Here is a 56,891-nt window from a genome sequence, read left to right as displayed (position 1 = left end):
TAACATTTGAAGTGCTGAGAAGCGGCAAGGAAAAAACATTGAAAGCAAAGCTTACGAAAAGCAAATCATAAATAAAAGCCATGGCGGATTGCCATGGCTTTTTAATATTACTCGTCCAAAAATGAAGAAAGCATCCACACTTGCTTATCAATTTCCTCTGTTAAGGCGATATAAAGGTCAGCGGTGGCATGATCTGATTTTTCTTCGGCAAGTTCGATTGTATGCTGAATCTCATTGCGGATTTGACGGTAGTCGCTGATCAATGCGGATACCATGTCAGAAGCTGTTTTTTCAGCGCCGGAATCTGAAATGGTTCCGTGATCAAGATAGTCTTTCATGGTTGCGAGCGGATGTCCGCCGATCGCCAGCAATCGTTCCGCAATGACATCAGCCGTTTCCGCAGCGTGGTTGTAAAGCTCTTCAAATTTTTCGTGCAGGGTGAAGAAATGCGGCCCTTTCACATACCAATGGAAGCGGTGAAGCTTCGTATAGAGGATAAACCAGTTTGATAAATTCGTATTCATTGCGTTTTCAAGTACAGGATTTTGCTGTTTTAATTGTTGTGAGATCATGTAATATGTCCTCCTTGTGTTTTTTCATTTGTTAATTATATTATAACAAATATAAAGTTAAAATCAATACTAAATTATAATTATTTTAAATAACCTTATTTAAACAGATTTTTTGTGACCGCCCATTCCCAAAACCGCCATGGCAGGATGGCGTGGCAGAAGATCAGCAGGCGGACGCCTTTGCCGATCGGATAGCGCAGCCTTTTAAGCCGCTTTTTTGCTGCAAGGTGAAAGATCAGCTCTGCCACGTCTTCAGGGTCTCCATCGTTTTTGCGGTTTGCCGCAATGTAGGCGGAAATCCGTTCAAAATATGTGCTGTACCGAGAGCCGGCTTCAGGCGCGGCGACCTGATTTGCAAACGACGTTTCCCAAATCGCCGTCTTGTAAGAGCCCGGCTGGACAACGGCGACATCGATTCCGAACGGGCGAAGCTCCAGGCGGAGACTTTCTGAAAAACCTTCGACCGCATGTTTGGAAGAGGCATAAGGTGAAAATGCCGGAAAAGCGATTTGTCCGCTGATGCTGCTGATATTGATGATTTTGGAGCCTCCGTTTTTCTTCATATATGGAAGAACGGCTTTAGTGACGGCGATTAAACCGAACAGGTTGGTTTCATACTGTTTTCTGTAATCATCAAGAGAAAGCTCCTCTACAAAACCTCCGTAAGCCGTTCCTGCATTATTGACGAGAAGATCGACGGTTCCGTATTGCTTCAGCTTTTCAGAGAATGATGAAATGGATGGCTCTTTTGTGACGTCCAGTTCCGTGACGGCAATCGAAGATTCCGCCGAAAGCTCCGCTATTCGTTTTCGCAACATCTCCGCTTTTTCAGGATGCCTCGCTGCCGCAATCACAAAATGGGTGCTGGTGAGTCTTAAAGCGGTCAATAAACCAAATCCGCTAGTGGATCCAGTGACGATTGCGATTTTCCTTTTCAAATGGGTGTCCTCCGTTCAATCATTTGGCTTGTCGACAAATAATCCTTGTCAGGTGATATGTGTAATTGATAGAATTTAGAAAGTGCTAAAAGACCTATTTTTGAAAAACTTGCAGATTTAATTAACAATCGGCAGCTTTACCGAAGGCAGGGTGACACGATGAATGCTAAGCTATCCCTCCTGTTCAGTATTGTACTATGTTTGACGATGTTTTTTCATAGTTCGGCAAAAGCAGGAGAAAAAAATAAACCAGATATGAAAAGCGTTTCCGCGATATTGATCGATGCGAAGTCAGGACAGGTCATTTATGAAAAAAACAGCCGCAAAAAAATGTATCCTGCCAGCATTACGAAAATTGCTACGGCGATTTACGCGATTGAAAAGGGACATTTAAAAGATGATGTGAAGGTCAGCAAAAGAGCCGCTGATACGGAAGGGACAAGCGTTTATTTGGAAGAAGGGGAAATCGTTCCATTAAAACGCCTTCTTCAAGGCCTTTTAATGAATTCCGGAAACGACGCAGGAACGGCGATTGCTGAACATTTGAGCGGCAGTGTAAAACAATTTGCGGACGACTTGAACGCGTTTGTCGCCGAGCGTGCAGGAGCTAGAGACACTCATTTTACGAATCCCCACGGGCTATTTGACAAGGAGCATTACACAACGTCCGCCGACATGGCGAAAATCACGCAATATGCCATGGGCAACAAGACTTTTCGCAAGCTTTTCTCACAGAAGCAAACGGCCTGGCACGGCCAGACATGGGACACGATCTTGAAAAACCACCACCGGATGCTGACGGGGGAGATTCCTTATCAAGGAATAACCGGCGGCAAAAACGGTTTCGTGAACGAGTCAAAGCACACCCTTGTAACGACAGCGGCGCGGGACCGACTCAATTTGATCGCCGTTGTTATGAAGGCAGATAATCAAAATATGATGTACAGGGATACAGAAGCGCTTTTGGATGAAGGATTCAACGGTTTTGAGACCGCTGCTTACGAAAAGGGCAGTCAGTTTACAGCAAAAGACGGAACAAGTCTTAAACTGAAAAATCCTTTATTTGTCACAAAAAAGAAAGGCGAAGTGCTGAGTGAATGGGTGGATAGCGACGGAATGCTGCAAATTAAAGGGGAAGACGGCAGACTGCTTCAGTCTCTGCAGATCGCTGAACAGCCTGGAAATGACGGATTAACGGCCGGAGAGGCGGCAGTTCAAGGAGATCACCAGAATAAAAGCGGGCTTTTCTTATTCGTCTTTGGCCTGCTTGGATTGGCGACTGCAAGCTATGCTGTAAAGCGGCTGCGTCAGCTGTAGGAAATACAAAAAGTGTGCCGGTTCATCATCCGGCCGCTTATTTTTTTACCCTGAAAAGGTAAAATTATCTTATAATGGAAACGTGACAAAAAAAGGGGGGAGATCAGGTGGCATATCATCATCTCAAGGATACGTGGGATCTGGACGTTTTTTTTAAAGGCGGGAGCGACTCAGCGGCTTTTCGGAATCATTTAAAAGAGATCAAAACGATGCTTGTTTCTTTTAAAGAAAAGGCTGATGATCTTCGTGTATCAAAAACGGACCTGAGCGGACTGAAAGAGGCGCTTGCGCTTTTTGAAAAAATCGATGTTAAAATCCGGGAGTCGAACGCGTATGTCGGCTGTCTGCAAGCACAGGACACGACAGATTTAAAGGCGAACGCCCTCAATTTTGAAGTAACCCAGCTCATGTCAGATTTTCAAAAGGTCTTGGTCGTTTTAGACGGCGAGCTTGCTAAAGTGTCGAATGAGGGCTGGGAAACGATTCTGAAAGACGAAGAGATGTCAGAAATCGCCTATGTTTTAAATGAAAGAAGAACACGGGTGACAGAAAAGCTTGGAGCCGAGCAGGAAACACTGATCCAAGGGCTGTCTGTCGATGGATATCATGCATGGGGGGATCTGTACAACAGCATCATCAATCAGATCCAGATTCCTTATGAAGAAGATGGGGAAACGAAAATCCTCTCAGTCGGACAGGCGCAGAATCTGACTTCAAAGCCTGATCGGAACATCCGCCGTTCCGTTTTTAAAAATCTAGACCATGCATGGGTGCAGCACGCAGATTTGCTAAGCAGCACGCTGAATCATCTGGCGGGCTTCAGATTAAACGTGTACAAGGCCAGGGGCTGGGACAATGTGCTGAAAGAGCCGCTTGATATCAATCGGATGAAGCAGGAAACCCTTGATGTGATGTGGGAAGTCATTAACGACCATAAACAGCCGTTTGCAGACTATCTCTCGCGAAAAGCATCACTGCTTGGCTTGGAACGTTTGAGCTGGTATGATGTCGACGTTCCGGTCGGCTCGGCTGCAAAGGAATATTCATATGATGAAGCAGCCGGTTTTATCACAGACCAATTTGATACATTCGGGAAAAAGCTTTCTGCCTTTACGGAGAAGGCGTTCAGAGACAGATGGATTGAGGCGGAAAACAGGAGCGGCAAACGGCCCGGCGGCTTTTGCGCCAATTTTCCGGACAGCGGTCAATCGAGAATATTTATGACATTCGCCGGGAGTCCGTCGAACGTATCAACCCTTGCCCATGAGCTTGGCCACGCCTTTCATCAAGAGGCGATCCTTGACGAAAGACCGTTGAACAGAGCGTATGCAATGAATGTGGCGGAAACGGCCTCGACATTTGCGGAAATGATCGCAGCAGACGCCGCTTTAAAGCAGGCTGATTCAGATGATGAAAAGCTCGTTCTCCTGGAAGATAAAGTGCAGCGAAGCGTCGCCTTCTTTATGAATATCCATGCAAGGTTTTTATTTGAGACCCGCTTCTATGCTGAACGCAAAAACGGCGTCGTCTCTGTCAGCAGACTGAATGAGCTGATGGAAGAAGCCCAAAAAGAAGCGTTTTGCGGAGCGCTGGGCGAGTATCATCCCTATTTCTGGGCATCCAAACTTCACTTTTACATTACGTCTGTGCCGTTTTACAATTTCCCTTACACGTTTGGCTACCTGTTTTCGCTCGGCATTTATGCGAAAGCCTTGAAAGAAGGGCGTGCATTTGAAGAAAAGTATATCGCGCTTTTAAAAGATACAGCTTCCATGACCGTTGAAGAGCTGGCGATGAAGCATCTTGGCGCAGATTTGACAAAGCGGGATTTCTGGGAAGAAGCAATTCAGCTGGCCGTCCGGGATGCGGAAGCATTTTTAGCGCTGACATAAAAAGAGCCTTGCCGCTTATTTGAATGAGTTTCAGCAAAGGTGGACATAGCTAAGAATAATGTGCATATAGGAGATGAACTGTATGAACTTATTTCGGATCGCCTGTTTTGCTGTGCTCATCATCTTGATGAACGGCTGTCAGACGGCAGCGGAAGAGCATGCAGAAGGCAAGGAAGCGGCCGCTGAAGGTGCACCTGTTTCAGATGTGAAAGACGTACCTTATGATGTGTTTGCTTTAAAAGTGAACTATGGGAACGGAAAGCATAATATGTTCGCAGCGAAGTATTCCAGGCAGGAGCGGGAAGAAGCTGAAATCAAAGACAAGCTGAACGGCGCTGACCGCGAAGGGGAAGAAGCGTTAAACGAAATGAAAATGGTACTGACCGAGCTTTCCATCGCTACATCCGATTCAGAGTCAGCGGTCATCCGCAATGTGCTGGAGGCTTTTAATCTGGACGAAAGGTATGACCAATTTCAGCTTCAGGTGAAATGGCCGGACGGGACATCAAAAGTATATACGGGAAAATCATAAAGGAGCATTTCCACCTGGGAAATGCTCCTTTTGCAGCCTGGATAGAAAATCCTGACGACAAGCTTACGATTTTAAAAAGTATTTTTCAATGTCATCGAGGAACAGGTAAGCCGCTTTTACGCCGCCGGCCGTCGTCCAGATGGCATCATCGACTTCATGCGCGTTTCCGGATTTTACAGCGATCAGCTTTTTCCAAAGCGGATCGCTGGTCCAATCGTTTTGCCATGTTTCAGCGTCTTTTTTGCTTTCGGAAGGTTTATATGTGAAATAAAACAGGACATCGCCATCCATCTCAGGAATCGATTCTTTGTTTTCCGTCATAAAAGCAAATTTATCGTCTTGTTTCTCAAACAGCTTGTCCTGCTTTTCGGGATATTTAAAGCCAAGCTGCTGCAAAATAATCCCTGAGAATGAATCTTTATAATAAATCCTTGATTGGCCGGCCATAAATCTGACAACCGACACCCGTTTCTCTTTCTGGTCGCCGAGCTTATCGCTTAGATCGCCGACTTTTTTATCGAAATCTTCTAAAATTTCTTTCCCTTTTTCTTCTTTGTTTACCGCTTTTGCATAGAGAGAAAAGTTGTCTTTCCATTCGCCGCGGAGCGTTTCAGAGAAGACAGTCGGAGCGATTTTTTCCAGCTTGTCATAAATCTTTTCATGCCTCATTTTATTGCCGATGATCAAATCAGGCTTCAGTTCGGCAATCGCCTCAATATTCGGTTCGCCTTCAAGGCCGATTTCTTTAACGTCTTTCATCTCATCTTTAATATGATGATACCAAGGATCGCCTGTCCAAGATTTGACTGCGCCCACCGGTTTAATGCCAAGTTCCAACAGAGCTTCTGTTCCTTCATTTGTCAGGACGACTACCCTTTTTGGATCAGCCGGTGCCTGATCCTCTGTACCCATTGCATGCTTAACGGTTATTGTATCTTTATTTCCTTCACTGTCTGAAGTGTTTTCTTTGCCGCCGCTGCAGGCCGTAAGAATTGAAATCGCTAACAAAGCGATGAATCCAGCCATTGACCATTTCTTCATGCTTGTCCTCCTTAGCAGTAGTAAGTCATTCATCATGATCATAATTTTCGATTGGAATTTTGTCAATTGTTAATTGAAAATGATTTTCAAGATCAGTGTTATCTGATACAATAACCATTAGATGTTTTAGTCAAACTAGGAGAATTTTAATTTATGCTCTTAAGAACGAATAAATATAGAACAATCGCACTACTGGCTTTTATTTTGATTCTTATTGCCGCCGTTTGCGCCAGCGTCGTATACGGTTACACGAATACGTCTTGGACGATGGCCTATCAGGCGTTTACCGATTTCAGCGGCTCTAACGAACACCTTGTGCTGAAAAATGTGCGTTTGCCGCGGGCATTGATTGCTGCCACTGTCGGCGCTTCGCTCGGGGTTGCAGGGGCTTTGATGCAGGCGATGACGAAAAACCCCTTGGCGTCTCCCGGTATATTCGGCGTAAATGCGGGAGCCGGATTCTTTGTTGTCGGTGCACTGTTTTTCTTTAATGTCGGCACGCTTCAGGCGATCGCATGGATCTCATTTTTTGGCGCTGCATTTGCTGCGTTGGTCGTCTATTTTGTCGGTTCCCTTGGCAGAGAAGGGCTGACTCCGGTAAAGCTGACCCTTGCGGGGGCGGCGATGTCCGCTCTGTTTTCATCGCTGACACAGGGGATGCTTTCCGTTAATGAGGCGGCGCTTGAACAGGCGTTATTTTGGCTCGCAGGCTCTGTACAAGGGCGCGACCTCAGCCTTTTAATCTCGGTCCTCCCATATATCGTACCGGCATTTATGATCAGCTTTCTATTGAGTCCCAAAATCAATGTATTGACGATGGGAGAAGATGTGGCCAAAAGCCTTGGCCAGAAAACATGGCTGATCAAAGCGCTGATGGCGCTGTCGATTATCTTGCTTGCCGGAGGCTCTGTCGCTGTTGCCGGACCGATTGGTTTTATCGGCATTGTCATCCCGCATTTTGCAAAATTTATCGTCGGCAATGACCATCGCTGGATTCTTCCGTTTTGCGCCGTATTGGGCGCGATTTTGCTCGTCACCGCTGATATCGGAGCAAGGTACCTGATCATGCCTGAAGAAGTGCCGGTCGGCGTCATGACAGCCATTATCGGAACACCCATTTTTGTGTATATTGCGAGAAGGGGGTTCCAGAATTGAAGAACTATCGCATACTGAGGATTGGAAAAGGCAGCATTTCATTTTTAATTGGGAGAAAAGCGCTGTTTTCGCTCATCATCTTATTGCTGTTGACAGCGTGTGCCATTGTGCTCAGCGCGGGGATCGGCGAGCGTTTTATTTCTCCGGGGGCCGTCGCGAAAACATTTTTTGGCTTCGGAGATCCGGGGGATGAACTGATCATCATGTCCTTCAGAATGCCGCGGATTTTGGTTGCTTTGTTTGCAGGAATTTGTCTGGCGGCAGCAGGTTCGATCCTTCAAGGTCTGATTCGCAACCCGCTTGCTTCTCCCGACATCATCGGTGTGACAGGCGGAGCATCCGTTGCCGTTGTTTTGTTTTTAATGCTGTTTTCAAATAAAAGCAATGCGCTTACGGTCAGCATCAGCTGGCTCCCTGTCGCCGCATTTATCGGGGCGGCCCTTGCCGGAATGCTCGTTTATTTTCTGTCTTATAAAAACGGCGCTTCGACCTTTCGGCTCGTGTTGATCGGGATCGGATTTTCGATGCTTGCCCAGTCATTGACCACCTTGTTTATGATAAAAGGCCCGATTTACAGAATGTCTCAGGCGAACGTCTGGATTACCGGATCAGTATATGGGTCCAACTGGCAGGATGTGAACATTTTAATACCGGCTGCACTAGTCCTTTTGCTGATTTGCGCAGTCGCTGCCAGAAACATCAACATTCAGACGCTCGGGGAAGAACTCGCGACAGGAGTGGGGAGTTCAGTTCAGCGTAACCGCTTTTTGCTCCTCCTTTTGAGCACGGCTTTTGCCGGAATCGCTGTTGCTTTTTCGGGAACTGTCGGATTTGTCGGTCTGATGGCCCCGCATATCGCAAGAAGGCTTGTCGGCTCGTCATTCGGAGCCCTATTGCCAGTTGCAGCGCTGATCGGAGGCCTATTGGTGCTGATTGCCGATATCATCGGGAGAACGCTCTTTTCTCCTGTTGAAGTGCCCGCAGGCGTGTTTACGGCTGCGATCGGCGCTCCCTACTTTATCTACTTGCTCTATAAAAGCAGAAACCAATAAAAGGAGAGATTTCATTTATGAGTGCCATTTCAACAGAAACGTTAAGCTTAGGTTATGGAGAAACAATCATTATTGACGAGTTAAACTTAACGATCCCAAAAGGTGAAATCACCGTATTTATCGGCAGCAACGGCTGCGGTAAATCGACTCTCCTTCGGTCTCTCGCGCGTTTGATGAAGCCAAAGGGAGGCTCTGTGCTGCTAGAGGGGAGCTCCATTGCCAAGCTTCCGACGAAAGAAGTCGCAAAGGAGCTCGCGATTCTGCCTCAAGGGCCGTCTGCTCCGGAAGGTTTGACCGTTCTCCAACTCGTCAAGCAGGGGAGATACCCTTACCAAAACTGGCTCAAGCAGTGGTCGGCAGAAGATGAAGAGGCTGTAAGCAAGGCATTGAAAGCGACAAGGATGGAAGAGCTCGCGGAGCGCACGGTCGATTCATTGTCTGGCGGCCAGCGCCAGCGCGCCTGGATTGCGATGACGCTTGCACAGGAAACGGATATCATTTTGCTGGATGAACCGACAACATATTTGGATATGACGCACCAAATTGAAATTTTGGACCTGTTGTTTGAATTGAACGAACACGAAAAGCGCACGATTGTGATGGTCCTTCATGATTTGAACCTCGCCTGCCGCTATGCCCATCATCTGGTGGCGATTAAAGATAAGCAGATCTATGCTGAAGGGCGGCCTGAAACGATTATTAACTGCCAGCTTGTACAGGACGTTTTTGAAATGGACTGTGAAGTGACGAAAGATCCGCTTTTTGGCACACCTCACTGCATTCCGTACGGGAGAGGAAGATGTATCGTGCAGCAGGTGGCTGAGTCACATGCTTAATTTAAAGAAAGAGGAGCTCGAGTCATTGCTTCGTTTTCGTCTCGGAACGAAGCAGACCGGCTCCTTATTATCTGTTAAAGGAAGCATGCTTTTGAATGAGGATTTTTTGAGAAGCTATGTGCAAGATATTAAAGACCGGCTGAACGCCCCGAATCAAAAAGTCGCGGCTTCAATGATGATAAAGCGCTGCGGCATGCTTGCAGTAATGCATTTCTACCTGTTTACCGTTTACGGAAAACGCTTACCGAGAAGCCCGGCCTCCATGTCGTGGGAAATTGAAGGCGATGATGAAGGGTGGGCGCCTTTGTTTTATTTTGCGGAGGGAGCTGAGCCGGTAGAAGGAAACCGCAGGGAAGCGCTTGAACAATTAACGGAAGACATCTTCAGGAATCATGTCGGCCGACTGATCGCTGCCTGCCGCAGGGCTTGTTCGGTTTCTAAGCAGATTCTCTGGGAAAACATTGCGGTTTATCTGTTTTGGATGTATGAAACACTTCAGACGGAGATGACGGATTTAAAGCTGAGAGAACAGGCTGCGCAAGATTTTCATTTTCTGCTATATGAAGCACAGCCCGGCCTTTTTGAAGAGGCCGCTGACGAAAACCCGCTCGGAAGGTTTTACCCCGGTCATGATGCAGACGATCGGATACGGGCTACTTGCTGCTTGTATTATGTTACAGACCAACACGGTGTCACATGCAGCACATGCCCGAGAAAAAAGCGGAAAGAAAGGGTGTCATGAGTGCAAAAACTTCAGCAGCAGCTGGACGGCCTGGTTGAAAAATATACAGAGCTGCTTTTGGGTGAAACGAATGAAGAGCTGAAAGAACAGGTGAAAATGTGGATCATCTATAACCATATCGCCAAAAGCATGCCGCCGCTCGCCAAGCATTGGAATGGAACATATCCAGATGCAAAACAGGACATCAAAGAAGTGATTCAAAACATTAAAAAAATGAATGAAGCCAACCGCGCGCAAAAATAAGCAGAGATTCGGAGCAATCTCTGCTTATTTTCGGTTTATTGATTTTGTTGATAAGGTGACTGGCTTTGAAGTGTAGATTGAAACTGCTGGTATGTCTGCTGGATTTTCTGAGCATCCTCGGCCTCCACTTTGTACCAGCCGTTTTGAAACATGACTTGATACAGCCTGCGCTGGCTGTTTTGCGCTTCATTAAACAGAGGCTGAATCGCCTGGTAAAGCGAATCATGGCTCAATTCATTCAGTGCCGTAGAATATGAGGACGTGATATATTTTTCGGTTGTCAATATCTCATTGACAAAATCCCTGTCATTCATCGCGCTCGTATTTGGCACAGGTGTTTCCTGATTGCCGATTTTCTGCTGGTTTTGCTGATTCATTATTTGCTCCTCCTATTGCATGTATGCTGACGGGTTTTGGTTTTGATTCTGATTGAGCTGCTCCATGATCACATTGTAGTGATGATGATGCATTTGTCCGACGCGGTCAAGCTCTGTTTTAAGCGATTGATCCTGGCACTGCTCTGCCAAAAAGTGCGCTTTTTTCATCGCAAGCAAATTCCAGTGCAGCATATCCTGCAAATATAGATGATCTTTTGTTGAAATGACGGGCGGCGGGGTTGTCATTCCCTGTTGATTCTGCATGCTGGCGCCTCCTTTGGATTTTTATTTTTATCCTTCTTAAAGTAACGAAAATCTATACCCGCTTTTTAATGTTTTAGTGATGATCAGGACCGCCCATATTATGTTTTTTGTACTGCTGGTTCTGGCTAGTCCTTTTGCCGCCCGCATCTTCCTTCTTATAGTCCGGGCCTGCATTTCCTTTCATGCTTGCAGCGCTGACTGCGGCTGAAGACGGATTTTTTCTTTCGCGTACCATGCCTTCACCTCCTCTATATAGGTTTGTCCCAAAAGCTGTGAAACATGTAATATGTGAAAATGAGCAAGCAGACCTCAGGCCGATAAAAAAATTCAGAAATTTTGCATCAAGGCTATTGAACTCATTTCCAAAATCTTTTAAGATGAAAGAAGATAGAAGAGTTTTTATTTTTTTGGAGTAAAAATGAATGAGTATTCATTCAAAGGTGAGGGAGGATCATTCATGGTCAAGCATATTCGTAAAGCCGCTGTTTTAGGATCGGGAGTGATGGGATCGGGAATTGCGGCTCATTTAGCCAATATCGGCATTCCGGTTTTATTGCTCGATATGGTTCCGCGTGAATTAACGGAGGAGGAAAAGAAAAAAGGCCGCACTCTGAAAGATCGCGAAGTACGCAACCGGCTGACTCAGACAGCCGTGCAAAAACTGCTGAAGCAAAAGCCGGCCCCGCTGACGTCAAAGAAAAACATCAGCTATATCAGTACAGGGAACATGGAAGATGATTTTGAAAAAATCAGAGATGCCGATTGGATTATTGAAGTTGTTGTTGAGAATTTAGAAATCAAAAAGCAAGTGTTTTCAAAAGTCGATCAGTACAGAAGACAGGGAAGCATCGTCAGCAGCAACACGTCAGGCATTTCCGTCAGGCAAATGGCTGAAGGAAGATCTGCTGATTTTAAAAAGCATTTTTTAGGCACACACTTTTTCAATCCGGCTCGCTATTTAAAACTGCTTGAGGTTATCCCGATTGATGAAACAGATCCTGAAGTGCTCGCCTTTATGAAAAAATTCGGCGAGGACGTGCTCGGCAAAGGGGTAGTTGAAGCGAAAGACACGCCAAACTTTATCGCCAACCGCATCGGCACATACGGACTGCTTGTCACGGTTCAGGAGATGCTGAAAGGCGGATATACGATAGGCGAAGTGGATTCGATTACGGGGCCTCTCATCGGGCGGCCGAAAAGCGCCACCTTCAGAACGCTGGATGTCGTCGGTCTCGACACTTTTTCACATGTTGCCAAAAATGTTTATGACCAAGTGGATGGCGAAGAAAAAAACGTTTTCCGTCTGCCTGAATTTATCGAAAAAATGCTCGAAAAAGGCTGGATCGGCAGCAAAGCAAAACAAGGATTTTATAAAAAAGAAGGAAAAGACATTTTTGAACTTGATCCGATGACAATGACATATGGTGAACGAAAAAAATTAAAGACATCCGGACTTGAAGCGGCCAAGCAAATCAAAGGCTATGGATCAAGAATGAAAGCGCTTATCCATTCGGATGACCGGGCTGGGGCATTGCTCTGGAACATCACGGCGCCCACTCTTATGTATTCCGCAGATCTGACAGGAGAAATCGCCGGCAGCATTGCGGCTGTCGATCAGGCGATGAAATGGGGATTCGGCTGGTCAGACGGCCCGTTTGAAATGTGGGACAGCATCGGTGTTAAAGCTTCGGTTGAAAAGCTTGAAGCCGACGGCTGGAAGGTCGCAGACTGGGTGAAGGAAATGCTCGGGAAAGGATATGAGACGTTTTACATTAAAGAAAACGGAAAAACGTTTTACTATTGTTTCAATAGCGGCGAATACCGGGTGCTGGAAGAAAACAAGAAAAATATTCATCTAGCTTCAATTAAAGAAACAAACGGCGTCATAAAGAAAAACAGCGGTGCAAGTTTAATCGATTTGGGCGATGATGTCGCACTGTTGGAATTTCATTCGAAAAGCAATGCGATCGGCTTTGATATCATCCAAATGCTGAACTTTGCGCTCGAAGAAGTAGATGCCAACTATAAAGGGCTCGTAATCGGCAACCAAGGCAAAAATTTCTGCGTCGGCGCCAACCTTGCGATGATGCTGATGGAAGCCCAGGATGACAACTACATGGAAATTGAGATGATCATCCGTCAATTCCAGCAGACGATGATGAAAGTAAAATACAGTTCTAAACCGGTCATCGCTGCCCCATTCGGCATGACACTCGGAGGGGGAACAGAACTGTGCCTGCCCGCTGCTCGTGTTCAAGCCTCAAGTGAAGCGTATATGGGCCTTGTCGAAACAGGCGTCGGCCTGATTCCGGGAGGCGGGGGCAATAAAGAACTTTATCTGAATCATTTAAAAGGGCTTCCAGAAGGCGTCAACGCCGATATTCAGCAGGCGGCAAACCGTGCGTTTGAAACGATTGCCCTTGCAAAAACATCGACTTCAGCGCATGAAGCAACGGAATTAAATATATTAACCGCACAAGATCAAGTCAGCATGAACCAGGATCACCTGCTGTACGATGCCAAATCACTCGTCCTGACGCTTCACGAAAACGGCTATCGCCCGCCTGTCAAACAGAAGGTTCCGGTTGTCGGTGAAACCGGCTATGCGGCGCTTCTCCTCGGTGCGGAAACATTACACTTGTCCGGCACCATTTCTGAACATGATATGAAAATCGCGAAAAAGCTGGCGTTTGTCATTGCCGGCGGCAGGGTTTCTTACGGCGCGGAAGTAACAGAAGAATATCTGCTCAATTTGGAAAGAGAAGCTTTTCTGAGCCTTATCGGCGAACCGAAATCCCAGGCGAGAATGCAGCATATGCTTGTGAAAGGCAAACCTTTGCGTAATTAGGAGGGAAAAACATGAAAGAAGCAGTCATTGTGTCGGGTGCGAGAACCCCGGTCGGAAAAGCAAAAAAAGGCTCATTGAGGACAGTCCGTCCCGATGACTTAGGCGCATGCGCAGTAAAAGAAACATTAAAAAGAGCGGGCGGCTATGAAGGGAATATCGATGATTTAATTATCGGCTGTGCCACACCGGAGGCCGAACAAGGCCTCAACATGGCCCGGAATATCGGTGCGCTTGCGGGCCTCCCCCATACGGTTCCGGCCGTAACGATAAACAGATACTGTTCATCAGGGCTTCAGTCCATCGCATACGGGGCCGAGAAAATTATGCTCGGCGGAGCGGATACAGTCATTGCCGGCGGTGCCGAATCGATGAGCATCGTGCCGATGATGGGGCATATCGTCAGACCGAATGCGGCACTGGCTGAAACAGCGCCTGAATATTATATGGGAATGGGCCATACGGCTGAACAGGTTGCAGTTAAATATGGCGTTTCAAGGGAAGACCAGGATGCATTTGCTGTCAGCAGCCACCAAAAAGCGGCCAAGGCGATTGCAGAAGGAAAATTTGCGGAGGAAATCGTCCCTGTGGAAGTAACCGTCAGAGAAGTTGATGAAAGCCATCAACTTCAGGAACAGACGTTTACCTTTGCTTGTGATGAAGGCGTACGCGCAGGCACAACCAGGGAAGTTCTTTCTGCTTTAAAGCCGGCGTTTTCGGCAAAAGGTTCGGTCACCGCCGGGAATTCGTCGCAAACGAGTGACGGAGGTGCCGCGGTGATGATCATGGACAGGGAGAAAGCGGATGCGCTGGGGCTTGCACCGCTTGCAAAATTCCGTTCCTTTGCGGTCGGGGGCGTTCCTCCGGAAGTGATGGGCATCGGCCCTGTAGAAGCGGTGCCGCGCGCGCTGAAGATGGCGGGGCTTGAGCTGAAGGATATCGGTTTATTCGAATTAAATGAGGCATTTGCTTCACAGGCCATTCAGGTCATCAGGGCGCTCGGCATTGATGAAGAAAAGGTCAATGTAAACGGCGGAGCGATCGCGCTGGGTCATCCGCTCGGCTGTACGGGCACAAAGCTTACCCTTACACTGATCCACGAAATGCGGCGCAGAAATGAACAATTCGGCGTTGTGACGATGTGCATCGGCGGAGGCATGGGAGCAGCAGGAGTATTTGAATTAGTTTAAATAAAGGGGATGGGATCATGGAACAAACAAAGGATGATATGAAAAAAGGCGGCGCCTTTCTCGTAGAAGATGTGACAGCCGAGCAGATGTTCACACCGGAAGACTTCACTGACGAACATAAAATGATTGCCAAAACGACGGAAGATTATATTACCGGCGATGTTCTTCCGCATATTGATGAGATTGAAGAACACCATTTCGAGCACTCTGTCAGGCTTCTGAAAAAAGCCGGGGAGCTCGGACTCCTCGGCGCCGATATTCCGGAAGAATTTGGCGGGTTCGCCCTTGATAAAATCAGTTCGGCACTCATCACCGAAAAATTTTCAAGAGCGGGCAGTTTTTCTTTATCATACGGCGCTCACGTCGGCATCGGGACGCTGCCGATCGTGTTCTTCGGGACACAGGAACAAAAAGAAAAGTATCTGCCGCCGCTTGCTTCAGGCGAAAAATTTGCCGCATATGCATTAACGGAGGCGGGCTCAGGATCTGATGCGCGGGGAGCAAAAACGACAGCCGTTCTTAATGAAGAGGGGACGCACTATATATTAAACGGAGAAAAGCAATGGATCACAAACTCCGCTTTTGCAGATGTCTTTATCGTATATGCGAAAATAGACGGTGAACATTTTTCGGCATTCATTGTTGAAAAAGATTTTCCGGGCGTTTCGACAGGGCCCGAAGAGAAAAAAATGGGCATTAAAGGCTCCTCAACCCGCACACTCATTTTAGACGAGGTTCAAGTTCCGAAGGAAAACCTTTTAGGTGAGCCAGGAAGGGGCCACATCATTGCGTTTAATATATTAAATATCGGCCGCTACAAGCTGGCCGTCGGAACGATCGGCGCTTCCAAACGGGTGATTGAGCTGTCAGCTGCCTACGCAAATCAGCGCAGACAGTTCAATATGCCGATATCCAAATTCAGCCTAATCGGCGAAAAAATCGCCAACATATCAGCGAAACTCTATGCGATGGAAAGCTCTGTTTATCGGACGGTCGGGCTTTTTGAAGACAAAATGGGCACCTTGAGCGAAGAAGACCAAAAAGACGGGCGGCAGATTGCTAAAGCAATTGCCGAATACGCCATCGAATGTTCGTTAAATAAAGTATTCGGGTCAGAAACGCTTGATTATATTGTTGACGAAGGCGTCCAAATCCACGGCGGCTACGGATTTATGCAGGAATATGAAGTGGAGCGCGCCTACCGCGATTCACGGATTAACCGGATCTTTGAAGGGACAAATGAAATCAACCGCCTCATCGTACCGAGCACATATTTGAAAAAAGCCTTAAAAGGGGAGCTGCCGCTCTTTGAGAAAGCAAAGGCGCTTCAGGAAGAGCTGATGATGCTCATGCCTGAAGAACCGGGCGACGGGGTCTTGGAACAGGAGAAGCATTTGCTGAAAAATGCCAAAAAGATCGCACTGCTGACCGCAGGGCTTGCCGCACAAAAATACGGAAAAGCGATCGACGCAGAACAGGAAATCCTCGTGAACATCGCCGATATTGTCAGCCAAGTTTATGCGATGGAATCAGCCATTTTAAGAACCGAAAAGGCTGTCTCGGCATTTGGCGAAGAAAAAAATGCACAGAAAATCCTGTATACGCAAATTTTCACACAGGAAGCTTTTCAGGAAATTGAAAGCCATGCAAAAGAATCGTTAATTGCGGTGGAATCAGGCGATTCGCTGCGGATGATGCTGTCCGCCCTCCGTAAATTGACACGCTTTACGCCTGTCAATGTCATTGAGAAAAAACGCCAAGCTGCCAAAGGAGTCTTTGAAGCAGAGAAATTCATCGTTTAATGAAAAGGCCCTGCAATTACAGCGGGGCTTTTTAGCTGCCTGATGAAAGCAACGTTTTAGGTTTTTAAAAAGATCTGTGTTAAAATAGCCTCGGATCATTCGAGAGGGGTGAACGCATGGCTCTAGATTTTTATTGGTACCCGAAATGCGGGACTTGCCGAAAAGCGAAAAAGTGGCTTGAAGATCACGGAGTAGAAGTAAACGGGATACATATCGCTGAAGAGCCGCCGAGCAAAGAAAAGCTGAAACAGCTTTTTGAAAACAGCGGACTTGAATTGAAAAAGTTTTTCAATACGAGCGGACAAAAGTACCGCGAACTTGGCTTAAAGGATAAGCTGCAAGACATGTCTGAAGATGAGCAGCTTGAATTGCTGGCTTCCGACGGTATGCTGATCAAACGTCCGATTACAACTGACGGCAGGAAAGTAACCGTCGGTTTTAAAGAAGATCAGTTTAAGACGTACTGGTTATAATGTATGAATATGTGATATCTTCAATGTAGGATGATTTAAAACATTTTATGGAGGGGTTAGCATGAGCACACCAAAAGAATTGCGTTATTCGGAAGAACATGAGTGGGTTAAGACTGAAGGAGACAAAGTCAGGATCGGGATTACTGATTTTGCCCAATCCGAGCTTGGAGACATCGTTTTTGTCGAGCTTCCTGAAGTGGGAGACGAGATTAAAGCGGACGAGCCTTTTGGAAGCGTTGAATCTGTTAAAACCGTTTCAGAATTATACGCCCCGATCAACGGGAAAGTCGTTGAAATAAACGGAGATTTGGAAGACAGCCCTGAATTTGTCAATGAGTCTCCGTATGAGAAGGCATGGATGATTGTCGTTGAACCGGCTGACACTTCAGAAATCGACGGCTTGATGACTGCAGAACAATATGATGAAATGACAAAAGAAGCCTAATTTAGGATAGCAGCCCGTCATTTGGATACTCTATAAAAAGAGGGGGTGTCCAAATTGACGCTGAAAAAAGAGCGGATTGATATAACAGAACATGTGAAGGGCCATTTTAAAGACGGCGGCATGCAGCTGTATCATGAAAATGAACCGATCGGCCGTATGACCGGCATGGATCAATACGAACTGGAATCTGGATACCATTTCCGGGATGGTAAATTTTACAAAATGGCTGATACCACAAGTGCACCCGATGCAAAATATGTAGACTGTGATGACCAGCAAGGCTGGTGTTAAACGGCTCAGGCGGTGAATATTCACTGCCTTTTTTCACAAAAAATCTATTTTTCTCTTAAAGGTGATCCATATGCCAGAAATCGAAAAAGTCATGATCGTCGAGGGGAAATCCGATAAGCTGAAGGTAAAACGTGTCATCAAAGAACCTGTTGACATTATATGCACGAACGGAACGATCAGCCAAACAAAGCTCGATGAATTTGCCGAGAATCTGTATGATAAAGACGTTTACATATTGGTGGATGCCGATGAGTCCGGTGAAAAGCTGCGCCGGAAGCTCAAAAGGGAACTGCCTGAAGCATCCCATTTGTATATTGATAAAGCCTATAAGGAAGTCGCTTCAGCCCCGGATCACCATGTGGCAGAAATCCTCTTTCGGTCAAATATTCGAGTGCAAACAAAATTTTTATGATAAAAAAGTATAGAGGTGCGGTTTAACATATGCAGGAACTTCAAGAACGAGAATTAAAACAGCTTGAGCAAAAGACCTGTCTATTGTATTTATACACCCCTTTTTGCGGGACCTGCCAGCTGGCCGGAAGAATGCTGGAAGTTGTTGACGACATGCTTGCAGATGTTCCTTTCTATAAAAATAATCTCAATTATTCCCCAACATTCGCCAAACAGCATGAAATTGAAAGTGTGCCGTGTTTTATCCTTTATAAGAACGGGCGCATCGTCAAAAAAGAGTATGCTTTTCATTCTGTTTCCCACTTATATGATATGATTAAACAAAATGCTGTTGATTAAGGGTGTTTTTGACATATTTCTCGGGAAATAACCCTCAAAAACTTGTCGAGCAATTCATAAAGGACTCCCGCTGTATGCAGAGAATCTGTAAGTATGACCAATTTACAGGAGGTTATACAGTTGGAGAAAATAGGATTGATAGAAAGAGAGGACCGGTCTCTTTTTTTAAAACCTCTATTATCCACAACGGCTTTGCTGATTACATTTCAAGGTGAAAAAGAAGCTTTTACGTTAGCGATCAATGAACAGGGAGAAATGGAAAAATCAGCCATACCGAAAAATGCTCATTTGACTTTTTTTGGGGAGCAAAGCGAGATTATCGACCTTCTTCATGGAGATATTTCCCTGCAGCAGCTCGTACAGCGCGGCACCGTCAAGGTAAAAGGCTCTTTCAGGGCTTTATTGAAGCTCGAAGCGATTTTATGGCTTACGGACGGTTTCTTCAAAAACAGCGACCTTCATTTATAAAATTCTTAAAATGTTGGAAAAACGACAGATTGACAGTGTTAAGGCAGAACAGTGAGGCGGACATTCAGTTCGCCTCTTTTACCTGTTAATCATATCGGGTAGGCCGTTTGTCTTAAGAAAAGTAGTTGACAACTATTTTTTCGCATGATATCTTAATTTAAGAATTCCGATTATCATAAATTAAAAAATGAATATATGATTCTCTTATCCAGAGAGGTGGAGGGAAGTGCCCTATGAAACCCGGCAACCATCAACATATGTTGAAATGGTGCCAATTCACACGAAGCGTTAAGCTTTGAAAGATGAGAGAAAGGCCAAGACTTTTCAAAAGCCTTTCTGCTCAAGTGTGCAGAAAGGCTTTTTTCATTGATCATCAGGAATTCAGGAAGCATACTTGACTTAGACGTCGAAGAATAGAGCAAGAAAGCAGGTGATGGCTTTGATAAATCTTCAAGGTGTTTCAAAGGTTTATCAGTCAAAGCATGGAGATGTCAATGCTGTCCAGGATGTCACCCTTACGATAAAAAAAGGTGAAATCTTCGGAATTATTGGATATAGCGGAGCTGGAAAAAGCTCCTTAATCCGTCTTTTGAACGGACTTGAACAGCCGACTTCAGGTACAGTTGAAGTCGCGGGCCGAACGATAGGCGAAATCAAAGGAAAAAAGCTGAGGGATGCGAGAAAAGAAATCAGCATGATCTTTCAGCATTTCAACCTTTTATGGTCGAGAACAGTCCGCGACAATATTGCCTTCCCGCTGGAAATTGCCGGCGTCAGCAGGGCAAAACGTTTAAAAAGAGTCGCTGAACTGATTAAGCTCGTCGGTCTTGAAGGAAAAGAGAACGCCTATCCTTCCCAGCTGAGCGGCGGACAGAAGCAGCGCGTCGGGATCGCAAGGGCGCTCGCGAACAATCCGAAAGTTCTCCTTTGTGATGAAGCGACATCAGCGCTTGATCCGCAGACAACTGACTCGATCCTGGGTCTTCTGTCTGATATCAATGAAAGACTCGGACTGACGATCGTCCTGATCACACATGAGATGCATGTCATCAGGAAAATCTGCCACAGAGTGGCCGTCATGGAAAACGGCAGGGTTGTCGAAGAAGGCGATGTATTGAATGTCTTCAGAAAACCGAAGGAAGAAATGACAAGGCGCTTTGTTCAGCAGATAACCGAACCGGAAGAAACGAAGGAAACCTTAAAACAGTTCCTTGAAGAAACGACATCAGGGCGGACGATTAAGCTTGCCTTTGTCGGCGAAGCAGCTGAAACACCGCTGATTACGCAGATCATCCGAAAATTTGATGTTGAAGTCAACATTCTTCAAGGAAAAATCTCGCAAACGCAGGACGGCGCTTATGGTTCATTGTTCATTCATGTAGATGGAGAGCCGCATGAAGTCAATGAAGTGGTTGAATTCATCAAGAGCCGGCAGGTAGAAGCAGAGGTGATCACTAATGTTTGAAAAACTGTTTCCCAATGTAGACATGGAGCAGCTGTGGGAAGCCACATATGAAACGATTTATATGACAGGAATTTCCCTTTTCTTTGCTTTTATCATCGGAGTCATTCTCGGCATGCTGCTGTATTTGACTTCAAAAGGGAATATTTGGCAAAACAGAGCGATTAATGCGGTGATCGCGGCAATCGTCAATGTGTTCAGGTCTATTCCATTTATTATATTGATTATTTTGCTTCTCGGTTTCACAAAGTTTTTAATGAGTACCATTCTGGGGCCGAACGCGGCACTTCCAGCGTTGATTATAGCGTCCGCTCCGTTCTATGCCCGCCTTGTGGAAATCGCTTTGCGTGAAGTCGATAAGGGTGTAATTGAAGCGGCGAAATCAATGGGGGCGAAAACATCAACGATCATTTTCAAAGTGCTCCTGCCTGAATCAATGCCCGCGCTTATTTCGGGCATTACAGTTACAGCGATTGCGCTGATCGGTTCAACCGCCATGGCCGGTGCGATCGGGTCGGGCGGACTCGGCAACCTTGCATATGTAGACGGATTCCAAATGAATAATCCTGATATTATATTAATCGCAACCATTTTCATCTTGGCTATTGTGTTTATCATCCAGTTTATTGGGGATTTGATTACAAATAAATTAGACAAACGTTAGGGAGGACATCAACATGAAAAAAGGTTTATTAACTGCTTTATTCATCATTTTTGCCGGCGTTTTGGCTGCTTGCGGATCTTCTAGCAGCGAAGGTGATAAAGACAGCAAGGTCATCACTGTCGGAGCGACGCCGACGCCGCATGCCGAAATTCTTGAGGAAACAAAACCGCTTTTGAAAGAAAAAGGATACGAGCTTAAAATCGAGAAATTCACAGACTACAAACTGATCAACAAAGCGCTCGTTTCTAAAGATCTTGACGCGAACTACTTTCAGCATGTTCCATATCTTGAGCAGGAAATAAAAGAAAACAAAGACTATGATTTAGTTAATGTCGGTGCAGTCCATCTTGAGCCATTCGGCATCTACTCAAAAAAATATAAATCATTAAATGACCTGCCTGACGGTGCAACCATTATTATGAGCAACAACGCCGCTGAACAGGGCCGCATGCTGGCAATGCTTGAAAAAGCCGGCTTGATCAAGCTGAAATCAGGCATTGACAAAGTAGACGCAACGGTGAAGGATATTACGGAAAACAAGAAAAACCTAAACATCAAAAACAATGTCGCGCCTGAAATGACGGCAAAAGCATATGAAAACAATGAAGCTGACGCCGTGTTCATCAACGTGAACTATGCGATCCAAAACAAGCTGAATCCGAAAGAAGATTCAATTGAACTCGAATCTCCAAAAGACAATCCTTATGCAAACATCATTGCGGTGCGCAAAGGTGATGAAGATTCAGATAAAGTCAAAGCGCTTCTTGAAGTATTGCGTTCTGATGACATCAAAAAATTCATCGATGAAAAATACAAAGGCTCTGTCATTTCTGTATCTGAATAAAGGAAACAACCCCCGGTTTGCAGAAAACCGGGGTTTTTTCGCGTAATTTTTGAAATACGGGCCATACTAATGAAAAATGAATTGCAAATGGAGGAAGCAACCGTGAACCAGCATGAATCAGAAAGCATCATAGAATCCGCTCTGCAGGAATATAAAGCGGGAATCGGCATCTTTTCAGAGAAAATGCCGGGCATTGCATCCAAATACAATAAGTTTACTGAAGAATGTTTTAAACAAGGTGCATTAAGCGAAAAAGAAAAGCAGCTGATCGCACTTGGAATCAGCGTCAATACCCAGGATGAATATTGTATTATTTATCACATCAAAGGCTGTCTTGACTGCGGAGCGAAAGAAGAGGAAATTCTTGAAGCCGTCGGCGTCACCGCAGCATTTGGCGGAGGAGCAGCAATGAGCCAAGCCGTCACACTCGTGCTGCAGGCCATGGAAGAATTCCAACAAATGAAACACTGATCGAGAAATAAAAAGAATTTTCTATTCATCGCCTGTGAAATGCCGGAATATCGACAGAGATCAGCATATTTAAAGCATACTCATCTTTGCAGAGTCTGTATATAATTGGTATCATGTAAGAAAATCTCTGAGAGGATGATTCATTATTTGTTCAAGCCAAGATCAGCTTGACCTTGAATTTACGGCAGAAATGGAAAAAGCGATGCACAAGTCCCATGGCATGGGCTACCAAGAATACAGCAGAAGCCATGAGAATCGGCTCGAAGTCGAGAAAAGACGTGAAGAGCATTATCAAAAAGGCAAACAGATCGTTACAGATATGAAATTGATGAACGGATAAAGCAGAGGGCGGATGATATCCGCCCTTTTACATATCACTTGCGATAACAGTTGACCTGACAAAATGCAAAGGTTTAATATGAATATATGATCATATTATGATTTTTGGAGGAGGTTTCTCAATGAGCCATTCCCACAGCCACCACAACCATAATCATGCCCATCACGCCAGTAAAAAAGCGCTGCTGACCAGCTTTTGTCTAATTCTTACTTTTATGGCAGTTGAAATCATCGGCGGGATTTTGACAAACAGCCTCGCCCTTCTATCAGATGCCGGGCATATGCTCAGCGATGCCGCTGCACTGGGGTTAAGCCTGTTTGCCGTTATAGTTGGAGAAAAGGCGGCAACCGCAAACAAAACTTACGGATATAAGCGTTTTGAAATATTGGCCGCCTTTATCAATGGCATCACCTTGCTTGCGATCTCGCTTTATATTTTCTGGGAAGCGTTCCAGCGCTTTTTCAATCCGCCTGAAGTCGAAAGCTTCGGAATGCTGGGGATTGCAGTAATCGGACTGTTCATTAATATAGCCGCAGCTTGGGTGTTAATGAGAGGCGGTACAAGTGAAAACTTAAATATAAGGAGCGCATTTCTCCACGTAGTCGGCGATATGCTGGGCTCAGTCGGTGCCATCATCGCCGGGCTTTTGATGCTGTTTTTCAATTGGAATATCGCCGACCCGATTGCAAGCGTTCTTGTAGCTTTCTTGGTGCTTATAAGCGGCTGGCGTGTAGCAAAAGATTCGGTTCATGTTTTAATGGAAGGAAAGCCGAAGCATATCGACCTAGACGCGCTCAAAAAAGGGCTGCTTTCGATTCCGTCTGTGAAGGACATTCATGATCTCCATATTTGGTCGATTACATCTGATTTTCCGTCCTTAAGCTGCCATTTGACGGTCAGTGACAACAGTGACAGGGATAGAATCTTAAAACAAGTATCAGAATATCTAAAGAAAGAATTTAATTTGGAGCATGTAACCGTACAAATAGAAGGGGAGCATCATTCCCATCACGATTCATGCAATTGAGAACAAACCGTTTTCACAGCGGGCCGCATGTTTTTTAAGGATTTTGCTGCCGTTCTGATAAACCTCCCGGCAGACCTTCAGATTTCATGGAAATGTAAATAATCGTTTTTATTGGATGGCTATGGACAGGGGAAGTTTCTTGCCGTAATCTCTTTAAGAAAAAAACGATTTTTGTTACACTTGAAAACATGTACATGCAAAAGATAGAGACTTTTGTTGTATTCAATTTTCATTTGTTATAAAATTAGAATGAGAATAAATTGAGAATAATGATTATATATATTGGAGGTATATTTCATGGCTGCTTCGACATTAACAATCAAAGATCTTCACGTTGAGATTGAAGGGAAAGAGATTTTAAAGGGTGTAAACCTTGAAATAAAAGGCGGGGAATTCCACGCTGTCATGGGACCGAACGGAACGGGTAAATCGACTTTATCCGCGGCAATCATGGGGCATCCTAAGTACGAAGTGACAAAAGGCAGCATTCTGCTTGACGGCAAAGATGTTCTGGAAATGGAAGTGGACGAGCGCGCACAGGCCGGCTTGTTTTTGGCTATGCAGTATCCGAGTGAAATCAGCGGCGTCACAAATGCCGACTTCCTTCGTTCTGCCATCAATGCGCGCAGGGAAGAAGGAGACGAAATTTCTCTCATGAAATTTATCCGCACAATGGATAAAAACATGGAATTTCTTGAAATGGACCCTGACATGGCGCAGCGCTATTTGAATGAAGGATTTTCCGGCGGGGAGAAAAAGCGCAATGAAATCCTGCAGCTGATGATGATCGAACCTAAAATCGCCATCCTTGACGAAATCGACTCAGGCTTGGACATCGACGCTTTGAAAGTCGTATCAAAAGGAATCAACAAAATGCGCGGCGAGGACTTCGGCTGTCTGATCATCACGCACTATCAGCGCCTCTTAAACTACATCACGCCTGACCGTGTGCACGTGATGATGCAAGGCCGCGTCGTTAAATCAGGCGGTCCTGAGCTTGCACAGCGTCTAGAGGCGGAAGGATATGACTGGATTAAGCATGAACTGGGAATCGATGACGAAACTGTCGGTCAAGAAGCGTAAGCGTTAGGGGGATAAACATGACATTGGAAACAAAACTATCTGTTGATCGGGAATATGTCAAAAGCTTCTCTGAGAAGCATCAGGAACCGGCTTGGCTGCAAGACCTACGCTTAGATGCGCTTGAAAAAGCAGCAGATCTGCCGCTGCCTAAGCCTGATAAAACAAAAATCACAAATTGGAATTTCACACAGTTTGATAAGCATACTGTAGAAAATAAGCCGCTTGATTCCTTGAATGATCTTTCAGATGAAGTCAAATCGCTGATCGATCTTGAGAATGAAGACAAAACGCTCTATGTTCAAAGAGACCAAACACCGGCTTACCTGTCCCTTTCTAAAGAGCTTCAGGATAAAGGCGTGGTCTTTACAGATATTCATACTGCTTTCCGTGAACACGGCGAGCTTGTCAAAAAATACTTTATGAAAGACGGCGTTAAGGCTGATGAGCATAAATTAACGGCACTGCATGCAGCACTGCTGAACGGCGGAGCATTCCTCTATGTTCCGAAAAACGTCGAGCTTGAAGCTCCCGTTCAAGCGGTTTATGTCCATGAAAGCAACGATACTGCGCTGTTTAACCACGTGCTTATTGTTGCAGACGACAACAGTAAAGTCACGTATGTAGAAAACTACATCAGTACGGTCAACCCTAAAAAAGCCGTGTTCAACATTGTATCGGAAGTCATCACAGGCGCGAATGCCCGCGTCCAATACGGAGCGGTAGACAATCTTTCCGCCGGTGTTACCGCATATGTCAACCGCCGCGGAACAGCGCTTGGACGCGACAGCAAAATCGAGTGGGCGCTCGGTTTGATGAATGACGGAGACACCGTTTCAGAAAATACGACGAATCTCTATGGAGACGGCACGTTTGGCGATACAAAAACAGTTGTCGTCGGCAGAGGGGAACAAACCGAAAACTTTACGACACAGATCATTCATCACGGCAAGCATTCTGAAGGCTACATTTTAAAACACGGCGTCATGAAAGACTCCGCATCTTCGATCTTTAACGGCATCGGAAAAATCGAGCACGGCGCATCAAAATCAAATGCCGAACAGGAGTCGCGCGTACTCATGCTCAGCGAAAAAGCGCGCGGCGATGCGAACCCGATCCTTTTGATCGATGAAGATGACGTAACAGCGGGCCACGCTGCATCTGTCGGGCGCGTCGACCCTGTTCAGCTCTACTATTTAATGAGCCGCGGAATTTCGAAAGAAGAAGCAGAGCGCCTCGTCATTTACGGCTTCCTTGCACCGGTTGTCAACGAACTGCCGATCGAAGGCGTGAAAAAGCAGCTCGTCTCTGTAATTGAAAGGAAAGTAAAATAATGAATGTCAAAGATATTCGCGAACAGTTTCCGATTCTCCACCAGCAGGTCAACGGACACGATCTTGTTTATTTGGACAGCGCGGCTACATCTCAAAAGCCGCGTGCTGTCATCGACACGCTTGATGAGTATTATAAATCTTATAATTCTAATGTCCATCGCGGCGTTCATACATTGGGAACGAAAGCAACCGATGGATATGAAGGGGCACGTGAGAAGGTCAGGAAGTTTATAAACGCGAAATCGATGCAGGAAATTATTTTTACGCGGGGCACGACAACGGCCCTAAACACGGTTGCACTCAGCTATGCCCGCGCCAACTTGAAGCCTGGTGATGAAGTCGTTATTACCCCGATGGAGCACCATGCGAATATTATTCCATGGCAGCAGGCGGTGAAAGCAACCGGCGCAACCTTGAAATACATTCCGCTGCAGGAAGACGGAACCATTTCTTTGGGTGACGTCAGACAGACGGTGACAGCCAACACGAAAATTGTGTCAGCTGCCCATGTATCAAATGTGCTTGGAACGGTCAACCCGATCAAGGAAATCGCCAAAATCGCCCATGAAAACGGTGCGGTGATGGTCGTTGACGGTGCGCAAAGCACACCGCATATGAAGATCGACGTCCAGGATTTGGATTGTGATTTCTTTACCTTTTCAGCCCACAAAATGTGTGGTCCGACCGGGATCGGGGTATTGTATGGTAAAAAAGGATTGCTTGAAAACATGGAGCCCGCAGAATTCGGCGGAGAAATGATTGATTTTGTCGGTCTTTACGAGTCGACTTGGAAGGAGCTGCCTTGGAAATTCGAAGCCGGCACACCGATTATTGCGGGTGCAATCGGTTTGGGTGCAGCGATTGACTTCCTTGAAGACATCGGACTCGATGAAATTTCCGAGCATGAACATCGTCTTGCTGTATACGCACTGGAACGGTTTGAAGAGCTTGAAGGCGCTGCTGTATACGGTCCGAAACAGCGGGCAGGACTTGTGACATTCAACCTTGAAGATGTTCATCCGCACGATGTCGCAACTGTGCTTGATGCAGAAGGAGTGGCCGTCAGAGCCGGACATCACTGTGCACAGCCTTTGATGAAATGGCTGAATGTTTCCGCTACTGCAAGAGCAAGCTTTTATCTGTATAATACAGAAGAAGACATCGATAAGCTGATTGAAGCTCTTCATAAGACAAAGGAGTATTTCACAAATGTCTTTTAATGTAAACTTGGATACACTGTATCGGCAGGTGATTATGGATCACTACAAAAATCCGAGAAATAAAGGGGTTTTAAATGACAGCATTGTCGTTGACATGAACAATCCGACATGCGGTGACCGGATCAGACTGACGATGAAGGTAACAGACAATAAAGTAGAAGATGCAAAATTTGAAGGTGAAGGCTGTTCCATTTCCATGGCATCCGCTTCCATGATGACGCAGGCGATTAAAGGAAAAGACGTGGAGACCGCCCTTCAGATGTCACAGATCTTTTCAGATATGATGCAGGGCAAAGACTACGACGATTCGATCGACTTGGGCGATATCGAAGCCCTTCAAGGCGTTTCAAAGTTTCCAGCCCGGATTAAATGTGCAACCCTTTCATGGAAAGCACTTGAAAAAGGCGTTGCAAAAGAAGAAAGCGATAATGAATAAAGATTGGAGTGAAAATGGATGGCCAAGAAAATGCCGGATATCGGCGAATATAAATACGGTTTTGCCGACAAAGACGTTTCCATTTTCCGTTCAGAGCGGGGATTGACAAAAGAAATCGTTGAAGAAATTTCACGCATGAAAGAAGAGCCAGAGTGGATGCTCGATTTTCGCCTGAAATCTCTTGAACACTTTTACAATATGCCAATGCCGCAATGGGGCGGGGATTTAAACTCATTAAACTTTGACGAAATCACGTACTATGTAAAACCTTCTGAGCGTTCAGAAAGATCATGGGATGAAGTTCCTGAGGAAATCAAACAGACATTTGACAAACTTGGGATTCCCGAAGCTGAACAAAAATATTTGGCCGGTGTATCCGCGCAGTATGAATCAGAAGTTGTTTATCACAACATGAAGGAAGACCTTGAGTCTCAAGGCATCGTCTTCAAAGACACAGACAGCGCCCTCAAAGAAAATGAAGACATTTTCCGCGAGCACTGGGCAAAAGTCATCCCGCCGACTGACAACAAATTCTCGGCCCTTAACTCAGCGGTATGGTCCGGCGGATCATTCATCTACGTGCCAAAAGGCGTAAAAGTCGATACTCCGCTGCAAGCGTACTTCCGCATCAACTCAGAAAACATGGGTCAGTTTGAACGGACGCTGATCATCGTTGACGAAGGCGCGCACGTTCACTATGTAGAGGGATGTACTGCACCTGTTTACACAACGAACTCCCTTCACAGCGCGGTCGTTGAAATCATCGTCAAAGACGGCGGATACTGCCGCTATACAACGATTCAAAACTGGGCAAACAACGTCTTTAACCTTGTGACAAAGCGTGCTGTTTGCGAAGCAAATGCGACAATGGAATGGATCGACGGAAACATCGGCTCCAAGCTGACAATGAAATATCCTGCCGTTATTTTGAAAGGCGAAGGCGCGCGCGGTATGACGCTCAGCATCGCATTGGCAGGCAAAGGACAGCATCAGGATGCAGGCGCGAAAATGATTCACCTTGCACCGAATACGTCATCAACGATTGTTTCAAAATCGATTTCTAAACAAGGCGGAAAAGTCACATACCGCGGAATCGTCCACTTCGGACGCAAAGCCGAAGGCGCCCGCTCAAACATCGAATGTGACACGCTGATCATGGATAACAAATCAACTTCTGATACGATTCCTTACAATGAAATCTTGAATGACAACATTTCATTAGAGCACGAAGCAAAGGTTTCCAAAGTATCTGAAGAGCAGCTCTTCTACTTGATGAGCCGCGGCATTTCTGAAGAAGAAGCGACAGAAATGATCGTCATGGGCTTCATCGAGCCGTTCACAAAAGAACTGCCAATGGAATACGCGGTTGAAATGAACCGTCTTATCAAATTCGAGATGGAAGGGTCCATCGGTTAATCAGCTTAAACCCTTGTCACTACAACGTTAGTGATGAGGGTTTTCGTTTGATTTTTAATCCTGTGCCCCATTTGCACCCTCTCAGATTATATTGTCATCTATTCTTACCTGTTTGTATACTACACTGGATATAATGAAGAAGTTAATAGTTGTACAATTAAAGCATATTATACCAATCGGTTCAACAGCTCTCTTCTTGACAATTTTTTATATACGGGTTAGTATTTCTAACGGATAACTCATCACATATAACAAAACCATTTTGGATTTGTGGACTTTTCAAGGGAGATTTTCTCTCTTTTTTCGCCACACACTTATGATTTCATAAGTGTGTGGTTTTTCTTTTTATTCATACCTAAACTTATAACCAAATTTCTTACCTTTTGGAGAGGGGAATAAAGATGAAGAACTGGACATTTCCTGTAGCTGTTTTTTTAGGAGGAGCGTGCTTTGGGGTATTATCGACTTTTGTAAAATTAGCCTATGAGCAAGGCTTTGAATTATCAGAAGTAACCGGCAGTCAATTTTTAGTAGGGACGATTCTAATCTGGCTTCTTGTTTTATTTACCAAAAAAGAAAAAATTTCAATTAAACGGTTTATCCTTATAGCCTTAGGCGGTATACCAATGGGTCTTACAGGTATTTTTTATTACCAATCGCTGCAAACATTAGACGCATCCTTGGCAATTATCTTCTTATTTCAATTCGTTTGGATTGGAACATTATTAGAATATGTTATTGATCAGAAAAAACCTAGCAAGCAAAAGCTAATTGCAATTGGTATCATTTTAATCGGTTCAATTTTCTCTGCAGGCGTCTTATCTTTTCAATTTACGAAAATCTCGTTAATTGGTATGGTATGGGGATTAATAGCAGCATGCTCTTTCTCTGCCTTTGCATACGTAAGCGGAACAGTCGGAAAAGAGCTGCCACCGATTCAAAGAAGTGCAACGTTTACAATTGGCGGACTAATCATTACATTCCTAATTTTCCCTCCTGTCTTTTTATTCGATCCAAATACCGTCTCAGCCATTGCACCATTCGGATTATTTCTTGGTTTGTTTGGTGTCACCTTGCCGCCATTATTTTTTTCGATTGGCATGCCTTATGTTGGTGCTGGACTTGGAACGATCTTGTCATCTTCTGAATTACCGGTGGCCTTATGTATGTCATTAGTTTTTTTAGATGAGCAGTTTCAGCTCACTCAGTGGATAGGAGTCTGCATTGTCATCGCTGGTATTATTTACGGAAACAAGCCCCATTCGATTCGAGATTCCAATAAAAGCCAAGAAGAAATGAAGACTGGTTAAAGCTTTATATACCGTTCAAAAGAACCCTTCTGTCCGAAAGACAGAGGGGTATTTGTCTTTCTCTATTCCTTATTAATAAGCTGAAGTTGAAAATTTCCCCACTTCTAAATGAGTGTATAGATCAAAATTGAGATTTTACTTGTTGGGTCCCATTTGGAGATATGGAATCAGAAATAAAAAAAGCAGTACCATTCAATGTGCCAGTTGCTGTTATATCACAATCTATGTACGGAGCATTGGACGGGGGTAAAGTATTGGATCTAATGTTGATTTACAGAAAAGAGGGAAGTAATTCAAAATGGATCAAATCATGAAGTTCATGACTGAATCACCTTACACCCACTTTATTATTCAGTTCTCTTCTGATACATTAAACGTTAGGTTCTTCAGAAAGGAGATCACATCCATAAAAATGATCGAGGATACCGTGGATTTTTTGATGATGGTGTCATTTTGTTTAGAAGGTTAATCGACCTTACTAAGAACCCTGACATGACATTGGAGAGCCAAAAAGCTGTTCTATCAACAGTTGACACTGATGACATATCAAACAGTGATACGAAAGACTCCGTATATCACGAAAGAAGAATTTCAAAAGTACCACCAACAACAGTACGAATTTCAAAAGGCCTTATTCGAAGAAATCGAAAAAAACGAACGAGCATAGTCGTCTTTTAATATCTATCGCCAAATAGGGAAGGGAATAATTGGTTAAAAAAACATAACATAAAAATGAAAACTTCCGCCTGACTTAACAAGGTGAAGCTGCTAAATGATAAAGGCTCGGGTTGTTATGGATTGCCAGTGTTATTTTTCTTGTCCCGGCAACTCCCCTCTTTTAAAAAAGGTTTTCTCCCTATCAAAAAGTTCAATTGTTGAATAATAATAAATGTGATATTTTCATAATGTGAAATAATTACCATAGAAAAACAGAAAGGATTTTTTGATGAAGGTATTCACAAGGGCTTTCATAATTGCCGCGATTTTCATTGTGCCGCTTTTTTCAGCCAGTACAGAAGCCTTTGCCATGCCTTCCAAAGGCGCGGTGAAATTCAGGACAGATGCCAATACATATACGAAATCCGCCACCTCGATCGTTGTCACCGGAAGAAGTCCTGTTACGGGAACGATGATCGCCGTCCGGCTGTTAAATAAAAAAGGGAATGTCATGATCTATCGAGATGTTCACTTAACTCGCGGAAAGCCTCATTTTCGGGTGAGCTTCCCGACGAAAAAGCTTAAACCAGGCAAATATGACGTCTGGGTGGATGCCGTCAGAGGCAAGAGATGGCACGGGGAATTAAAGTATTACATCGTCATCAAACATTGAGCTCTTAACATGGCACTGTGAACCGCAGGCCTTAATGCGTGAGGAGGGTTGTTAAATGACTGCCGCGGGATTTTGCGTCTTGTTATTATCTGCATTTATCCATGCATCATGGAACTACCTTTCTAAAAAAGCCGATGGCGGCGTTCCGTTTATCTGGCTGTTCACAGCGATAGCAGCCGTTGTCTACACACCTTTAGCCATAGGTGTTGTCATATATGAAAAGCCTGAGATCGGCACCTGGCAGCTTGTCATCATCATGGCGAGCATCCTTGCTCACTTGGGCTTTTTTCTAGTTCTACAAAAGGGGTACAAAAAGGGCGACCTTTCCCTCGTCTATCCGATCGCAAGGGGCACAGGCCCGCTGCTCACCTGCGTGCTGGCGGTTATCGTTTTTGGCGAGACATTGACGCTGCCCGCTTTTATAGGAATTCTTTTGATTGTGGTAAGCATTCTTTTTTTTACAGGGGGAGCCAAGCGCTTAAAAGAATCGGGCTCACTCACGCCGATCCTTTACGGACTGGCTGTCGGCGGTATGATTGCAGCATATACCATCCTTGATAAAGCAGCGGTCAGCCGGTTTCTCATTCCGCCTTTGCTGCTGGATTATTGCAATACGCTCGGCCGCCTGATTATACTGACTCCTTTTGCTTTAAAAAGCTGGAGCGAAGTCCGGTTTGAGTGGAAGCATCACCGGATGGAAGCCGCCGGAGTGGGAATTTTTAATTCTTTGGCTTATATTTTGGCGCTGAGTGTCATGGTGTTTGCCCCGGTTAGTTATGTAGCGCCGGTTCGCGAAATCAGCATTTTAATCGGACCGGTTATGGGGGCGGTCCTTTTGTCGGAAGGTTTCGGACGATTGAGGATCATCGCGGCTGTCTTTATGGTGCTTGGCGTGATATCGGTAGCCATCGGATAGGTTGTGTTTCATTGATACGATCCGTTATATTTGTAGAATAAACAGAAATGGAAAAGGTGTTTGTAATGAAATCTTATATTGTAGTCGGAGCTGGAATTCTCGGAGCTTCCGCCGCTTATCATCTGGCGAAATCCGGCGCAGATGTCACATTAATTGATCGTCAAGATCAGGGAAGGGCGACAGATGCCGCGGCGGGAATCGTTTGCCCCTGGCTTTCGCAGCGCAGAAATCAGGCATGGTACAAGCTGGCAAAAGGCGGTGCAAGATACTACACCGATTTGATCAAGCAGCTGGAAGCTGATGGAGAATCAGATACGGGATATAAACGAACAGGCGCCATCAGCCTGCATACAGACGAGCGAAAGCTGGATCAAATGGAAGAACGCGCTCATATGCGACGCAAGGATGCGCCTGAGATCGGCGAAATTGCCCGTTTATCGCCTGCCGCCACAAAGCGCTTATTTCCGCCTTTGGCAGATGGATATGGCTCCGTTCATATCAGCGGAGCAGCGCGGGTAAACGGAAAAGCCCTGCGGCGCTCGCTCGTGAATGCCGCCCAAAAACACGGGGCAGCTGTTTTGAAGGGAAATGCTTCTTTACTGTATGAAGATCATCGTGTCACAGGGGTTCGGGCGGATGATAGAACGATACATGCTGATCAGGTGCTGATAACGGCCGGTGCATGGGCAAGCGAGCTGCTGAAGCCGTTGGGGCTCAATTTTTTAGTGACCTATCAGAAAGCGCAAATCATCCATCTTCGTCTGTCTGACGCTGATACCGGCAGCTGGCCTGTTGTCATGCCTCCGCATGATCAGTATATTCTTGCGTTTGAAGATGGGAGGATCGTTGCCGGAGCAACCCATGAAAATGAGGCCGAACTCGGTGACTGCCGCGTAACAGCAGGCGGGCTTCATGACATTTTCAAAAAGGCGCTCGCGATTGCTCCCGGACTGGAGAATGGGATGATGCTTGAAGCGCGGGTAGGATTCAGACCGTTCACACCTGGCTTTCTGCCTGTGATCGGCCCGCTCTCAAACGTAAGCGGACTGTTGATCGCCAACGGCCTCGGCGCCTCAGGGCTGACTTCAGGCCCTTATCTTGGGAGGGAGCTTGCAAAGCTTGCGCTTGGAGAGCCGCTTGAGATCGATGTCGGTCTATATGATCCAGCCGGTGCGCTGGATATTTCATAATCAGTGATAAAAACGTTCACTCTTTTTAGAGGAGTGAACGTTTTTTCTTTTCAATATCAGTTGTAAAGGACGGTTTCAGCCAGTATACATAAAAAGGGAAATTATGTTATATTGGTTTTCGGCTGATTGGACAAATAAAGGAGGACTCCGGTATGTTTCCATTTGATTTTGAGTATTACCGGCCGGCATCTGCAAAAGAAGCTGCTCAGCTGTTTCAGAGGCTGGATGGCGAGGGGAAGCAGCCGGCTTATGTTTCAGGCGACACAGAGCATCTGGCGCTTGGCCGTTTCAACAGGATGAACACAAAAGCGGTGATCGATATTAAAGAGGTACCTGAGTGCCGGGTTTTCAAGTCCGGGAAAAAACATCTTACAATAGGCGCGGCCTTAACTTTAACGGAAATATCGGAAAGCGTTGACTTTCCTTTATTGTGCAGTGCTGCGAGAGGTGTGGCCGATCATGCGGCTCGAAAACGAATTACGCTTGGCGGCAATATATGCGGGGAGGTTTTTTATCGGGAAGCTGTTTTGCCATTTTTGTTGACCGACAGCCAAGTCATGACACTTGACGCAAAAGGAGTGAATTTGTATCTAATCCATGATGTATTTAATAAACAGCTTCAGCTGAATGATGGAGAGATGCTCCTCCTGCTTCTGACAGAAAAACGCTATCTCAATCTCCCTTTTGCCAATATTAAAGTGCGCAGGCATTGGGCAAAGGGCTATCCGCTGGTGACCATAGCAGCAATCAAAATCGACGATCATGTTCGCGCCGCATTTAGCGGAGTCTGTCCGTTTCCTTTTCGGTCATCGATGATAGAAGAGATATTAAATGATCAGCAGCTTACCATTGATGAAAAGGTACAGCAAGCGATCAGACATTTGCCTGAGCCTATTTTGGATGATGATCATTGTTCTGCCGACTACTTGAAATTTGTCGTGAAGCATACGCTGATCGACGTTCTCGGTATGCTGGAAAATGGCAAACAGCAAGAAGAGATTGAAGGCAGATGATGTGCGGCTACAACCAATTGGCCTGAGCCGCCGATTTTTTCGAAAGTAGAATGCCATCACGGGAAATTCAGCAGGCGGCAAATCCTCATGACATTTATCATCATCCGGCCAATCCATTTGCAGCCGGCTTTAACGGTTCGCCTTGAGATTCCGAAGGAAAAAAGCAGGGCGCTAAGACCCCTGAAGGAAGTTGGTTCTGGACGTCAGGCCTGAACATGTTAAAGAACTAGGACAGCTGCAGAGAGCAAATTTTCAGGCGAAAATCGAATAGAACAAAAAACACGGGGTCTAAACAAAGTTCTGACTTCGGGAGAGAAAATCGGATTTATGACGCCTTTTTGATCTGCGGACAGAAGCAGTCATTTGAGAACGAAGGCGCTTTATCAAAATAGAAAAGCGCCTTCGTTTATCAAGCTAAAGCTCCGGGTGCCAAATCTCTTCGGCCCATTCAGGATGATCAATGAATGGGTTGCGGTTATGCTGATATTGTTCATAAATGATGTCATTTCTTTTTCTTTCCAGATCATCAACAGGGTCTTCTTTATGCCATTTCAGCAAGACCGCCATTTTGCCGTGAAAAGGCAGAGAACCGTTGCCCGTTTTGTCATTCATTTCGAGATCGGGGTGACCGTCCTCGCCTTCATAGCGGACGGCCATGTAGAAAATCATTCTGGCGACATCGCCTTTCACACGGCTGTCCGGCTCCCATGAATCACCGTCATAATAATTATCGGGATCACCCGGATATGGACTGCCTCCTTCGTCAAAGTCCAGATTTCCCCGGGCGGAATTCGTTTGCACATCACTTGGCCTGATATGATGCAAATCTGTTCCGGGCCCTTTGCTCGTGCCGAAATCTCCGTGTGATTTAGCCCAGACGTGCTCGCGGTTCCAGTCGCCTATTTGTCCTCCGTTTGCATCTTTGGAGCGGGATTCCCCGGAATACAAGAGAAGGACATGATGTTGAGCTGCCGGATCTTCGTCTGTTTCTTTCAACGCATCCCAGATTTCGCTGTAAGAAAGTTCAGTATGATCATCGATCGTCTCATGTAGCGCTTGTTTCAAATCCTCTCCCGTTTTCCCTTGTGTCTGCTGGTAGTAATCTGCTGGAACGGACGATAAGCAAAGCGATGTCTTTAATGGGAAAAGCGAGAAGGCATCTGCTTTTTCAAAGGGAGTGAACACGGCTGACAACATGAAAATAAACGGTATGACAAACATGCGGTTCATCGTCTGAAACCTCCTTTTTCATTTGTTTTCATTATCCAATGATTTCATGAAAAGGGAATGTCATTTTGATTACGATTTTCTTACTGTCTTGTAAATGACGCTCTCCACTTTCTGAGGAGATTCAAGCCTGCCTTCTCTTGAAGCTGATGTTCTGTGATCCGGATGCCTTCTTCAATTGTCGGGCAAACCTTGAATAAATAGCAGCGCAATGCCGTATTCATGATGACCTGTTTTCTTTCATACTCCACATCCGGCGATTCATCTCCTGAGAGGACAGCCACGATTTTTTCTGCCTGTTCTTCTGCCGGGAGAGGCTTTTTCAGCTTGGATTCATCCACATGCAGTCCGAATTCTTCCGGTTTTAAAATAAATGAGGTCATCCCGCCGTCCTTTATCGAAAACACAAAGCTTCCGCGGTGTACAGGAACATCCTCAGAACCCTCTGCTCCTTGAACGATAAATACTTCCTGATATGAAAGGTGTTGAAAGACGGGATACATTTTTTGAATGGCCGTCCTGTGAAAAGCTCCCATCATGAGTTTGCCTGAGGCTGAGAAGTTCACCAGTTTTTCGGCTGTATTCAGAATGGTGCGGACGCCGATTTCCTCGCGGATCTGCCGAATCCGCAAAAACGGTTTGCACAGTTTCTCAGCTGCGGCAAACCCGATTGAAAGCCGCTCCAGCGTTTTTGCCGTCTGGCAGGCATCAGCCTCAGGGAAGATTCCCAATTTGTTCAGCACTTCCTTCAAGCTTGTCGCATATTTGGGCGGCAGGGCATCACTGCTGTGTAAAAATGAAGGAATACCGTTTTCCGCGAGAAGAATCGAAACGGGAATGGTTGCCAGAAAAGAGTGTCTTCCTGTATAGGGCCCGGCAAAGTCGATCAGCTTCTCTTGAACCGCTTGAGGAAGAAGCAATTGTTCAGATTGCTCCCTTAATGCTTCGACAAAAGCGAGCAGCTCTTCAGGGGATTCCGTTTTAATGCGTTCCGCTATCAAAAAGGCTGCAGTCTGAGCAGGGCTTGCTGTGCCTGTCATGATCGCTTCGGCAGCCTGCTTTGCTTCTTCATAAGTTAAATCCCTGGCGCCTCTTTTGCCTCTTGCTGTTTCTTTAATCCACTGCTGCAATGTAACACCTCTCCTTTATCTGCTTATCTTTCTTATGACTTTACATGAAAATGCTGAAATGGAATAGTGGGGATTTTCTCGCGCTGGGCCTCATTCGGACTTTCGTTGCCGGATAAATTCAAGGGAGATGGCCAAGTCTTTCAACGAAGGATTTAAATAAGTGCTCGTCGGCGCGATGGGTTGGGGTATCGTAAGGACCGTAGTTGTCGTGATGGCTGAAAGGCAAATGATGGACGCGATGCAGCAGGGGGAAGAATGGCTGAAAACGAAAGGATATTCACAGACCCGCTAAAAAATTGAAACAGCCTGGTGTCAGGCTGTTTCATTCATTTCAAAGTATTCAATTGCCTTGTCAACACAGAGTCGATCTTATCAGCTGTGATGCGTTCAGGCTCAAGGAGCGCATGAAGCGCCAATCCGTCAACCAGTGCATACAGCCGTTCTATTTCCTCCCCTGCATCCATTTCCGGCATTGCCCCTGATCGGCTGAGCGTTTCGACAGCCAGCTTGCAGGCAGAATAAATTTCCTCATTCATCTCCTTCCTTAACGGTCTGAGTGCCGGATCACTGAGCGATTTAGCTGTAAAAGAAAACCACGCTTCCATTTCCAGCCTTCTTTCTTCATCTGCGGGCAAAAGCTGGAGAAGAAGCTGTTTGATACACTCAGCCGGTGTTCCTGTAAATCTCATATTTTCGATTCGCACTTTTACCCTGTTTGTGACAAGCTTCATCGAGTAAATCAACAGTTCAGACTGGTTCGGGAAGTAGTGCCGCAAAGAACCTGCGGAGAGTCCGGCCTCCTTTGCGATTTTTCGGACGGTGCACTGTTCCAGCCCTTCTCTGTGAATGACATTCCAAACGGCTTCGGCTATCTTTTCTTTTTGTTTTTCATGATCAACGATTTTTGGCATATATTTATTATAACACGGTTGTATTATTTAATCCATTTGTGTTATTATTTTTTTAAACACAATTGTATTAAAAAGGAGAGGCAGACACTGGATGATCGGTTTATTGATTATAGCTTGTGAAATAGGATTTTGGGTTTTTATTCTGTTAGGACTGTTTTTTCGATATATTGCAGGGAAGAAAAAAATCGGCTTCATGATGTTTGCTTGTACGCCTGTGTTGGATTTGCTTTTGCTCATTTCAACAGCGGTTGATTTGCACAATGGAGCTGAGGCGGATACACTGCACGGTATAGCTGCCGTTTATATCGGAGTCAGCATCGCATTCGGCAGCCGCATGATCAAATGGGCGGATGCCAGATTCGCCCACCGTTTTGCCGGAGGTCCGAAGCCTGATAAAGGTCCGCGGCATGGCAAAGAACATGCAAAAAAAGAGCGGGCAGGCTGGTTCCGCCACTTCATAGCCTGGGTGATCGGAGCGGCGATTTTAGCCGGAATGCACCTGTTCATCGGAGATGCGGAAAGAACAGAACCGTTAATGCAAATGGCTTCTTTATGGACAATCATACTCGCAATCGATTTTCTTTATAGTTTCAGCTTTACTCTTTATCCCAAGAAAGCACGCTAAAGAAGCCGGAGAACCCGGCTTCTTTGTTGTTGATGAAGTATTCCGCTTTAAAACAGGAAAAGCTACAAACAGGCCTAAATATAAGATTCTGTAAAAAACCTGTGATAAACTAAAAAGAGAGGTGAACTGCATTGATTTATATCGGATTAACAGGATGGGGGGATCATGACAGCCTGTATCCGCCCAAGACGAGCAGCCAAAACAGGCTGATCCGCTATTCGGCTCATTTTCCGATCGTTGAGCTGGATGCGAGCTTTTATGCCATTCAGCCGGAGAGGAACAATGAAAAGTGGGTAAAGGAGACGCCTGAATCGTTTCAGTTTATCATTAAGGCTTATCAGGGGATGACAGGACATCAGCGCGGGGAGATCCCTTTTGAATCGAAGGATGAGATGTTTGATGCCTTCAAACTGTCCTTAACACCCTACATAAAAGCGGGAAAATTGGCGATGGTCCTATTTCAGTTCCCGCCCTGGTTTGACTGTAAAAAAGAAAATGTCAACTACTTAAGATGGTGCAAAGAGAAGATGGGAGACATTCCGTGTGCGCTTGAATTCAGGCATCGGTCATGGTTCATGCCCGAGTATTACGATAAGACGCTCGCCTTTATGGAAGAGCAAAACTGGATTCACAGCATATGTGACGAGCCGCAGATCGGGGAAGGCTGCATTCCGGCCGTCCTTCATGCGACAAACAGCGAAAAAACGCTAGTGCGCTTCCATGGCCGCAATAAAGAAGGATGGGTTAGACCGTCTTCAGGGCAAAACTGGCGGGAAGTCAGATATTTGTATTTATATAATGAACAGGAACTGCAAGATTGGAAACAAAACCTGGAGCTGCTAGAGAAGCAGTCGAAAAAGCTATATGTGCTCTTCAATAACAATTCCGGAGGAGATGCGGCTGCGAACGGCAAACAATTGATGAAATTATTGAACCTTGAATATACAGGGCTCACTCCAAGACAGCTCGATTTATTCAGCTGAGAAAAGAGGACTCATTTTATGGAATATCTCATACTGGTTATACTTGGTCTGATCGCGGGAACCATCGGCAGTCTCGTCGGTCTGGGAGGAGGGGTGGTCATTGTTCCTTCCCTGCTTTTTTTAGCCGGCATTCCCGGAATGTTTGATCAAGTGACACCGCAGATGGCGGTGGGCACATCGCTCCTCGTCATCATTTTTACAGGACTTTCTTCAACAATGGCTTATATGAAATATAAAACCGTCGACTACAAGAGCGGACTGATTTTTTTCATCGGATCTGGACCCGGCAGCATCGCCGGAGCCCATGTTTCCAAGTATTTCAGCTCAGACTCGTTTTCTCTCTGGTTCGGGATTTTTATGATATTGATATCCCTTTCATTAATGATCAAGAAAAAATTGAAACCGGCGGATAGAGAACATACGGGAGTCATCAGGACATTTAAAGGCGATGATGATGGACAAGATTATACGTATTCCTACCAGCCCCTCGCTGGAATCGCAATCGCGTTTTTTGTCGGCTTCCTCGGCGGTTTATTTGGGATCGGAGGAGGCTCGTTGATGGTGCCGGCGATGATGCTCTTATTTTTATTCCCGACAAGGGTTGCCGTTGCGACATCCATGTTTATCATTTTTCTTTCATCTGTTGCTGGATCTGTCGGCCATGTCATATCGGGCCATGTCAATTGGCTCTATGCATTTGCGCTGATTCCAGGCGCATGGTTTGGCGGTCAGCTTGGCGCTATAATGAATAAAAAAATGCAAACGAAGACAATCGTTGTCATCATGAGGCTTGTTCTGATCCTGATCGGAATCAGATTAATCTATCAGGGCGTATTTAGCTAAACGTTAGGGAGAGATTTGCATGCGGGAAAAGCTCCATATTTATCATACGAACGATTTGCACAGCCATTTTGAAAACTGGCCGAAAATCGTAGACTACATACAAACACAAAGGCAAAAACATGCGGCTGATCATGAAGAGGTGCTTCTGTTCGATATCGGCGATCATGTGGACAGGTTTCACCCGATATCAGAAGCGTCATTTGGAAAAGCAAATGTGGAGCTGCTGAATCATCTGGACTATGATGCCGCAACGATTGGAAATAATGAAGGAATCACACTGCCGCATCTAGAGCTCGATACGCTCTATGATGACGCTTCTTTTCCGATTGTTGTCTCCAACTTGTTCGACAGCGAGGGAAACAGACCGGCCTGGGCACAGCCTTATTGGATCCAATCGCTGAAAAACGGCCTGACCATCGCCATCCTTGGTGTGACGATACCTTATTATCCGATTTATGAACAGCTCGACTGGAAAGTCACAGATGCTTTTGAAAGCATTGCTGAGGTATTGCAAGAGGTAAAAGGAAACGCCGATATCACGGTTCTTCTCTCCCATTTAGGCATTTTAGACGATCAGCGGGCCGCAGAAGCATTTCCTGAAATCGATTTGATCCTGGGCTCCCATACCCATCATTTGCTTGAAGACGGCATGATGAAAAACGGTGTTTTGCTCGCCTGCGCGGAAAAATACGGAAACTATGTCGGTCATGTTGAACTCACGCTTAACAAAGGGATAGAAGACAAAAAGGCCGAAGTTCTAAAAACGGCTGATTGGAACAGGGAATCGGAAGAAACCATTGCGATGCTGAAAGAAAAAGAAAAAGAGGCCGGACAAGTTCTGCAGCAAGAAATTGCGATATTGGATCAGCCGCTTGAAACCGACTGGTTTGGGACATCCCCTTTGCCTCAAATGCTGGCTGATGCGCTGAAGGAATGGTGTGATGCAGAAATCGGAATGGTCAACGCCGGGATTGTGCTTGATTCTCTTTCTAAAGGAGCTGTCACGAAAGCAGATATCCACCGGATTTGTCCGCACCCGATTAATCCGGTCGCCATTAAACTGACGGGAGCCGAGCTGAAAGAAATCGTTCTTCAGGCTTCAACAGAGAAAATGGAACAGCTGCGCATTAAAGGGCTCGGCTTTCGCGGGAAAGTGATGGGAAGAATGATGTACTCCGGTCTCGATGCCGAAAAGCTGACGGTCAACGGGGTGAAAATGGAAGCGAACACGGTTTATCAGCTCGCCACTATTGATATGTTCACACTCGGAACCCTTTTTCCCGCCATTCGCGATGCCGATCATATTCAATATTATATGCCCGAATTTTTGCGTGATCTGCTCTCTTGGAAGCTTAAAAAGATGGGGCCGCTTTTGTAAACGGAGATGCAAAACCAGCCTTTCCAGGCAAACCGGAACAAGTCTTCCGCTTTATCATACATTAATGGTAAAGGGAGGGATAGCAATGGTGAACTTGACTCCGATTATGATTGAAGATCAGCCGTTCACGGCTGTCACAGTCAAATTGCCAAAAACGAATTTTATGGCGGTTGCAAATGACCATGGATATATTATGTGCGGAGCGCTTGATGTTGCCCTGCTGAATGATAAATTAAAGGAACGGAAAATTGTCGCCGCGAGAGCCGTCGGCGTCAGGACGATCGACCAGCTTCTCGAAGCCCCGCTTGAATCTGTGACAGATGCGGCCAAAGAGCTTGGTATACATGCGGGAATGAGCGGAAAAGAGGCCCTTTTAAAAATGGCGAAATAAAGTTGTCTGATTGAATCGTATATCCCCTCTTACAAGCATACACATTGTGATGTAAGGGGGGATTTTGCTTGCGAAGATTTCGCGGCCCTCTGTCAAAAAGAGGACCTTTGCCTTTTCGATATGTCATGCTTCTTTCTTTTGTATTTTTCACTCTTTCTACCACAATCAGCTTACTGATTATCAACACATCTATCAAACCGACGCTTTTGCACATTGCGGAAATGGAAACCAACAGGATTGCAACGCACGTCATCCAGGAAGCCGTTGAGGACTATATGAACGAAGATGAAAATGTGCAAAACATGGTGGAGATGAAGTCGGATGAAAATGGAAAAGTGACAACGATTAACTTCAATTCCCATGTTGTTCGTGATATGCAAACCAAGATTACGAAACGACTGCACGACAACTTAAAAGTAACGGAAACGGAAGAATTTAATTCTTCTGCGAAAACGCCGGACGATCGGAGTGACGGCGTTATTTATCAAATTCCTCTTGGCCAGACAACAGGAAATTCCCTGCTTGGAAACCTCGGGCCGAAAATACCGGTGCGCTTCAACGTTGTTGGAGATGTTTTTACAGATTTTAAAGAAAGCGTCAAACCATACGGAATTAATAATGCATTAATTAATCTCGGCGTGCTTGTAGAGGTCAAAATTCGTGTGGTCATTCCGTTTGCGACAAAGACTGCGGTTGTGAAAAATACGGTTCCGGCGACAATTCAGGCCGTTCATGGAGATGTACCGGATTTCTACAGCGGCAACGGGAGCCAGACGGCGCCATCCATTCAGATTCCGTCCAAAGACGAAAAAACGGATGAGAAAGCGGATCAAAAGAAGTAAATGTTTCCAGGCATTCTGCAAAAACGCATGCAGAATGTTTTTTTCATTGAATCAAAAACGGCATGTGTCTATTTTCTTAAAAAAATACTTTGACTTAGGCATAAAGACTGTATATACTATTCAATAATAATAATTAGAAAATTCTTTTTTTTCTGATGTTTCAAAAAGGTAAAGGAGGAAGCTTATGGATACTCGTCCGCAATGGGGAACAAGAGCGGGTTTTATCATGGCAGCAGTCGGTTCTGCAATCGGCTTGGGGAATATTTGGAGATTCCCGGCTGTCGCTTATGAAAACGGAGGCGGCGCTTTCTTTTTGCCATATTTGTTTGCGCTGTTAACCGCAGGAATTCCCCTTCTCATAATGGAATTTACAATCGGCCATAAGTACAGAGGGTCGGCACCGCTTTCTTACGCCAGAATGGGGAAAGGAAAAGAATGGATCGGCTGGTGGCAGGTTGCGATATCATTTGTCATTTCAACTTATTATGCCGTTATCGTGGCTTGGGCCATATCCTACGCCGTTTTTTCTTTCAACTTGGGATGGGGTAAAGATACAGAAAATTTCTTAATGACTGAATATTTAAACAGAGTGGATATCAGCGGCGGTGCAATCGGCCAATTCGGCGGCTTTGTGCCGGGTGTCTTGATCCCGCTGGCGATCGTTTGGATTGTCTCTCTGGGCATTTTATTTGCCGGAGTCAAAAAAGGGATCGAAATGGCAAACCGGATTTTCATTCCAATGCTTGGGGTCTTATTTTTAATCATTGTCATTTATTCGATAACACTGGATGGAGCATCTCAAGGGCTGAATGCGTTTTTTACTCCTGACTGGAGTCAGATTACAAACGGAAAAGTGTGGGTTGCAGCATACGGCCAAATTTTCTTCAGCCTGTCGATTGCTTTCGCGATCATGATTACCTATTCCAGCTATTTGCCGAAGAAGTCAGATATTACTAATAATGCATTTATTACCGGATTCGGCAATTCATCTTTTGAACTTTTGGCTGGGATCGGCGTATTCAGCGCCCTTGGATTTATGGCGGCGCAGCAGGGCATTCCGGTGAAAGAGGTTGTCTCTTCGGGAGTCGGCTTGGCGTTTGTCGTATTTCCGCAGATCATCAATGAGTTTCCGGCGTTTAATGCGCTGTTCGGATTTTTATTCTTTGGTTCGCTCGTTTTAGCCGGCCTGTCATCTCTCATTTCGATTTCGGAAACGTATGTGTCCGCGATTCAGGATAAATTTAATGTTCCGCGGCGGAAGGCCGTCCTGTACGGCGGAGGAGCCGCTGCTCTGTGTTCATTGGTGTTTGCTACAAAAGGCGGATTGTTCTTCCTCGATGCGGCCGACTACTTTATCAATAATTTCGGAGTAGCGCTTGCCGGGTTGATTGAAGTCATTGCCATCGCCTGGTTCGCCAGAGAGCTCAAATCTCTTCAGGCTCACGCCAATTCGGTTTCCGACATTCAGCTGGGCGCATGGTGGAGAATTTGTTTAAGTGTTGTCACTCCGCTTGTACTGGGCTATATGATGTTTGATAATATCAAAACGAATCTGACAACGGCTTATGGCGATCTGCCGATGGAATTTCTGCTGAAGTGGGGATGGTGTGTGGCGGTTGGCGCCATCGCAGCAGGCTTCCTGCTCTCGCTTTCTAAATGGAAGAATGGGCTTGGGTATACTTCACTTCATCAAGATAAGGAGGTTTCCTCATGAGCGGTGCTTCTATTGCAATGATGTCTGCAGGCATCATCATTATTTGGGGAGGATTGGCCGCAAGCATCACAAATGCGGTTGTGAAACATAAAAAACAACAAAGCAGTTAATTATAAGCATCCCTATTCAGTTGAATAGGGATGTTTGCTTTTATTTTTTCTTTCTGATTTCTTTTCGTTCCCATGCTCTCAAGTGAGGATACGGATCAAATGACCATTCGGTTCTCCCATTATCTTTATACATGCCGTAGTGCAGGTGGGGAGGGAACTTTCCGGATGTTCCCGGCGGCCCGTATCCCGTATTGCCGACAGAACCGATGACCTGTCCCGGCTCAACGATCTGCCCGACTTTTAATCCTTTGCTGAATCCATTCAGATGGGCAAAATAGTGATACGTATTATTGATGTCTCTGATCCCGATTCTCCATCCCCCAAAACGGTTCCAGCCCTTCATTTCAATAATTCCGTAGCATGTGGAGCGAACGGGCAGACCATAGTGGGCGAACAAATCGGTTCCTTCATGGATGCGCCTTCCGCCGAATCCGCGGGCATCTCCCCAGGTGCTTCTATAGCTGTAATCTGATTTTACCGGCAGAGGAAAGGCGTGTTCACCTAAATCAATGTGGCCGTACTTTTGAAAAAGCTTGATAAAGCCTGAAATGATGCCGACCGTCTGATCCCTTTCATAAAATTCCCACAGCCCGATGCGGATGTTATCGATATCTCTTCCATATGTCAGCAAGTATTGGCCAAATGTATAAAGGACATCTTCATCCTGATCTGCTTCTGCTTTACCGTCTCCGTTTCCATCCATTCCAATTCCGTCAAAAACCTTGATGCTGAGCGGTGACTTATCTTGAGGATTCGGGTTTTCAGGACCGCTCCAGATGCTTTGGGGAATATAGATCCCTGTATCACCCTTCAGCTTTGGCAAATCTCTGCGGTTTTTGCGGAGATTGATCTCATATTGATCCACAGCTGCGAAAACATACCAGGGAATATGAGTTGCCGCCTCTGTTTTATGATATAGCGCCATTCTCTTCTGCAGATCAGGCTCTTTTTTTTCCTTCGCGAAAGCACAAGGCTGCAAAATGAACAAAAGGAGGATGAGAACGGATAATACAACTTTCACAGTGTCCTTAGCTCCTTTCCGTTTGAATACATATAGTTTGTGACATATGAAGGAAACGATAATATGAAAATGTTAGTAATTCCATATTGTGAAACCAACACTTGTTCACAAATCTGTACTATGTTAAAGTGACTAAAGATGACGATTTGGTTTTTTAAGCGGTTCCAAAAGCAAGGGACACATCCGGCGTAGCGTCAAAACTTTCGTATTTGAACTTGACTACAATCCACGATGGAGATGATGGAATTGGCAAAGAAAGACGAGCACCTGAGAAAGCCCGAATGGCTTAAAATTAAGCTGAACACGAATGAAAACTATACGGGTTTGAAAAAGCTAATGAGAGAGAATAACTTGAATACGGTTTGTGAAGAGGCAAAATGTCCGAATATTCATGAATGCTGGGCCGTCAGACGGACTGCGACCTTTATGATCCTTGGATCTGTCTGCACCAGAGCCTGCCGGTTCTGTGCGGTAAAAACAGGACTGCCGACCGAACTGGATTTAAATGAGCCGGAACGCGTCGCAGATTCTGTGAGCATTATGAATCTGAAACATGCGGTCATTACAGCTGTTGCCCGTGATGACTTAAAAGATGGAGGCGCAGGCGTTTTTGCTGAAACGGTGCGCGCTGTCCGCAGAAAAAGCCCTTTTACAACGATTGAAGTTCTCCCTTCTGACATGGGCGGAGACTATGATAATTTAAAAACGCTGATGGATACCCGGCCGGACATCTTAAACCACAACATTGAGACGGTTCGCCGCCTGACGCCAAGAGTCCGTGCAAGAGCTACATATGATCGGTCTTTGGAATTTTTGCGCCGGGCCAAAGAGATGCAGCCTGATATTCCAACGAAATCCAGCATTATGATCGGTCTTGGCGAAACAAAAGAGGAAATCATTGAAACAATGGATGACCTTCTTGCAAACAACGTCGATATTATGGCAATCGGTCAATATTTGCAGCCTTCTAAAAAACATATCAAAGTACAAAAGTACTATCACCCTGATGAGTTTGCCGAGTTAAAAGAAATCGCCATGGAAAAAGGCTTCAGCCATTGTGAAGCTGGACCGCTCGTCCGTTCTTCATACCATGCCGACGAACAGGTGAATGAAGCGTCTAAAAAACGTCAGGCGCAGGCATAAACGGGGACTTAGCAAAAAAAACGCCAGACATTCTGGCGTTTCAGATTGTTGACAAAATCCTAAAACGGTTTGAAGTTTTAGGATTTTGTCATCCTTTCAGCGTGATTGAAAACCTTTGCAGTCTAGGAAGCATCGGAGCGGAGCGAATGTTGCAATTCGTGAGCACCGACGCGCAGGCCTGACAACGAATGCGAGGGTTTGTCGACACGCTGAGAGAATGATTCGGAGATCATTCTCTTTCCCATGCAATGTCATTATTGATTTAAAAGCTTTTTCACGCGGTCTGCAACATTCGCTGGAGTGAAGCCGTATTCCTTCAAAATCGTTTCCCCAGGAGCGGATGCGCCGAATTGGTTAATGGCGAGAATATCGCCTTCAGTGCCTGTATATCTGTCCCATCCGAGCGGCGATCCCATTTCAATTGCAAGACGTTTCGTCACATCAGAAGGAAGGACAGCGTTTTTATACTCGGCTGACTGCTTCTCAAAGCGGTCCCAAGACGGCACGCTGACAACTGATACATCAATGCCTTCTTTCAGCAGTTCGCTTTGTGCGTCAATCGCAAGTCCGACCTCTGAGCCGCTTGCAAGCAGAATGGCAGCTGGCTTTTCATTTTGACTCTTAGACACGACATAAGCTCCCTTTTCAACACCTTCATATGCCGTTTCGGCAGACTGGTTGATCGTCGGCAAGTTTTGACGAGTAAGGACAAGCGCAGTCGGCTGGTTGTCTGATTGAAGTGCAAGCTTCCATGCCGCAGCTGTTTCGTTTCCGTCAGCAGGTCTCATGACAGACAGATTTGGAAGAGCGCGGAGAGATGCAAGCTGTTCAATCGGTTCATGCGTCGGACCGTCTTCTCCCACTGCGATGCTGTCGTGTGTAAATACATATGTGACCGGAAGCCCCATTAAAGCGGCAAGGCGAATCGCCGGTCTCAAATAGTCTGAAAAGACGAAGAATGTTCCGGCAAACACCCGGAGACCGCCATGAAGAGCCATTCCGTTTAAAGCTGCACCCATGGCAAATTCGCGGACGCCGAACCAGATGTTTCTGCCGGCATAGTCTTTTGCTGAAAAATCGCCGCCGTTTTTGATCGTCGTCTTATTGGAACCAGCCAGATCGGCAGAGCCGCCAAAGAAAAACGGCACTTGTTTCGCGATTCCGTTCAGCACTTCTCCGGAAGATGCGCGTGAAGCCAGGCTGCTTCCTTTCTCATAAACAGGAATTTCCTTTTCCCAGTCAGCAGGAAGCTCTCCTTTGATGCCCAATTCAAGTTGTTCTGCAAGCTCCGGGTGAGCTTTTTTGTATGCTGAGAACAGTTCATTCCATTCCTGTTCCTTGCGCTTGCCAGCCTCTTTCACCGTTTCGTTGAAGTGATCGTATACTTCAGAAGGAACATGGAAATCTTCTTCATATGTCCACTCATACGCTTCTTTTGTCAGCTCAGCCTCTTCTGCACCGAGAGGAGCGCCGTGAACGCCTGAAGTTCCCGCACGGTTTGGAGATCCGAAACCGATCGTTGTTTTCACTTCAATTAATGTCGGCTGATTTTCATTCTGCTTCGCTTTTTCAAGCGCTGCTGTAATTTCAGTAATGTTATTCCCGTCTTCTACATAGAGCACTTCCCAGTTCATTGCTTCAAAGCGCTGCTTCACGTTTTCAGAGAAAGAGCGGTCTAAATCTCCGTCAAGGGAAATATCATTGGAATCATAAAGCACGATTAAACGGCCGAGGTTTAGGTGGCCTGCAAGTGAAGCCGCTTCTGATGAGATTCCTTCCATTAAATCCCCGTCACCGCAAATACTGTATGTATAATGGTCAACGACACGATATTCGCTGCGATTGTAAGTTTCCGCAAGATGGCGTTCTGCAAGCGCCATTCCGACAGCCATTCCGATTCCTTGACCGAGCGGGCCTGTCGTCGCATCAACGCCAGGAGTATGTCCGAATTCAGGATGACCTGGTGTTTTGCTGCCCCATTGGCGGAAATTCTTTAGATCTTCCATCGATACATCATACCCGCTTAAATGAAGCATGCTGTACAGCAGCATTGAACCATGTCCGGCAGATAACACAAATCGGTCTCTGTTAAACCAGCTTGGGTTTTCAGGGTTTACATTCATCATTTTTGTCCAAAGCGAATAAGCCATCGGAGCAGTCCCCATCGGCATGCCTGGGTGGCCGGATTTTGCCTTTTCAATGGCGTCTATGGATAGTGTCCGTATCGTTGCGACAGATTTTAATTCAATCGTTTTCATTTTTATCCCCTTCCTGTATGTACTCTACTTTCTTATCATAAATCTACCCATCAGTTTTCACAACCATTTCAGCTCAGAAAGCGTCTGAAAAATGATGGTTGATCTCGTTATGCTCCTTTTATTTCAATAGTATACACAAAAAGGGAATACGATATTGACGTATTCCCTAAAATTAATGAAGGCGGCGGTTTTTTTCCTTTTTGAGCTTTTCCGGCGTCACATCATTGCCTTCCGGATCTACGATTGTCACATTTTTCAGCGTGTTTTTCATAGATGCGCGGACACCATTCAAATATTCCTGGCGCAGCTTCTGCTGTTCTGCTTTTTCTTCCTCCGTCAAAGAGCCGGTTTTTGATTTTTTCGCAAGCTCATTGATTCTGGCTATTTTTTCTTTGGAAATCATAATATGCTCCTTTGATTTGTTTATCATTCATACTACTAAATTCGCTCTCGTTTGACAACAAATGAATCCGGCTGGCTGCTCTTATACTCCTGATAGCGGCGGTGTACGGTAGCTTTCGATATGCTGTACCCAAAGCCCCTTAAAACGGCTGCAATCTCTGCAAACGTCAGCTTGTTTTCCCTGAGCCGAATGATTTCTGAAAGCGGGGCTTCAATCCGCTCTCTCCCGTTTCCTTCATGTTGGTTTTTTAGATTCCTTTCCGGGCGGTAGCCGTTTTCGACCGCTTTCTTCATCCCTCTTTTAATCTTAAGATTATGTATTTTCCGCTGGTATTCTTCCACGATGCCGACGATTTCCAAAACCATTGAGTCGGCCTCGGAAAGTTCCAGCTGTCCCCTGTGTGCGAGTGTATAAATTTGAACCCCTTCTTTATATAAGCAGTGAAGGAGGGCTATTTTGGCGTTTCCTCTTCCAAGCCTTGTATCATCCTGGATCAATACAGCATCCACGTCTGATCTTTTTATTTCATCAAGCAAATCGAATACACCGTCCCGGTCCATTTCATATCCGCTCGCCTGTTCGGAAATGACTTTTACAACGGTCATGCCGTGTTCGGCTGCAAGTGATGCAAGCTCCTCTTCCTGCCGTTTTAAGGAGGTTTCCTGCTGCTCCTTCGTCGTGCTCACCCTGGTGTATATAATCGCGTTCATGGAAATCCCCTCACCCTTCTTACTCTACTTCTGCAAGCTGATATCGGTCAGAATGCTGTTTGGTTACCGGCAGGATCAAAACATCGCCGGGCTTGATGACAGATGTCGGCAGATCGTTTTTGTCGGCAACCCACTCAATGAATTTTTGCTTGTCAGCGGACTTGCCGCCCTCGATGTGATCGGCAATCTCCCATAAAGTATCTCCTTCTTGAACTTCTATTTTAACATATTGCTTGCTTTCCTCCATCTTCCCGGCAAAAGACAAAAACAGAACACAGAAGCTGATCACAGCAGTAAACAGACTGACGAAAATCAATGATTCCCTATTCAAATCTATCACCCCAAACAGAATATTTGTTCGCTTTTTGTGCTTTCAGTATACATACGAACAAATGTTTCTGTCAATTGTTTTTTTCGAACCTATGTTTGTACTTCGAGGAAAAACATGCTATAATCTACCTAAAATCGACGTTTTGAGGTGCAGATCATGACGAAGCTATCAAAAAGACAACTTGATATATTGCGGTTCATTAAGGAAGAAGTGAAGCGCAAAGGCTACCCGCCTTCCGTCAGGGAAATCGGCGAAGCGGTCGGCCTGGCATCAAGTTCTACCGTACACGGCCACTTGGCAAGACTTGAGACAAAGGGGCTGATCAGAAGAGACCCGACGAAGCCGAGAGCGATCGAAATCCTGGATACCGAAGAAGAGATTCACATTCCGAAAAACCAGGTTGTCAACGTTCCCGTCATTGGAAAGGTAACGGCCGGGATGCCGATTACTGCCGTCGAAAATATCGAGGAGTACTTTCCGCTCCCTGACCGCCTGGCTCCGCCGGAAGAACATGTTTTCATGCTCGAGATTATGGGGGAAAGCATGATTGATGCAGGGATACTGGATAAAGATTATGTAATTGTAAAGCAGCAGAGTACCGCAATCAATGGAGATATCGTCGTGGCCATGACCGAAGATGACGAAGCGACAGTCAAGCGGTTTTTCAAAGAAGAGACCCATATCCGCCTCCAGCCGGAAAATCCGACGATGGAGCCCATTATCCTGCAGAATGTGATCATTCTCGGCAAGGTGATCGGCGTTTTCCGAACCGTTCATTAATCACGGGCTTACTCAGGACCGCCGGGAAACCGGCGGCTTTTTTTGATCAAAAAAATCAGGTTCGAGACCATGCCCATTGTTTGGGTGGCGAACCTGAAAAAGAGGAATTCATAATATGCTTACACACCTATTATCTCTAACTTTACATTTACTGTCAACAAAAAAGTTTCCTGAAGGAAAAAAAATTAAAACAATACATTTTTTTTGCTTTCACTGAACAATAAATAAAATTTTTGTTCCATCGGCATATCCGCTCAGCCTGCTGCCGACCCAGGAACCTGCCCCCCGGTTATCTGTTGAAGCGACATATCTCACTGATGCCCCCTTCCCTCCTTCCTCACACATCGCCATCGGCCATTCATCACGATCATATCCCGGTTTCGTCGGAATCCCTTTTAAAGACTCCTGGCGCCGCTTATCCGCTCCTTCTCTTTCGATTGTACAGACATCGGAATGACCGGCTTTAATGGCATCGCTGATATGCGCCCCTGTTTCAGGATAGCGCGATTTCGGGAAATACAAAACATCATCATATCTTGCAGCTCCTTTTGCATGCTGCGTTGACGATGCAGCACCTTCAGAAAGCCCTGGCAGCACAGCCGCAATAAGCAGTAATCGAATCGTCCATCTCTTCAACATAAAAAAACTCCCTTTCAATATCCTGGTTTTATCACCAGGTTAAGGGAGGATTGTTTTCGCTTTTCGGTTTTTTTGTGTAAAAGACGTTTAGATTGTGTAAAAGATCGACATTTCATCTCAACATTTTTATTCGTCTATTAATCGGTATTTCTTTAATATGCTGCGCGTAATGGCTTTTGCATTTGAACCTGTGCCATTTATGTTTGTGGCGAATACATAAGTTCTGCCGCCGTTTTTAACGATCCCTGTAAACCAGCCCAGCTTCATATCGGACAGCCTTGTGCCTGTTTTGCCGTAAAGTATGTAGCTGTCTGTTTCTTCTTGAATCATCATCCGCTTTACCGTTTTCATCACAGACTTGTCAAATGGAAGCGATTCTTCATAAAGCTTTTCCATAAAATCGGCCTGTTCCAGCGGAGAAATTTTCAGCGTGCTGTCGAGCCAAAACTGATCGATTCCGCCGCTTATATCCTGGTTGCCGTAGGAAATCTTTCGAAGCCAATCTTCCATGCGCTCCCTGCCGATGTCTCTGGCCATCGCCTGATAATACCAGATGACGGATTCGCGCATCCCCGATCCCAGGGTATGATCACGGTTCCAAGAATCAAACTCCCTTACAATGCCGTCCCAGCGCTTGACATCATATTCGTCTCTGACTGCCCCCGTCTGCAATCCGATCAGCGCATTTGCCACTTTGAAAGTGGATTCAGGCGTCAGCCTTTTATAGGCTCTTTCTTTGTTATAGACAAAGGTTTGACCGTTCTTGATGTTTCGCAAAATAAACGTTCCGTCATATCCATTAAAATATTCTTTGACCTTGAGCTGTTCATCGGAAGAACGGGATGCGGTTTTTTTGGCATCGGCTTTAACAGTAAAAATGGCTCCGGTCAGAAGCAATGCGGAAAACATGTACATCAGCTTTTTCATTCGATCACTCCTTTGCTTTTGTCATACATCTTCATATTATGGATGAGCACTTCAAAATGGATATTTTTTCTTCTGACCATCTTTATGCCGCACGTTATTTGATTAAGGCGAGAGCGATTCCGTATCCTTTTTCAGGAGTGTAAGGAGCGGTTATTTTGATCACTTTCCAAGAACCTTCGGCTGCTTTTGTCCCTATGCCGTTAAGCGCTCCTAAATAATCTCCTTGACGCACTGTGCCGTCAATACGTACATAATGCCTGCCCAAAAGCCCGACTACATGCCATTCATCTCTGGCATCACGTGAAAGGTATCCGTCTTCCAAAGCCTTGTTATAGTCTGGATTTTGTTTCGGCAGGCGAATCAGCTCTCCTGTTTCGATATCGGTTACTTCCTCATAAATCAATCCGCCAAACTCGTTTGTCAAATAGCGGCTCTGCCAGGTGAAGCTAGATGCCCCCGAAACAAAAGCGGCTGTTTCCGATACAACCCCAAGCAAATCATCTCCGCTTTGTGCGGGGGCCATTTTTTCTCCTTTTAGGGCGACGATTGTGCCTGTATCGATCAACTGCCCGCTTTCACTTTCAAAATATTCTCCATAGCCGGTTAATGAAGAGGTTATTGCCCCCGCAAATGCTCCATTTCCATAGCGGGAGTCAAGAAGCCATTTGATTGACTGGTGACCTCCAGCCACTGTGTACGGCTCTTCCAGTGTAATGCTTTCAGAGGACAGAATCGTTCTGGAAACACTGTTGCCTGTAATATGGGAATTGTTTGAAGCTGTGATAAATGCACGGGAGCCCTCTGTGCTTGAACCGCCCGAAGCTCCGATGACCGCATTTCTTTCACCTTTTGCCGTAATATCTCCGGTTCCGGCAATGACGGCGCTTGTTTGATTAAATGCAAAACCGGAGGTGGTTGCAATCTGGGCGCCGCCCTTTAAACTGACGGGCATCTGCTGATAGGTTTGACCTTTAATGGATGCAGCAGCACTGTACCCCTCCGCCAGAACCCCGATGATGACGGCCTGACTGTTCGGCGATTGGATGCCTGCCGTCCCGCCTTCTGTTAACATTGTTCCGTTCATAATATTGACGTAATAGAGTCCGCCTCCGATCGATATTCCTATTGGAGCGGAATGGTAAAAATCAAAGTTTGATATTTTGACATGATCGGTTTTATTTGCCCCTCCCGATAAATTAATATCGACACCGGCCTTTTTAAATCCGCGAATCTTAATCCCATTGATCGTAATGTTTTGACTTCGGTACTGCAATGCCACTACAGGATAGCCGCTATAGTCGTAATCCGGATTTCCGATCGCTGTGAATCCGCTTACATAAACATTCTTATAGGCTGAAACAACGAGCGCTCTCGGAGTAACATTCTCATACAGGGAATTGAAGACAGGCTCAACCGCTGTACAATCAATGAGCGTTACATCGTATGCTGTGGTGCTTTCCGGATCTGATGCCTGGTGGTGGCCGATATGCCGGAGGTCAAAAGCGCGGACATCCCGGTAGGATATGTGGCCGATAATATGGACGTTTTGAGAAGCCGGCCACATTTCGTGGGCTTTCACCTCCACCCCGCGAATGTTTCCGCTTGTCACGTTATTTAAAAGCCAGACATGCTTTGACCCATCATCAATCTCGATACCGTTGGAGTTGGACATGCCTTCGGCGTGCTCTGTGCCGCGCGGGTCTCCAGAATGGCAGTTTGAAATAAAGATGTATTCGCTGTAATGCGTAGTTATGCCGTCATCGCCCGCGCCATATGTGACACAGTTATCGATCCAGATATACTTGGAGCCGTCCTTTGTCCAGTCCGTATCAGGCAAATGATCATATGTCGGAGATGTGATATCAATTCCGTGAAGACCTGCATTGACGGCTTCAATATCTTTAATCCAGCCAAATTCGACTTTTGCAAACGTTAAGCAGCTGGAAAACTGTCCTCCAGGGTTTCTCACTCCGCATTGTCTGTCCGGATTCCAGTCTAAAGTCATCCCCTGGACAAAAATATTACGGTTTCCATTTTCATAATCATCATTCGTGATGCCCCATTCATGTGCCGGGGTGTCCTCATGAAGTTTAATGATTGTGACACCTTTGCCTTGTCCGACAAGATATGTCCAAGACGGGAGCTTGATTCCTTGAACAAGATATTCGCCCGCCGGAATGTTCACTCTAACTCGTCCATTCCCGATTGCATTGCGGAAAGCTTCCGTATTATCCCTTCCATCAGGAACAGCCCCGAAATCTTCAACATTAACTTCACGGGTGATTTTGCCAAGCAGTTTATGATATTCCTTGTCAAGCCGCTCTTTCAACAGTGCAGTCGCCTCTCCTTCGGCCGTCACCCTTGCATCTGTCACCTCAACGCTTTGAGAGGTTTCGACATGCTGAATGAGATTTTGCATCCTTGCTTTCAGATGTTCAATTTCCGTCAAACGGTTGTGATGCTTTAAAAAATCAGCTTTGGCACGGGACCTCAATTCGGGATTTAGAGACACATCAGAAGGTTTTTGTGAATGAACCATTCTAAGTACACCTCTTTCTTTTAATGTGAGCGCTGAAGTGTGGACGGGAAGGCTTGTCTGCATCTCGAATATAAAGCGGTCAAACCATCCAGTTTACTTCTATGTTATAAATTGGATGTGAATGCCTGTAATCCCTCTAAAACATGTAAAAAAAGGACGGATGATCAGTTTTTTCGATCCCCCATCCTTTAAAAGCGGCTATTATAGCTTTTCATTTTCTGCGATTTCCTGCCGTCTCTCTAATTTCAGTAAACCTGCTACATGATGTTTTAGCGGATCGAGCGGATTGATGATCATCTCAGATGATGAATTTTCCGCCGCTTTAGCAGCATCAACCATGGATAACTGAGCAACGGAGAGCAGCCTGTTTTCGTTATTTGCGATTTGCTTGATATGTTTCTCGATCTCAGCATCGTACATTTCTTTATATCCACGCATGATGAGATCGAAAGTATGTTCAAGAATTATACACTCCACATCCGGGGATTTTTTCCGCTGACGCGCGTATTCATTCAGACGTTCCATTGTCCCTGCAACAGTTGCGGGATTAGAAAAAAGCATCAATTGCCGCTTCTCGGTTTGGCAGATTTGTTCAAAGAACGGTTCATCAATGTTTATAACCGGCACGGGAATGGAAAATTCCACCTCCTGTAAAACCGCAATATAATTTGTGCAAGTGATCAAAATTGCGTCTGCACGGCATGATGC

General features: G+C 45.6%; 64 protein-coding genes and 1 riboswitch (2 of these 65 running past the window's edge). Of the genes, 46 read left to right on the top strand and 18 right to left on the bottom strand.

The genetic code is table 11. The features are described 5' to 3' along the window. Positions 1-71: the end of a S1C family serine protease gene (locus tag BTA30_RS08185; RefSeq protein ID WP_076760750.1), read on the top strand. Its footprint begins 1,300 nt before the window's first position; only the last 71 of its 1,371 coding nucleotides appear in the window; its start codon lies off the left edge, out of view; its stop codon occupies positions 69-71. 36 nt (positions 72-107) lie between these two features. Here the strand turns inward: BTA30_RS08185 and BTA30_RS08180 are convergent, their stop codons facing one another. Continuing rightward, positions 108-572, bottom strand: coding sequence for a Dps family protein (locus BTA30_RS08180; protein ID WP_076760749.1), 465 nt, complete (start codon positions 570-572; stop codon positions 108-110). Between the two features lie 95 nt (positions 573-667). Beyond that, positions 668-1,510 (bottom strand): oxidoreductase, encoded by an 843-nt coding sequence (locus BTA30_RS08175; protein ID WP_076760748.1) that lies wholly within the window; start codon positions 1,508-1,510, stop codon positions 668-670. 159 nt (positions 1,511-1,669) lie between these two features. On the opposite strand from BTA30_RS08175, the gene BTA30_RS08170 reads away from it, so the two are divergent. From BTA30_RS08170 to BTA30_RS08160, 3 genes are all read left to right on the top strand, one after another. Then, complete coding sequence (locus BTA30_RS08170) at positions 1,670-2,827, top strand: D-alanyl-D-alanine carboxypeptidase family protein (protein WP_076760747.1); 1,158 nt, start codon at positions 1,670-1,672, stop codon at positions 2,825-2,827. A gap of 107 nt (positions 2,828-2,934) precedes the next feature. Then, the gene (locus BTA30_RS08165) at positions 2,935-4,719 is read left to right on the top strand and encodes a M3 family oligoendopeptidase (protein WP_076760746.1); all 1,785 of its coding nucleotides are present in this window, start codon (positions 2,935-2,937) and stop codon (positions 4,717-4,719) included. Positions 4,720-4,801: 82 nt separating this feature from the next. Next, entirely contained in the window at positions 4,802-5,251 is a 450-nt protein-coding gene (locus BTA30_RS08160) for a YusW family protein (protein WP_076760745.1), read from the top strand. 63 nt (positions 5,252-5,314) lie between these two features. Here the strand turns inward: BTA30_RS08160 and BTA30_RS08155 are convergent, their stop codons facing one another. Then, positions 5,315-6,292 carry an ABC transporter substrate-binding protein gene (locus BTA30_RS08155; RefSeq protein WP_076760744.1) on the bottom strand — a complete coding sequence of 326 codons (978 nt, stop codon included), beginning with the start codon at positions 6,290-6,292 and terminating at the stop codon, positions 5,315-5,317. A gap of 153 nt (positions 6,293-6,445) precedes the next feature. Between BTA30_RS08155 and BTA30_RS08150 the strand changes: the two genes are divergently transcribed. From BTA30_RS08150 to BTA30_RS08130, 5 genes are read left to right on the top strand one after another with little or no spacing between them, the layout of a single operon-like run. Next, entirely contained in the window at positions 6,446-7,447 is a 1,002-nt protein-coding gene (locus BTA30_RS08150; protein ID WP_076760743.1) for a FecCD family ABC transporter permease, read from the top strand. Positions 7,448-7,467: 20 nt separating this feature from the next. After that, positions 7,468-8,499: a FecCD family ABC transporter permease gene (locus tag BTA30_RS08145; RefSeq protein ID WP_239693714.1), complete on the top strand. Its 1,032-nt coding sequence runs from the start codon at positions 7,468-7,470 to the stop codon at positions 8,497-8,499. A gap of 17 nt (positions 8,500-8,516) precedes the next feature. After that, positions 8,517-9,335, top strand: a complete 819-nt coding sequence (locus BTA30_RS08140; RefSeq protein WP_076760741.1) for an ABC transporter ATP-binding protein — start codon at positions 8,517-8,519, stop codon at positions 9,333-9,335. Then, on the top strand, positions 9,328-10,077 hold the full coding sequence (locus BTA30_RS08135) for an IucA/IucC family C-terminal-domain containing protein (protein WP_076760740.1): 750 nt from the start codon (positions 9,328-9,330) through the stop codon (positions 10,075-10,077). The genes BTA30_RS08140 and BTA30_RS08135 overlap by 8 nt, the downstream gene beginning before the upstream one ends. Continuing rightward, positions 10,078-10,320 (top strand): YusU family protein, encoded by a 243-nt coding sequence (locus tag BTA30_RS08130; RefSeq protein WP_076760739.1) that lies wholly within the window; start codon positions 10,078-10,080, stop codon positions 10,318-10,320. It abuts the gene before it with no gap. A 35-nt stretch (positions 10,321-10,355) separates the two neighbouring features. Here the strand turns inward: BTA30_RS08130 and BTA30_RS08125 are convergent, their stop codons facing one another. From BTA30_RS08125 to BTA30_RS08115, 3 genes are all read right to left on the bottom strand, one after another. Beyond that, positions 10,356-10,697 (bottom strand): spore coat protein, encoded by a 342-nt coding sequence (locus BTA30_RS08125; RefSeq protein WP_076760738.1) that lies wholly within the window; start codon positions 10,695-10,697, stop codon positions 10,356-10,358. A 12-nt stretch (positions 10,698-10,709) separates the two neighbouring features. Further along, positions 10,710-10,961 carry a hypothetical protein gene (locus BTA30_RS08120; protein WP_076760737.1) on the bottom strand — a complete coding sequence of 84 codons (252 nt, stop codon included), beginning with the start codon at positions 10,959-10,961 and terminating at the stop codon, positions 10,710-10,712. 73 nt (positions 10,962-11,034) lie between these two features. After that, entirely contained in the window at positions 11,035-11,196 is a 162-nt protein-coding gene (locus BTA30_RS08115) for a YuzL family protein (protein ID WP_076760736.1), read from the bottom strand. Positions 11,197-11,418: 222 nt separating this feature from the next. On the opposite strand from BTA30_RS08115, the gene BTA30_RS08110 reads away from it, so the two are divergent. The 26 genes from BTA30_RS08110 to BTA30_RS24415 all read left to right on the top strand — a co-directional run bounded on the left by BTA30_RS08110 (position 11,419) and on the right by BTA30_RS24415 (position 35,491). Then, entirely contained in the window at positions 11,419-13,809 is a 2,391-nt protein-coding gene (locus BTA30_RS08110) for a 3-hydroxyacyl-CoA dehydrogenase/enoyl-CoA hydratase family protein (protein WP_076760735.1), read from the top strand. A gap of 11 nt (positions 13,810-13,820) precedes the next feature. After that, positions 13,821-14,996 carry an acetyl-CoA C-acetyltransferase gene (locus tag BTA30_RS08105; RefSeq protein WP_076760734.1) on the top strand — a complete coding sequence of 392 codons (1,176 nt, stop codon included), beginning with the start codon at positions 13,821-13,823 and terminating at the stop codon, positions 14,994-14,996. A gap of 17 nt (positions 14,997-15,013) precedes the next feature. Next, the gene (locus tag BTA30_RS08100; RefSeq protein WP_076760733.1) at positions 15,014-16,798 is read left to right on the top strand and encodes an acyl-CoA dehydrogenase FadE; all 1,785 of its coding nucleotides are present in this window, start codon (positions 15,014-15,016) and stop codon (positions 16,796-16,798) included. Between the two features lie 116 nt (positions 16,799-16,914). Next, positions 16,915-17,271, top strand: coding sequence for an arsenate reductase family protein (locus tag BTA30_RS08095; protein WP_076760732.1), 357 nt, complete (start codon positions 16,915-16,917; stop codon positions 17,269-17,271). Positions 17,272-17,332: 61 nt separating this feature from the next. Continuing rightward, positions 17,333-17,716, top strand: coding sequence for a glycine cleavage system protein GcvH (gene gcvH / locus BTA30_RS08090; protein WP_076760731.1), 384 nt, complete (start codon positions 17,333-17,335; stop codon positions 17,714-17,716). Positions 17,717-17,770: 54 nt separating this feature from the next. Next, on the top strand, positions 17,771-18,007 hold the full coding sequence (locus BTA30_RS08085; RefSeq protein WP_076760730.1) for a YusG family protein: 237 nt from the start codon (positions 17,771-17,773) through the stop codon (positions 18,005-18,007). A gap of 70 nt (positions 18,008-18,077) precedes the next feature. Beyond that, the gene (locus tag BTA30_RS08080; protein WP_076760729.1) at positions 18,078-18,419 is read left to right on the top strand and encodes a toprim domain-containing protein; all 342 of its coding nucleotides are present in this window, start codon (positions 18,078-18,080) and stop codon (positions 18,417-18,419) included. Between the two features lie 29 nt (positions 18,420-18,448). Then, on the top strand, positions 18,449-18,757 hold the full coding sequence (locus BTA30_RS08075) for a thioredoxin family protein (protein WP_076760728.1): 309 nt from the start codon (positions 18,449-18,451) through the stop codon (positions 18,755-18,757). Positions 18,758-18,877: 120 nt separating this feature from the next. Further along, positions 18,878-19,225, top strand: coding sequence for an SCP2 sterol-binding domain-containing protein (locus BTA30_RS08070; protein WP_076760727.1), 348 nt, complete (start codon positions 18,878-18,880; stop codon positions 19,223-19,225). Positions 19,226-19,426: 201 nt separating this feature from the next. Continuing rightward, a riboswitch (SAM riboswitch) is annotated at positions 19,427-19,534 on the top strand. A gap of 130 nt (positions 19,535-19,664) precedes the next feature. Further along, positions 19,665-20,690: a methionine ABC transporter ATP-binding protein MetN gene (metN, locus tag BTA30_RS08065; RefSeq protein WP_076760937.1), complete on the top strand. Its 1,026-nt coding sequence runs from the start codon at positions 19,665-19,667 to the stop codon at positions 20,688-20,690. After that, the gene (locus tag BTA30_RS08060) at positions 20,683-21,351 is read left to right on the top strand and encodes a methionine ABC transporter permease (protein ID WP_076760726.1); all 669 of its coding nucleotides are present in this window, start codon (positions 20,683-20,685) and stop codon (positions 21,349-21,351) included. Before metN ends, BTA30_RS08060 begins: the two co-directional genes overlap by 8 nt. Before the next feature lie 13 nt (positions 21,352-21,364). Beyond that, positions 21,365-22,195 (top strand): methionine ABC transporter substrate-binding lipoprotein MetQ, encoded by an 831-nt coding sequence (gene metQ / locus BTA30_RS08055; RefSeq protein ID WP_076760725.1) that lies wholly within the window; start codon positions 21,365-21,367, stop codon positions 22,193-22,195. Positions 22,196-22,282: 87 nt separating this feature from the next. Beyond that, entirely contained in the window at positions 22,283-22,666 is a 384-nt protein-coding gene (locus BTA30_RS08050) for a carboxymuconolactone decarboxylase family protein (protein WP_076760936.1), read from the top strand. 202 nt (positions 22,667-22,868) lie between these two features. Next, positions 22,869-23,006, top strand: a complete 138-nt coding sequence (locus tag BTA30_RS23260; protein ID WP_162274720.1) for a YuzK family famiily protein — start codon at positions 22,869-22,871, stop codon at positions 23,004-23,006. A gap of 121 nt (positions 23,007-23,127) precedes the next feature. Beyond that, positions 23,128-24,033, top strand: a complete 906-nt coding sequence (locus BTA30_RS08045) for a cation diffusion facilitator family transporter (protein ID WP_076760724.1) — start codon at positions 23,128-23,130, stop codon at positions 24,031-24,033. 297 nt (positions 24,034-24,330) lie between these two features. Continuing rightward, complete coding sequence (sufC, locus tag BTA30_RS08040) at positions 24,331-25,116, top strand: Fe-S cluster assembly ATPase SufC (protein WP_076760723.1); 786 nt, start codon at positions 24,331-24,333, stop codon at positions 25,114-25,116. A 17-nt stretch (positions 25,117-25,133) separates the two neighbouring features. Next, positions 25,134-26,447 (top strand): Fe-S cluster assembly protein SufD, encoded by a 1,314-nt coding sequence (gene sufD / locus BTA30_RS08035; protein ID WP_076760722.1) that lies wholly within the window; start codon positions 25,134-25,136, stop codon positions 26,445-26,447. Then, on the top strand, positions 26,447-27,667 hold the full coding sequence (gene sufS / locus BTA30_RS08030; protein ID WP_076760721.1) for a cysteine desulfurase SufS: 1,221 nt from the start codon (positions 26,447-26,449) through the stop codon (positions 27,665-27,667). Before sufD ends, sufS begins: the two co-directional genes overlap by 1 nt. Further along, complete coding sequence (gene sufU / locus BTA30_RS08025) at positions 27,657-28,103, top strand: Fe-S cluster assembly sulfur transfer protein SufU (protein ID WP_076760720.1); 447 nt, start codon at positions 27,657-27,659, stop codon at positions 28,101-28,103. Before sufS ends, sufU begins: the two co-directional genes overlap by 11 nt. An 18-nt stretch (positions 28,104-28,121) precedes the next feature. After that, the gene (gene sufB, locus BTA30_RS08020) at positions 28,122-29,519 is read left to right on the top strand and encodes a Fe-S cluster assembly protein SufB (RefSeq protein WP_076760719.1); all 1,398 of its coding nucleotides are present in this window, start codon (positions 28,122-28,124) and stop codon (positions 29,517-29,519) included. Positions 29,520-29,920: 401 nt separating this feature from the next. Beyond that, complete coding sequence (locus tag BTA30_RS08015) at positions 29,921-30,829, top strand: EamA family transporter (protein WP_076760718.1); 909 nt, start codon at positions 29,921-29,923, stop codon at positions 30,827-30,829. Positions 30,830-31,775: 946 nt separating this feature from the next. Then, positions 31,776-32,159: a hypothetical protein gene (locus BTA30_RS08010; protein WP_076760717.1), complete on the top strand. Its 384-nt coding sequence runs from the start codon at positions 31,776-31,778 to the stop codon at positions 32,157-32,159. A gap of 55 nt (positions 32,160-32,214) precedes the next feature. Beyond that, positions 32,215-33,075 carry a DMT family transporter gene (locus tag BTA30_RS08005; RefSeq protein ID WP_076760716.1) on the top strand — a complete coding sequence of 287 codons (861 nt, stop codon included), beginning with the start codon at positions 32,215-32,217 and terminating at the stop codon, positions 33,073-33,075. Positions 33,076-33,140: 65 nt separating this feature from the next. Next, positions 33,141-34,265, top strand: coding sequence for an NAD(P)/FAD-dependent oxidoreductase (locus BTA30_RS08000; protein WP_076760715.1), 1,125 nt, complete (start codon positions 33,141-33,143; stop codon positions 34,263-34,265). Positions 34,266-34,417: 152 nt separating this feature from the next. Continuing rightward, positions 34,418-35,278 (top strand): FAD binding domain-containing protein, encoded by an 861-nt coding sequence (locus BTA30_RS07995; RefSeq protein ID WP_076760714.1) that lies wholly within the window; start codon positions 34,418-34,420, stop codon positions 35,276-35,278. 87 nt (positions 35,279-35,365) lie between these two features. Continuing rightward, positions 35,366-35,491, top strand: a complete 126-nt coding sequence (locus BTA30_RS24415) for a hypothetical protein (protein ID WP_411813138.1) — start codon at positions 35,366-35,368, stop codon at positions 35,489-35,491. A gap of 201 nt (positions 35,492-35,692) precedes the next feature. On the opposite strand, the gene BTA30_RS07990 is transcribed toward BTA30_RS24415, so the two are convergent. Both BTA30_RS07990 and BTA30_RS07985 read right to left on the bottom strand, forming a co-directional pair. Beyond that, positions 35,693-36,508, bottom strand: a complete 816-nt coding sequence (locus BTA30_RS07990; RefSeq protein WP_076760713.1) for an endonuclease I family protein — start codon at positions 36,506-36,508, stop codon at positions 35,693-35,695. Positions 36,509-36,588: 80 nt separating this feature from the next. Next, positions 36,589-37,635 carry an anthranilate phosphoribosyltransferase gene (locus tag BTA30_RS07985; protein WP_076760712.1) on the bottom strand — a complete coding sequence of 349 codons (1,047 nt, stop codon included), beginning with the start codon at positions 37,633-37,635 and terminating at the stop codon, positions 36,589-36,591. A 160-nt stretch (positions 37,636-37,795) separates the two neighbouring features. Between BTA30_RS07985 and BTA30_RS24105 the strand changes: the two genes are divergently transcribed. After that, positions 37,796-37,927, top strand: a complete 132-nt coding sequence (locus BTA30_RS24105) for a hypothetical protein (RefSeq protein ID WP_275667415.1) — start codon at positions 37,796-37,798, stop codon at positions 37,925-37,927. A gap of 34 nt (positions 37,928-37,961) precedes the next feature. Here the strand turns inward: BTA30_RS24105 and BTA30_RS07980 are convergent, their stop codons facing one another. Further along, positions 37,962-38,546 (bottom strand): TetR/AcrR family transcriptional regulator, encoded by a 585-nt coding sequence (locus tag BTA30_RS07980; RefSeq protein WP_076760711.1) that lies wholly within the window; start codon positions 38,544-38,546, stop codon positions 37,962-37,964. Between the two features lie 91 nt (positions 38,547-38,637). Here BTA30_RS07980 and BTA30_RS07975 point away from each other — a divergent pair, with 91 nt between their 5' ends. The 8 genes from BTA30_RS07975 (at position 38,638) to BTA30_RS22715 (ending at position 45,432) form a co-directional block, all read left to right on the top strand. After that, positions 38,638-39,171 carry a hypothetical protein gene (locus BTA30_RS07975; protein ID WP_076760710.1) on the top strand — a complete coding sequence of 178 codons (534 nt, stop codon included), beginning with the start codon at positions 38,638-38,640 and terminating at the stop codon, positions 39,169-39,171. Positions 39,172-39,302: 131 nt separating this feature from the next. Next, a complete protein-coding gene (locus tag BTA30_RS07970) occupies positions 39,303-40,154 on the top strand; it encodes a DUF72 domain-containing protein (protein WP_076760709.1) in 852 nt (283 codons plus the stop codon). Positions 40,155-40,172: 18 nt separating this feature from the next. Further along, positions 40,173-40,997 (top strand): sulfite exporter TauE/SafE family protein, encoded by an 825-nt coding sequence (locus tag BTA30_RS07965; protein WP_076760708.1) that lies wholly within the window; start codon positions 40,173-40,175, stop codon positions 40,995-40,997. A 19-nt stretch (positions 40,998-41,016) separates the two neighbouring features. After that, positions 41,017-42,375: a bifunctional metallophosphatase/5'-nucleotidase gene (locus BTA30_RS07960; protein ID WP_076760707.1), complete on the top strand. Its 1,359-nt coding sequence runs from the start codon at positions 41,017-41,019 to the stop codon at positions 42,373-42,375. Between the two features lie 85 nt (positions 42,376-42,460). Beyond that, entirely contained in the window at positions 42,461-42,766 is a 306-nt protein-coding gene (locus BTA30_RS07955) for a YunC family protein (RefSeq protein ID WP_076760706.1), read from the top strand. 68 nt (positions 42,767-42,834) lie between these two features. Further along, positions 42,835-43,608, top strand: a complete 774-nt coding sequence (gene yunB, locus BTA30_RS07950; RefSeq protein ID WP_076760705.1) for a sporulation protein YunB — start codon at positions 42,835-42,837, stop codon at positions 43,606-43,608. A 184-nt stretch (positions 43,609-43,792) separates the two neighbouring features. Next, positions 43,793-45,322, top strand: a complete 1,530-nt coding sequence (locus tag BTA30_RS07945; RefSeq protein WP_076760704.1) for a sodium-dependent transporter — start codon at positions 43,793-43,795, stop codon at positions 45,320-45,322. Continuing rightward, on the top strand, positions 45,319-45,432 hold the full coding sequence (locus BTA30_RS22715; protein WP_076760703.1) for a methionine/alanine import family NSS transporter small subunit: 114 nt from the start codon (positions 45,319-45,321) through the stop codon (positions 45,430-45,432). The genes BTA30_RS07945 and BTA30_RS22715 overlap by 4 nt, the downstream gene beginning before the upstream one ends. Positions 45,433-45,472: 40 nt before the next feature. Here BTA30_RS22715 and BTA30_RS07935 read toward each other — a convergent pair whose 3' ends face one another. Then, positions 45,473-46,453: a M23 family metallopeptidase gene (locus BTA30_RS07935; protein ID WP_076760702.1), complete on the bottom strand. Its 981-nt coding sequence runs from the start codon at positions 46,451-46,453 to the stop codon at positions 45,473-45,475. Positions 46,454-46,684: 231 nt separating this feature from the next. On the opposite strand from BTA30_RS07935, the gene lipA reads away from it, so the two are divergent. Continuing rightward, positions 46,685-47,596 (top strand): lipoyl synthase, encoded by a 912-nt coding sequence (gene lipA, locus BTA30_RS07930; RefSeq protein ID WP_263315914.1) that lies wholly within the window; start codon positions 46,685-46,687, stop codon positions 47,594-47,596. Positions 47,597-47,850: 254 nt separating this feature from the next. Here lipA and tkt read toward each other — a convergent pair whose 3' ends face one another. From tkt to yneA, 4 genes are all read right to left on the bottom strand, one after another. Continuing rightward, on the bottom strand, positions 47,851-49,854 hold the full coding sequence (gene tkt / locus BTA30_RS07925; RefSeq protein WP_076760700.1) for a transketolase: 2,004 nt from the start codon (positions 49,852-49,854) through the stop codon (positions 47,851-47,853). A gap of 172 nt (positions 49,855-50,026) precedes the next feature. Beyond that, positions 50,027-50,257 carry a DUF896 domain-containing protein gene (locus tag BTA30_RS07920; RefSeq protein WP_076760699.1) on the bottom strand — a complete coding sequence of 77 codons (231 nt, stop codon included), beginning with the start codon at positions 50,255-50,257 and terminating at the stop codon, positions 50,027-50,029. A gap of 35 nt (positions 50,258-50,292) precedes the next feature. Continuing rightward, a complete protein-coding gene (locus BTA30_RS07915; protein ID WP_076760698.1) occupies positions 50,293-50,967 on the bottom strand; it encodes a YneB family resolvase-like protein in 675 nt (224 codons plus the stop codon). A 19-nt stretch (positions 50,968-50,986) separates the two neighbouring features. Further along, positions 50,987-51,298 carry a cell division suppressor protein YneA gene (gene yneA / locus BTA30_RS07910; protein ID WP_076760697.1) on the bottom strand — a complete coding sequence of 104 codons (312 nt, stop codon included), beginning with the start codon at positions 51,296-51,298 and terminating at the stop codon, positions 50,987-50,989. Between the two features lie 156 nt (positions 51,299-51,454). Here yneA and lexA point away from each other — a divergent pair, with 156 nt between their 5' ends. Then, positions 51,455-52,078 (top strand): transcriptional repressor LexA, encoded by a 624-nt coding sequence (gene lexA / locus BTA30_RS07905; protein WP_076760696.1) that lies wholly within the window; start codon positions 51,455-51,457, stop codon positions 52,076-52,078. 210 nt (positions 52,079-52,288) lie between these two features. On the opposite strand, the gene BTA30_RS07900 is transcribed toward lexA, so the two are convergent. The 4 genes from BTA30_RS07900 to BTA30_RS07885 all read right to left on the bottom strand — a co-directional run. Continuing rightward, the gene (locus tag BTA30_RS07900) at positions 52,289-52,717 is read right to left on the bottom strand and encodes a NucA/NucB deoxyribonuclease domain-containing protein (RefSeq protein ID WP_076760695.1); all 429 of its coding nucleotides are present in this window, start codon (positions 52,715-52,717) and stop codon (positions 52,289-52,291) included. 126 nt (positions 52,718-52,843) lie between these two features. Then, positions 52,844-53,644: a class D beta-lactamase gene (gene blaOXA / locus BTA30_RS07895; RefSeq protein ID WP_076760694.1), complete on the bottom strand. Its 801-nt coding sequence runs from the start codon at positions 53,642-53,644 to the stop codon at positions 52,844-52,846. A gap of 94 nt (positions 53,645-53,738) precedes the next feature. Continuing rightward, positions 53,739-56,183 carry a peptidase G2 autoproteolytic cleavage domain-containing protein gene (locus BTA30_RS07890; protein WP_076760693.1) on the bottom strand — a complete coding sequence of 815 codons (2,445 nt, stop codon included), beginning with the start codon at positions 56,181-56,183 and terminating at the stop codon, positions 53,739-53,741. Positions 56,184-56,384: 201 nt separating this feature from the next. After that, positions 56,385-56,891, bottom strand: partial view of a hypothetical protein gene (locus tag BTA30_RS07885; RefSeq protein ID WP_076760935.1) — the 3' portion only. Its footprint extends 186 nt past the window's final position; the window shows 507 of its 693 coding nt (coding positions 187-693); its start codon lies off the right edge, out of view — the gene reads right to left on this strand; the stop codon is at positions 56,385-56,387.

The sequence above is a fragment of the Bacillus swezeyi genome, assembly GCF_001969815.1.
Taxonomy (GTDB): Bacteria; Bacillota; Bacilli; order Bacillales; family Bacillaceae; genus Bacillus; species Bacillus swezeyi.
The sequence above is the reverse complement of the archived record's forward strand: the minus strand, read 5'-3'. Positions and strand labels throughout refer to the sequence as shown.

Bases quoted from the DNA above. Each gene is read 5' to 3' on its own strand.
- sufS (WP_076760721.1), top strand. From the start codon at position 26,447: ATGAATGTCAAAGATATTCGCGAACAGTTTCCGATTCTCCACCAGCAG.
- tkt (WP_076760700.1), bottom strand. From the start codon at position 49,854: ATGAAAACGATTGAATTAAAATCTGTCGCAACGATACGGACACTATCC.
- BTA30_RS22715 (WP_076760703.1), top strand. From the start codon at position 45,319: ATGAGCGGTGCTTCTATTGCAATGATGTCTGCAGGCATCATCATTATT.
- BTA30_RS08075 (WP_076760728.1), top strand. From the start codon at position 18,449: ATGCAGGAACTTCAAGAACGAGAATTAAAACAGCTTGAGCAAAAGACC.
- BTA30_RS08060 (WP_076760726.1), top strand. From the start codon at position 20,683: ATGTTTGAAAAACTGTTTCCCAATGTAGACATGGAGCAGCTGTGGGAA.
- BTA30_RS08100 (WP_076760733.1), top strand. From the start codon at position 15,014: ATGGAACAAACAAAGGATGATATGAAAAAAGGCGGCGCCTTTCTCGTA.
- lipA (WP_263315914.1), top strand. From the start codon at position 46,685: ATGGAGATGATGGAATTGGCAAAGAAAGACGAGCACCTGAGAAAGCCC.
- BTA30_RS08170 (WP_076760747.1), top strand. From the start codon at position 1,670: ATGAATGCTAAGCTATCCCTCCTGTTCAGTATTGTACTATGTTTGACG.
- BTA30_RS07920 (WP_076760699.1), bottom strand. From the start codon at position 50,257: ATGATTTCCAAAGAAAAAATAGCCAGAATCAATGAGCTTGCGAAAAAA.
- BTA30_RS08140 (WP_076760741.1), top strand. From the start codon at position 8,517: ATGAGTGCCATTTCAACAGAAACGTTAAGCTTAGGTTATGGAGAAACA.
- BTA30_RS08115 (WP_076760736.1), bottom strand. From the start codon at position 11,196: ATGGTACGCGAAAGAAAAAATCCGTCTTCAGCCGCAGTCAGCGCTGCA.
- BTA30_RS08005 (WP_076760716.1), top strand. From the start codon at position 32,215: ATGACTGCCGCGGGATTTTGCGTCTTGTTATTATCTGCATTTATCCAT.
- BTA30_RS07990 (WP_076760713.1), bottom strand. From the start codon at position 36,508: ATGAACCGCATGTTTGTCATACCGTTTATTTTCATGTTGTCAGCCGTG.
- BTA30_RS24415 (WP_411813138.1), top strand. From the start codon at position 35,366: ATGACATTTATCATCATCCGGCCAATCCATTTGCAGCCGGCTTTAACG.
- BTA30_RS07890 (WP_076760693.1), bottom strand. From the start codon at position 56,183: ATGGTTCATTCACAAAAACCTTCTGATGTGTCTCTAAATCCCGAATTG.
- lexA (WP_076760696.1), top strand. From the start codon at position 51,455: ATGACGAAGCTATCAAAAAGACAACTTGATATATTGCGGTTCATTAAG.
- BTA30_RS08045 (WP_076760724.1), top strand. From the start codon at position 23,128: ATGAGCCATTCCCACAGCCACCACAACCATAATCATGCCCATCACGCC.
- sufD (WP_076760722.1), top strand. From the start codon at position 25,134: ATGACATTGGAAACAAAACTATCTGTTGATCGGGAATATGTCAAAAGC.
- metQ (WP_076760725.1), top strand. From the start codon at position 21,365: ATGAAAAAAGGTTTATTAACTGCTTTATTCATCATTTTTGCCGGCGTT.
- BTA30_RS08125 (WP_076760738.1), bottom strand. From the start codon at position 10,697: ATGAATCAGCAAAACCAGCAGAAAATCGGCAATCAGGAAACACCTGTG.
- BTA30_RS08110 (WP_076760735.1), top strand. From the start codon at position 11,419: ATGGTCAAGCATATTCGTAAAGCCGCTGTTTTAGGATCGGGAGTGATG.
- BTA30_RS08155 (WP_076760744.1), bottom strand. From the start codon at position 6,292: ATGAAGAAATGGTCAATGGCTGGATTCATCGCTTTGTTAGCGATTTCA.
- gcvH (WP_076760731.1), top strand. From the start codon at position 17,333: ATGAGCACACCAAAAGAATTGCGTTATTCGGAAGAACATGAGTGGGTT.
- BTA30_RS08160 (WP_076760745.1), top strand. From the start codon at position 4,802: ATGAACTTATTTCGGATCGCCTGTTTTGCTGTGCTCATCATCTTGATG.
- BTA30_RS07995 (WP_076760714.1), top strand. From the start codon at position 34,418: ATGTTTCCATTTGATTTTGAGTATTACCGGCCGGCATCTGCAAAAGAA.
- sufC (WP_076760723.1), top strand. From the start codon at position 24,331: ATGGCTGCTTCGACATTAACAATCAAAGATCTTCACGTTGAGATTGAA.
- BTA30_RS08150 (WP_076760743.1), top strand. From the start codon at position 6,446: ATGCTCTTAAGAACGAATAAATATAGAACAATCGCACTACTGGCTTTT.
- BTA30_RS08050 (WP_076760936.1), top strand. From the start codon at position 22,283: ATGGAGGAAGCAACCGTGAACCAGCATGAATCAGAAAGCATCATAGAA.
- BTA30_RS07980 (WP_076760711.1), bottom strand. From the start codon at position 38,546: ATGCCAAAAATCGTTGATCATGAAAAACAAAAAGAAAAGATAGCCGAA.
- BTA30_RS07965 (WP_076760708.1), top strand. From the start codon at position 40,173: ATGGAATATCTCATACTGGTTATACTTGGTCTGATCGCGGGAACCATC.
- BTA30_RS08180 (WP_076760749.1), bottom strand. From the start codon at position 572: ATGATCTCACAACAATTAAAACAGCAAAATCCTGTACTTGAAAACGCA.
- BTA30_RS08010 (WP_076760717.1), top strand. From the start codon at position 31,776: ATGAAGGTATTCACAAGGGCTTTCATAATTGCCGCGATTTTCATTGTG.
- BTA30_RS08080 (WP_076760729.1), top strand. From the start codon at position 18,078: ATGCCAGAAATCGAAAAAGTCATGATCGTCGAGGGGAAATCCGATAAG.
- BTA30_RS07945 (WP_076760704.1), top strand. From the start codon at position 43,793: ATGGATACTCGTCCGCAATGGGGAACAAGAGCGGGTTTTATCATGGCA.
- BTA30_RS08000 (WP_076760715.1), top strand. From the start codon at position 33,141: ATGAAATCTTATATTGTAGTCGGAGCTGGAATTCTCGGAGCTTCCGCC.
- BTA30_RS07900 (WP_076760695.1), bottom strand. From the start codon at position 52,717: ATGTTGAAGAGATGGACGATTCGATTACTGCTTATTGCGGCTGTGCTG.
- sufB (WP_076760719.1), top strand. From the start codon at position 28,122: ATGGCCAAGAAAATGCCGGATATCGGCGAATATAAATACGGTTTTGCC.
- BTA30_RS08015 (WP_076760718.1), top strand. From the start codon at position 29,921: ATGAAGAACTGGACATTTCCTGTAGCTGTTTTTTTAGGAGGAGCGTGC.
- BTA30_RS07915 (WP_076760698.1), bottom strand. From the start codon at position 50,967: ATGAACGCGATTATATACACCAGGGTGAGCACGACGAAGGAGCAGCAG.
- BTA30_RS07975 (WP_076760710.1), top strand. From the start codon at position 38,638: ATGATCGGTTTATTGATTATAGCTTGTGAAATAGGATTTTGGGTTTTT.
- BTA30_RS08095 (WP_076760732.1), top strand. From the start codon at position 16,915: ATGGCTCTAGATTTTTATTGGTACCCGAAATGCGGGACTTGCCGAAAA.
- BTA30_RS08105 (WP_076760734.1), top strand. From the start codon at position 13,821: ATGAAAGAAGCAGTCATTGTGTCGGGTGCGAGAACCCCGGTCGGAAAA.
- BTA30_RS23260 (WP_162274720.1), top strand. From the start codon at position 22,869: ATGCACAAGTCCCATGGCATGGGCTACCAAGAATACAGCAGAAGCCAT.
- BTA30_RS08135 (WP_076760740.1), top strand. From the start codon at position 9,328: ATGCTTAATTTAAAGAAAGAGGAGCTCGAGTCATTGCTTCGTTTTCGT.
- sufU (WP_076760720.1), top strand. From the start codon at position 27,657: ATGTCTTTTAATGTAAACTTGGATACACTGTATCGGCAGGTGATTATG.
- BTA30_RS07955 (WP_076760706.1), top strand. From the start codon at position 42,461: ATGGTGAACTTGACTCCGATTATGATTGAAGATCAGCCGTTCACGGCT.
- BTA30_RS08120 (WP_076760737.1), bottom strand. From the start codon at position 10,961: ATGCAGAATCAACAGGGAATGACAACCCCGCCGCCCGTCATTTCAACA.
- BTA30_RS07960 (WP_076760707.1), top strand. From the start codon at position 41,017: ATGCGGGAAAAGCTCCATATTTATCATACGAACGATTTGCACAGCCAT.
- blaOXA (WP_076760694.1), bottom strand. From the start codon at position 53,644: ATGAAAAAGCTGATGTACATGTTTTCCGCATTGCTTCTGACCGGAGCC.